Annotated in this window: 53 protein-coding genes and 1 riboswitch (2 of these 54 running past the window's edge); of the genes, 24 read left to right on the top strand and 29 right to left on the bottom strand. The window is 73.8% G+C overall.

What is annotated here, in order from left to right:
• Nucleotides 1-307, bottom strand: partial view of a 16S rRNA (cytosine(1402)-N(4))-methyltransferase RsmH gene (rsmH, locus tag ACFOSY_RS20315; protein ID WP_394308850.1) — the start only. It extends 698 nt beyond the left edge of the window; the window shows 307 of its 1,005 coding nt (coding positions 1-307); it begins with the start codon at nt 305-307; the stop codon falls past the left edge of the window.
• A gap of 412 nt (nt 308-719) precedes the next feature.
• On the opposite strand from rsmH, the gene ACFOSY_RS20310 reads away from it, so the two are divergent.
• From ACFOSY_RS20310 to ACFOSY_RS20295, 4 genes are all read left to right on the top strand, one after another.
• Nucleotides 720-1,268, top strand: a complete 549-nt coding sequence (locus tag ACFOSY_RS20310; protein ID WP_394308848.1) for a beta-class carbonic anhydrase — start codon at nt 720-722, stop codon at nt 1,266-1,268.
• Nucleotides 1,269-1,543: 275 nt separating this feature from the next.
• Complete coding sequence (locus tag ACFOSY_RS20305; protein WP_394308846.1) at nt 1,544-2,611, top strand: AAA family ATPase; 1,068 nt, start codon at nt 1,544-1,546, stop codon at nt 2,609-2,611.
• Entirely contained in the window at nt 2,611-3,972 is a 1,362-nt protein-coding gene (locus ACFOSY_RS20300) for a DUF58 domain-containing protein (protein WP_394308845.1), read from the top strand. The genes ACFOSY_RS20305 and ACFOSY_RS20300 overlap by 1 nt, the downstream gene beginning before the upstream one ends.
• Entirely contained in the window at nt 3,969-6,362 is a 2,394-nt protein-coding gene (locus ACFOSY_RS20295) for a transglutaminase TgpA family protein (RefSeq protein ID WP_394308843.1), read from the top strand. Before ACFOSY_RS20300 ends, ACFOSY_RS20295 begins: the two co-directional genes overlap by 4 nt.
• Nucleotides 6,363-6,529: 167 nt before the next feature.
• Here ACFOSY_RS20295 and ACFOSY_RS20290 read toward each other — a convergent pair whose 3' ends face one another.
• The 3 genes from ACFOSY_RS20290 to ACFOSY_RS20280 form a co-directional block, all read right to left on the bottom strand.
• Nucleotides 6,530-6,934: a DUF3040 domain-containing protein gene (locus ACFOSY_RS20290; protein ID WP_006131276.1), complete on the bottom strand. Its 405-nt coding sequence runs from the start codon at nt 6,932-6,934 to the stop codon at nt 6,530-6,532.
• Nucleotides 6,935-7,221: 287 nt separating this feature from the next.
• Nucleotides 7,222-7,992 (bottom strand): methyltransferase, encoded by a 771-nt coding sequence (locus tag ACFOSY_RS20285; RefSeq protein ID WP_394308840.1) that lies wholly within the window; start codon nt 7,990-7,992, stop codon nt 7,222-7,224.
• A gap of 113 nt (nt 7,993-8,105) precedes the next feature.
• Nucleotides 8,106-8,672, bottom strand: a complete 567-nt coding sequence (locus ACFOSY_RS20280; protein ID WP_394308838.1) for an SAV_6107 family HEPN domain-containing protein — start codon at nt 8,670-8,672, stop codon at nt 8,106-8,108.
• A gap of 192 nt (nt 8,673-8,864) precedes the next feature.
• Here ACFOSY_RS20280 and ACFOSY_RS20275 point away from each other — a divergent pair, with 192 nt between their 5' ends.
• The 4 genes from ACFOSY_RS20275 to ACFOSY_RS20260 all read left to right on the top strand — a co-directional run bounded on the left by ACFOSY_RS20275 (nt 8,865) and on the right by ACFOSY_RS20260 (nt 14,489).
• Nucleotides 8,865-9,800 carry an ATP-binding cassette domain-containing protein gene (locus ACFOSY_RS20275; protein ID WP_394308836.1) on the top strand — a complete coding sequence of 312 codons (936 nt, stop codon included), beginning with the start codon at nt 8,865-8,867 and terminating at the stop codon, nt 9,798-9,800.
• Entirely contained in the window at nt 9,772-11,856 is a 2,085-nt protein-coding gene (locus ACFOSY_RS20270) for a YhgE/Pip family protein (RefSeq protein ID WP_394308833.1), read from the top strand. The genes ACFOSY_RS20275 and ACFOSY_RS20270 overlap by 29 nt, the downstream gene beginning before the upstream one ends.
• 35 nt (nt 11,857-11,891) lie before the next feature.
• Complete coding sequence (locus ACFOSY_RS20265) at nt 11,892-12,521, top strand: TetR/AcrR family transcriptional regulator (protein ID WP_394308832.1); 630 nt, start codon at nt 11,892-11,894, stop codon at nt 12,519-12,521.
• A gap of 474 nt (nt 12,522-12,995) precedes the next feature.
• Nucleotides 12,996-14,489, top strand: coding sequence for a phytoene desaturase family protein (locus tag ACFOSY_RS20260; protein ID WP_394308829.1), 1,494 nt, complete (start codon nt 12,996-12,998; stop codon nt 14,487-14,489).
• A 49-nt stretch (nt 14,490-14,538) separates the two neighbouring features.
• Here the strand turns inward: ACFOSY_RS20260 and ACFOSY_RS20255 are convergent, their stop codons facing one another.
• From ACFOSY_RS20255 to ACFOSY_RS20235, 5 genes are all read right to left on the bottom strand, one after another.
• Nucleotides 14,539-15,498: an SCO2102 family sporulation regulator gene (locus ACFOSY_RS20255; RefSeq protein WP_394308827.1), complete on the bottom strand. Its 960-nt coding sequence runs from the start codon at nt 15,496-15,498 to the stop codon at nt 14,539-14,541.
• Between the two features lie 56 nt (nt 15,499-15,554).
• Nucleotides 15,555-16,478: a methylenetetrahydrofolate reductase [NAD(P)H] gene (gene metF / locus ACFOSY_RS20250; protein WP_394308826.1), complete on the bottom strand. Its 924-nt coding sequence runs from the start codon at nt 16,476-16,478 to the stop codon at nt 15,555-15,557.
• Between the two features lie 114 nt (nt 16,479-16,592).
• Nucleotides 16,593-17,267, bottom strand: a complete 675-nt coding sequence (thiE, locus tag ACFOSY_RS20245) for a thiamine phosphate synthase (protein ID WP_394308823.1) — start codon at nt 17,265-17,267, stop codon at nt 16,593-16,595.
• Nucleotides 17,268-17,725: 458 nt separating this feature from the next.
• Nucleotides 17,726-18,091, bottom strand: a complete 366-nt coding sequence (locus ACFOSY_RS20240; protein ID WP_394308821.1) for an Rv2175c family DNA-binding protein — start codon at nt 18,089-18,091, stop codon at nt 17,726-17,728.
• Between the two features lie 89 nt (nt 18,092-18,180).
• On the bottom strand, nt 18,181-19,419 hold the full coding sequence (locus tag ACFOSY_RS20235; protein ID WP_394308819.1) for an NAD(P)/FAD-dependent oxidoreductase: 1,239 nt from the start codon (nt 19,417-19,419) through the stop codon (nt 18,181-18,183).
• Nucleotides 19,420-19,514: 95 nt separating this feature from the next.
• Nucleotides 19,515-19,626: riboswitch (TPP riboswitch) on the top strand.
• On the opposite strand from ACFOSY_RS20235, the gene thiO reads away from it, so the two are divergent.
• The 5 genes from thiO (at nt 19,624) to ACFOSY_RS20210 (ending at nt 25,104) form a co-directional block, all read left to right on the top strand.
• The gene (thiO, locus tag ACFOSY_RS20230) at nt 19,624-20,790 is read left to right on the top strand and encodes a glycine oxidase ThiO (RefSeq protein WP_394308817.1); all 1,167 of its coding nucleotides are present in this window, start codon (nt 19,624-19,626) and stop codon (nt 20,788-20,790) included. Its footprint overlaps the riboswitch before it by 3 nt.
• Nucleotides 20,787-21,008 carry a sulfur carrier protein ThiS gene (gene thiS / locus ACFOSY_RS20225; RefSeq protein WP_006131258.1) on the top strand — a complete coding sequence of 74 codons (222 nt, stop codon included), beginning with the start codon at nt 20,787-20,789 and terminating at the stop codon, nt 21,006-21,008. The genes thiO and thiS overlap by 4 nt, the downstream gene beginning before the upstream one ends.
• 2 nt (nt 21,009-21,010) lie before the next feature.
• Nucleotides 21,011-21,805 carry a thiazole synthase gene (locus ACFOSY_RS20220; protein ID WP_394308814.1) on the top strand — a complete coding sequence of 265 codons (795 nt, stop codon included), beginning with the start codon at nt 21,011-21,013 and terminating at the stop codon, nt 21,803-21,805.
• 436 nt (nt 21,806-22,241) lie between these two features.
• Nucleotides 22,242-24,170, top strand: coding sequence for a Stk1 family PASTA domain-containing Ser/Thr kinase (gene pknB / locus ACFOSY_RS20215; protein WP_394308812.1), 1,929 nt, complete (start codon nt 22,242-22,244; stop codon nt 24,168-24,170).
• A gap of 55 nt (nt 24,171-24,225) precedes the next feature.
• Nucleotides 24,226-25,104: a deoxyribonuclease IV gene (locus tag ACFOSY_RS20210; RefSeq protein WP_394308810.1), complete on the top strand. Its 879-nt coding sequence runs from the start codon at nt 24,226-24,228 to the stop codon at nt 25,102-25,104.
• Nucleotides 25,105-25,132: 28 nt separating this feature from the next.
• On the opposite strand, the gene ACFOSY_RS20205 is transcribed toward ACFOSY_RS20210, so the two are convergent.
• A complete protein-coding gene (locus tag ACFOSY_RS20205) occupies nt 25,133-25,780 on the bottom strand; it encodes a sulfite oxidase-like oxidoreductase (protein ID WP_394308808.1) in 648 nt (215 codons plus the stop codon).
• 185 nt (nt 25,781-25,965) lie between these two features.
• Between ACFOSY_RS20205 and bfr the strand changes: the two genes are divergently transcribed.
• Nucleotides 25,966-26,484: a bacterioferritin gene (gene bfr / locus ACFOSY_RS20200; protein ID WP_006131253.1), complete on the top strand. Its 519-nt coding sequence runs from the start codon at nt 25,966-25,968 to the stop codon at nt 26,482-26,484.
• Between the two features lie 29 nt (nt 26,485-26,513).
• On the opposite strand, the gene ACFOSY_RS20195 is transcribed toward bfr, so the two are convergent.
• Together ACFOSY_RS20195 and ACFOSY_RS20190 are read right to left on the bottom strand one after the other, a co-directional pair.
• Nucleotides 26,514-26,765, bottom strand: coding sequence for a (2Fe-2S)-binding protein (locus ACFOSY_RS20195; RefSeq protein WP_394308805.1), 252 nt, complete (start codon nt 26,763-26,765; stop codon nt 26,514-26,516).
• 156 nt (nt 26,766-26,921) lie between these two features.
• Nucleotides 26,922-28,277: a class II 3-deoxy-7-phosphoheptulonate synthase gene (locus ACFOSY_RS20190; RefSeq protein WP_006131251.1), complete on the bottom strand. Its 1,356-nt coding sequence runs from the start codon at nt 28,275-28,277 to the stop codon at nt 26,922-26,924.
• Between ACFOSY_RS20190 and ACFOSY_RS20185 the strand changes: the two genes are divergently transcribed.
• Nucleotides 28,232-28,423, top strand: a complete 192-nt coding sequence (locus ACFOSY_RS20185) for a trp operon leader peptide (protein ID WP_394308801.1) — start codon at nt 28,232-28,234, stop codon at nt 28,421-28,423. The genes ACFOSY_RS20190 and ACFOSY_RS20185 overlap by 46 nt on opposite strands.
• Before the next feature lie 104 nt (nt 28,424-28,527).
• Entirely contained in the window at nt 28,528-30,408 is a 1,881-nt protein-coding gene (locus tag ACFOSY_RS20180; protein ID WP_394308798.1) for an anthranilate synthase family protein, read from the top strand.
• On the opposite strand, the gene ACFOSY_RS20175 is transcribed toward ACFOSY_RS20180, so the two are convergent.
• From ACFOSY_RS20175 to ACFOSY_RS20155, 5 genes are all read right to left on the bottom strand, one after another.
• Nucleotides 30,360-31,355 carry a 2-hydroxyacid dehydrogenase gene (locus tag ACFOSY_RS20175; RefSeq protein WP_394308796.1) on the bottom strand — a complete coding sequence of 332 codons (996 nt, stop codon included), beginning with the start codon at nt 31,353-31,355 and terminating at the stop codon, nt 30,360-30,362. The genes ACFOSY_RS20180 and ACFOSY_RS20175 overlap by 49 nt on opposite strands.
• 189 nt (nt 31,356-31,544) lie before the next feature.
• Nucleotides 31,545-32,573, bottom strand: a complete 1,029-nt coding sequence (locus tag ACFOSY_RS20170; RefSeq protein WP_394308795.1) for a 6-phosphofructokinase — start codon at nt 32,571-32,573, stop codon at nt 31,545-31,547.
• Between the two features lie 138 nt (nt 32,574-32,711).
• The gene (locus ACFOSY_RS20165) at nt 32,712-33,392 is read right to left on the bottom strand and encodes a response regulator (protein ID WP_394308793.1); all 681 of its coding nucleotides are present in this window, start codon (nt 33,390-33,392) and stop codon (nt 32,712-32,714) included.
• On the bottom strand, nt 33,389-34,642 hold the full coding sequence (gene macS, locus ACFOSY_RS20160) for a MacS family sensor histidine kinase (RefSeq protein ID WP_394308791.1): 1,254 nt from the start codon (nt 34,640-34,642) through the stop codon (nt 33,389-33,391). Before macS ends, ACFOSY_RS20165 begins: the two co-directional genes overlap by 4 nt.
• Nucleotides 34,643-34,678: 36 nt before the next feature.
• Nucleotides 34,679-35,503, bottom strand: a complete 825-nt coding sequence (locus ACFOSY_RS20155; RefSeq protein WP_394308985.1) for a lysophospholipid acyltransferase family protein — start codon at nt 35,501-35,503, stop codon at nt 34,679-34,681.
• 197 nt (nt 35,504-35,700) lie between these two features.
• Between ACFOSY_RS20155 and ACFOSY_RS20150 the strand changes: the two genes are divergently transcribed.
• Together ACFOSY_RS20150 and ACFOSY_RS20145 are read left to right on the top strand one after the other, a co-directional pair.
• Complete coding sequence (locus ACFOSY_RS20150; protein ID WP_394308789.1) at nt 35,701-36,498, top strand: alpha/beta hydrolase; 798 nt, start codon at nt 35,701-35,703, stop codon at nt 36,496-36,498.
• Complete coding sequence (locus ACFOSY_RS20145; protein WP_394308787.1) at nt 36,491-37,084, top strand: hypothetical protein; 594 nt, start codon at nt 36,491-36,493, stop codon at nt 37,082-37,084. The genes ACFOSY_RS20150 and ACFOSY_RS20145 overlap by 8 nt, the downstream gene beginning before the upstream one ends.
• Before the next feature lie 6 nt (nt 37,085-37,090).
• On the opposite strand, the gene ACFOSY_RS20140 is transcribed toward ACFOSY_RS20145, so the two are convergent.
• The 6 genes from ACFOSY_RS20140 to ACFOSY_RS20115 form a co-directional block, all read right to left on the bottom strand.
• The gene (locus tag ACFOSY_RS20140; RefSeq protein WP_394308785.1) at nt 37,091-37,849 is read right to left on the bottom strand and encodes an endonuclease/exonuclease/phosphatase family protein; all 759 of its coding nucleotides are present in this window, start codon (nt 37,847-37,849) and stop codon (nt 37,091-37,093) included.
• A gap of 93 nt (nt 37,850-37,942) precedes the next feature.
• Nucleotides 37,943-38,896 carry an ROK family glucokinase gene (locus ACFOSY_RS20135; RefSeq protein WP_225652961.1) on the bottom strand — a complete coding sequence of 318 codons (954 nt, stop codon included), beginning with the start codon at nt 38,894-38,896 and terminating at the stop codon, nt 37,943-37,945.
• 126 nt (nt 38,897-39,022) lie between these two features.
• Nucleotides 39,023-39,583, bottom strand: coding sequence for a DUF5304 domain-containing protein (locus ACFOSY_RS20130; RefSeq protein ID WP_394308782.1), 561 nt, complete (start codon nt 39,581-39,583; stop codon nt 39,023-39,025).
• A 58-nt stretch (nt 39,584-39,641) separates the two neighbouring features.
• Nucleotides 39,642-40,793, bottom strand: coding sequence for an ArsA family ATPase (locus ACFOSY_RS20125; RefSeq protein ID WP_394308780.1), 1,152 nt, complete (start codon nt 40,791-40,793; stop codon nt 39,642-39,644).
• An 85-nt stretch (nt 40,794-40,878) separates the two neighbouring features.
• The gene (locus ACFOSY_RS20120) at nt 40,879-41,322 is read right to left on the bottom strand and encodes an SRPBCC family protein (protein ID WP_394308778.1); all 444 of its coding nucleotides are present in this window, start codon (nt 41,320-41,322) and stop codon (nt 40,879-40,881) included.
• Between the two features lie 140 nt (nt 41,323-41,462).
• Nucleotides 41,463-42,269 carry a metallophosphoesterase family protein gene (locus tag ACFOSY_RS20115; protein ID WP_394308776.1) on the bottom strand — a complete coding sequence of 269 codons (807 nt, stop codon included), beginning with the start codon at nt 42,267-42,269 and terminating at the stop codon, nt 41,463-41,465.
• 296 nt (nt 42,270-42,565) lie between these two features.
• Between ACFOSY_RS20115 and ACFOSY_RS20110 the strand changes: the two genes are divergently transcribed.
• Complete coding sequence (locus tag ACFOSY_RS20110; RefSeq protein WP_394308773.1) at nt 42,566-44,362, top strand: AMP-dependent synthetase/ligase; 1,797 nt, start codon at nt 42,566-42,568, stop codon at nt 44,360-44,362.
• Between the two features lie 311 nt (nt 44,363-44,673).
• On the opposite strand, the gene ACFOSY_RS20105 is transcribed toward ACFOSY_RS20110, so the two are convergent.
• A complete protein-coding gene (locus tag ACFOSY_RS20105; RefSeq protein WP_394308771.1) occupies nt 44,674-45,816 on the bottom strand; it encodes a glycosyltransferase family 4 protein in 1,143 nt (380 codons plus the stop codon).
• Between the two features lie 120 nt (nt 45,817-45,936).
• Here ACFOSY_RS20105 and ACFOSY_RS20100 point away from each other — a divergent pair, with 120 nt between their 5' ends.
• Entirely contained in the window at nt 45,937-47,172 is a 1,236-nt protein-coding gene (locus ACFOSY_RS20100; RefSeq protein ID WP_394308983.1) for a glycosyltransferase 87 family protein, read from the top strand.
• 113 nt (nt 47,173-47,285) lie between these two features.
• Here the strand turns inward: ACFOSY_RS20100 and ACFOSY_RS20095 are convergent, their stop codons facing one another.
• The 5 genes from ACFOSY_RS20095 to ACFOSY_RS20075 form a co-directional block, all read right to left on the bottom strand.
• A complete protein-coding gene (locus tag ACFOSY_RS20095) occupies nt 47,286-48,476 on the bottom strand; it encodes a hypothetical protein (RefSeq protein WP_394308770.1) in 1,191 nt (396 codons plus the stop codon).
• 33 nt (nt 48,477-48,509) lie between these two features.
• Complete coding sequence (locus ACFOSY_RS20090) at nt 48,510-49,523, bottom strand: C40 family peptidase (RefSeq protein WP_394308768.1); 1,014 nt, start codon at nt 49,521-49,523, stop codon at nt 48,510-48,512.
• 197 nt (nt 49,524-49,720) lie between these two features.
• Complete coding sequence (locus tag ACFOSY_RS20085; protein ID WP_394308766.1) at nt 49,721-50,761, bottom strand: C40 family peptidase; 1,041 nt, start codon at nt 50,759-50,761, stop codon at nt 49,721-49,723.
• Between the two features lie 231 nt (nt 50,762-50,992).
• A complete protein-coding gene (locus ACFOSY_RS20080) occupies nt 50,993-52,336 on the bottom strand; it encodes an NYN domain-containing protein (protein ID WP_394308764.1) in 1,344 nt (447 codons plus the stop codon).
• A gap of 66 nt (nt 52,337-52,402) precedes the next feature.
• Nucleotides 52,403-52,642, bottom strand: a complete 240-nt coding sequence (locus tag ACFOSY_RS20075) for a hypothetical protein (RefSeq protein ID WP_361036539.1) — start codon at nt 52,640-52,642, stop codon at nt 52,403-52,405.
• Between the two features lie 156 nt (nt 52,643-52,798).
• Between ACFOSY_RS20075 and ACFOSY_RS20070 the strand changes: the two genes are divergently transcribed.
• The 4 genes from ACFOSY_RS20070 to ACFOSY_RS20055 form a co-directional block, all read left to right on the top strand.
• Entirely contained in the window at nt 52,799-53,536 is a 738-nt protein-coding gene (locus tag ACFOSY_RS20070) for a rhomboid family intramembrane serine protease (RefSeq protein WP_394308761.1), read from the top strand.
• Nucleotides 53,533-53,814 (top strand): Lrp/AsnC family transcriptional regulator, encoded by a 282-nt coding sequence (locus ACFOSY_RS20065; protein WP_006136621.1) that lies wholly within the window; start codon nt 53,533-53,535, stop codon nt 53,812-53,814. Before ACFOSY_RS20070 ends, ACFOSY_RS20065 begins: the two co-directional genes overlap by 4 nt.
• A 148-nt stretch (nt 53,815-53,962) precedes the next feature.
• Nucleotides 53,963-54,274: a small secreted hydrophilic protein gene (locus ACFOSY_RS20060; protein WP_394308758.1), complete on the top strand. Its 312-nt coding sequence runs from the start codon at nt 53,963-53,965 to the stop codon at nt 54,272-54,274.
• Nucleotides 54,198-55,651, top strand: the 5' portion of a protein-coding gene (locus ACFOSY_RS20055; protein WP_394308756.1) for a sensor histidine kinase. The gene runs 55 nt beyond the window's last position; only the first 1,454 of its 1,509 coding nucleotides appear in the window; its start codon is at nt 54,198-54,200; the stop codon falls past the right edge of the window. The genes ACFOSY_RS20060 and ACFOSY_RS20055 overlap by 77 nt, the downstream gene beginning before the upstream one ends.

The following is a 55,651-nucleotide window of genomic DNA, read 5'->3' as shown; positions in this document are numbered from 1 at the left end:
GGAGCTCGTCGTAGACGGCGTGCACCAGGGTGGCCCGGTCACCGAAGGCGGCGAGCCGTTCGCCGGACAGGCGCAGCGCCTCCTTGTCGCGGTCCAGGGCGACGAGCCGGGCGTCGGGGAAGCGGGTGAGCAGCGCCTCGCTGTGGCCGCCGAGGCCGAGCGTGCAGTCGACGACCACCGCGCCGGGCCGCTCCAGGGCGGGCGCCAACAGGTCCAGGCACCGACGGAGCATCACCGGGACGTGCCGGCTCTGCCCCTCCGGTCGCCCGTCACCGCCCTCGTGCGGAAGCGCTTCGCGCCCTTTCACTTCGGCCCTCTCAGATCCGGCGTGACGCTCACGCACCGCCGGTTCCCCGCCCTCCCCGGTGAGGGGGCGGCCGGCGCCGGAGGCGTCGGCCGGGCGGCGGCGGGAGAAGGCCGAGCCGTACGTACGCGCCGCGCACGCGGGAGATCCCTGGTCGTCGCCGGGGGATCCGGGGAAGTCGTCGCAGCGGGGGGTCTCACCTCCCGCTTCGCGTCACTTTAGTCCACGGCCCGGCCCGGTCAATCAACCGGACTGCGCGTCGCGGCCCGCGCGGGTCAAGAGGCGGATCGGGCACATCACCCGTAGGCAGGGGGTCACACCACTCCTGTGGGTTACCTCACACCAAACGCGGCTGACGTTCTTTGTCCCCTCTCACAACGGGCTCGACGCCCTCGTGACCAGTACCGTCAGGAGTATGACGACTTCTGCATCCGTGCCCGCGAGCCCCGGAAACGCCTCCGCCGGCTCCGGCACCGTGACCGACCGTCTGGTCGAAGCCAACGAACGTTACGCGTCCGCCTTCACCGACCCGGGCATGGACGCGAGCCCGGTGCTCCACGTCGCCGTCGTGGCGTGCATGGACGCCCGTCTCGACCTGCACGACGCGCTGGGCCTGTCGCTGGGCGACTGTCACACCATCCGCAACGCCGGCGGTGTGGTCACCGACGACGTGATCCGCTCGCTGACCATCAGCCAGCGGGCGCTGGGCACCCGCAGCGTCGTCCTCATCCACCACACCAACTGCGGTCTCGAGTCCCTCACCGAGGACTTCCGGCACGACCTCGAGATGGAGGTGGGACAGCGCCCGGCGTGGGCCGTCGAGGCCTTCCGGGACGTGGACCAGGACGTGCGCCAGTCGATGCAGCGGGTGCGGACCTCGCCGTTCCTGCTGCACACCGACGACGTGCGCGGGTTCGTCTTCGACGTGAAGACGGGTCTGCTGCGCGAGGTCGACCCCGCCTGACGGCGGCCCCGCCTCACCGGGCAGCCCGTCGCGGGCCGGCCGCACCCGGAGAGCCGTCGAACGTCGTAAGAGCTGACATATCGCTGTCAGTTGTCCACAGGCGAGTGACACGAATCGGTAACGGCGGCAAGAATGCGGAAGTGGTGTCACGCGGAACTGTTCCCGCGTGGTGCCCGTGATTCGGGGTGGGCCGGTCCGCTGGGCACGGGATCGGCCGGCACATTTTGGGGAACGCCCCGCTCATCGCGGAGCGGGGAAAGGCCGAGGAGGGCCGGGTGACGACCTATGACGATCGTGCGAGCCATGGGGGCGCCCCCGACCGGGCATACGGGACGGTCGGGGAGGACCTGACCGCCGTCGTGGAGCGCGTGCGCGGTTCGGTGGAAGGCGTGATCGAGGGGAAGCCCGAGGTCGTACGGCTCTCGCTGACCGTGCTGCTCGCCGAGGGACATCTGCTCATCGAGGACGTCCCGGGAGTCGGCAAGACGATGCTGGCGAAGGCACTGGCGCGGTCGATCGACTGCTCGGTGCGGCGCATCCAGTTCACACCGGACCTGCTGCCCTCGGACATCACCGGTGTGTCCATCTGGGACCAGCAGCGCCGTGACTTCGAGTTCAAGCCGGGCGCCATCTTCGCGCAGATCGTCATCGGCGACGAGATCAACCGCGCCTCGCCGAAGACGCAGTCCGCGCTGCTGGAGTCGATGGAGGAGCGCCAGGTCACCATCGACGGCAAGACCTACGAACTGCCCAGCCCCTTCATGGTGGTGGCGACGCAGAACCCGGTCGAGATGGAGGGCACCTACCCGCTGCCGGAGGCCCAGCGCGACCGCTTCATGGCCCGCGTCTCCGTCGGCTACCCGAGCGCGGAGGCCGAGCTGCAGATGCTCGACGTGCACGGCGGCGTCTCCCCGCTGGAGGACCTCCAGCCGGTGGCGCACGCGCACGACATCGTGAAGCTCATCGAGGCGGTGCGCGGCGTGTACGTGGCCGAGCCGATCCGGCGGTACGCGGTCGACCTGGTCGCCGCCACCCGCACGCACCCCGACCTGAGACTCGGCGCGTCGCCGCGAGCGACGCTGCATCTGCTGCGGGCGACGAAGGCGGCGGCGGCCCTGGCGGGCCGTGACTACGCGCTGCCGGACGACGTGCAGGCGCTCGCCGTCGCGGTGCTCGCCCACCGTCTGCTGCCCACCGCCCAGGCCCAGCTCAACCGCCGCACCGCCGAGCAGGTGGTGCAGGAGATCCTCCAGCGCACCACGGTGCCCGCGGCGGCAGGACAGCCCGCCGGGTTCGGCCTGGGCCGCGGAGGCTACGGCCAGCAGCCGCCCCGGAGGCTGTGATGAGCACCGCCGGCGCGGTCCACGCCGACGACGACCGGGGCGACCGGAGCGGGCTGAGGACCGCCCTGGCGGGGCTCACCACCCGGGGGCGTTCCTTCCTGGCGGCCGGGATCGCGGCCGCGGTCTGCGCGTACGTGCTCGGGCAGAGCGACCTTCTGCGGGTCGGCCTGCTGCTCGCGGCGCTGCCGCTGGTGTGCGCGGCCGTGCTGCACCGCACCCGCTACCGGGTCGCGGGCAGCCGCCGGCTCTCCCCCGGCCGGGTGCCGGCGGGCGCCGAGGCCCGCGTGCACCTGCGCATGGACAACGTCTCCCGGATGCCCACGGGCCTGCTGATGCTCCAGGACCGGGTGCCCTACGTGCTCGGCCCGCGCCCCCGGTTCGTGCTGGACCGGATGGAGGCGGGCGCGCGCCGTGAGGTGTCCTACCGGGTCCGCTCCGACCTGCGCGGACGCTACCCGCTGGGCCCGCTCCAGCTGCGGCTGTCCGACCCGTTCGGGATGTGCGAGCTGAACCGCTCGTTCTCCTCGTACGACACGCTGACGGTGACGCCCCGGGTGGAGGCGCTGCCGCCGGTGCGGCTGAGCGGCGAGGCCAAGGGGTACGGCGACGGGCTCCAGCGCTCGCTGGCGCTGGCCGGCGAGGACGACGTGATCCCGCGCGGCTACCGCTACGGCGACGACCTGCGCCGCGTCCACTGGCGCTCCACCGCCCGCTACGGCGAGCTGATGGTGCGCCGCGAGGAGCAGCCGCAGCGCGCCCGCTGCACGGTGCTGCTCGACACGCGTGCCATCGCCTACGACGGCGCCGGTCCTGACTCGCCCTTCGAGTGGGCGGTGTCGGGCGCGGCGTCGGTGCTGGTGCACATGCTGGAGCGGGGCTTCTCGGTGCGGCTGCTGACGGACACCGGCGACTCGGTGCCCGGCGAGGGCGCCGACGGCTTCTCCGGGGTGCACCAGGAGTCGGCGGACGCGGCCGGGCTGATGATGGACACGCTGGCCGTGGTGGACCACTCCGACGAGGAGGGCCTGTCCCGCGCCTACGACGTGCTGCGCTCCGGGGGCGAGGGGCTGCTGGTGGCGTTCCTCGGTGACACGGACGACGAGCAGACCGCGGTGCTGGCCCGGATGCGGCAGCGCACCGGCGGCGCCGTCGCGTTCCTGCTGGACAGCGACGACTGGCTGCGGGAGCCGGCCGACCCGCCGGGCGACGCGGAGCCGGGCGAGGAGCGGCTGCGGATGCTGCGCGAGGCGGGCTGGACGGCCGTGGCGGTACCGCGGGGCGCCTCGCTGGAGCAGCTGTGGCGGCAGGCGGACCGAGAGCGCTCGGGCCTGGTGGCGGCGAGCGGTGGGGAGGGACCGTGATCAGCTCACTGGCCAGGCTCACGGTGCGCGCCTGGGCGGCCTCCCTGCTGGCGGCCTGCGCCCTGCTGCCGCTGGTGGAGTCGACCGTCTGGCTCCTCCAGGCGGCGCTGCTGCTCGGCGTGCAGGCGGGCGTGGGCGCGGCGGCGCGGCGGGTGCCGCTGGCGCGGCCGCTGACGGTGGCGGCGCAGGTCGTCGTCACGCTGATGATGCTGACGCTGATGTTCGCGCGGGAGAACGCGATCGCCGGGCTGATACCCGGCCCGGACGCGCTGCGCGTCTTCGGGCAGCTGCTGGAGCAGGGCGGCCAGGACGTCAACCGGTACGCGATACCGGCGCCGCTGAGCGACGGCATCCAGCTGATGCTGGTCGGCGGGGTGCTGGTCATCGGCCTGCTGGTGGACGTGCTCGCGGTGACCTTCCGCAGCGCGGCCCCGGCCGGGCTGCCGCTGCTCGCCCTGTACTCGGTGGCCGCGGGCCTGACGGACAACGGCATCGAGTGGCTGTGGTTCCTGCTGGCCGCGGCCGGCTATCTGATGCTGCTGCTCGCCGAGGGCCGGGACCGGCTCTCGCAGTGGGGGCGGGTGTTCGCCGGGCCGGCCCGCGGCCGGGTCCGTCAGACACCGGACGCGCCGTCGCCGGCGCCCGCGCGGTTCGGTCACCGGATCGGGGCGGTGGCGCTGGGCTTCGCCCTGGTGGTGCCGCTGGCGCTGCCCGCGATGAACGGCGGCCTGCTGGACCCGAACGGCCGGGGCGTGGGCGCGGGGGTCGGCGGGGGCGGCACGATCTCCGCGGTGAACCCGCTGGTGTCGCTGCGGGACTCGCTGAACAACGACGACGACCGCGCGGTGTTCTCGGTGCGCACCGAGATGGAGAACACCTCGGACCTGTACCTGCGCATCGTGTCCCTGGACGACTTCGACGGCACCACGTGGAAGCCGTCGAAGCGGGCGATCACCCAGGTGCCCGAGGGCTTCCCGGCACCGGCGGGGCTCGGCTCCGACGTGGAGTTCACGGAGGTCGGCACGTCGGTCTCGGTCGCGGAGTGGTACGGCCAGACCTGGCTGCCGATGCCGTACCCGCCGAGCCGGGTGAGCGTGCGGGGCGACTGGCGCTACGAGCCCGTCGGCATGACGCTGGTCGGCGACCACGGGCAGGACACCCGCGGTCTGACGTACGAGGTGCGCAGCCTCGACGTGCGGCCCACGGCGGAGCAGCTGGCCGGGGCCCCGGAGCCGCCGGCCGACCTGGTGCGCGAGTACACCGAGCTGCCCGACTCGCTGCCCTCCGTGATCCACGAGACCGCCCGTGAGGTGACCGCCGGCGCGCAGAGCGACTACGACCGCGCGGTCATGCTCCAGGACTGGTTCACGCTGAGCGGCGGCTTCCAGTACGACACCCAGGTCGACGTCGGCAGCGGCTCGCAGGCGATCGCCCGCTTCCTCAAGGACAAGCGGGGCTTCTGCGTGCACTACTCCTTCGCGATGGCGTCCATGGCGCGGTCGCTGGGCATCCCGGCGCGGATCGCGGTGGGCTTCGCGCCGGGCACCCCGCAGGCCGACGGCACGATCTCGGTCGCGATGCGGGACGCGCACGCCTGGCCGGAGCTGTACTTCGAGGGGGCGGGCTGGACGCGGTTCGAGCCGACCCCGACCCGGGGCTCGACGCCGGACTACACCGTGCCGGACGTCGAGGACAACGGGCCGGCGGATCCGGCCCGGCCGTCGCAGGCCGTGCCCTCGGACCCGGAGGACACGCCGTCGCAGAGCACGGACTGCCGGGCGGACGGCAGCGACCCGGGGTCCTGCGAGAGCGAGTCTCCGCAGGCGGCCCTGCCGGTGGACGACGACGGTCCGAAGTGGCACGTGGTGCTGCTGTGGGCCCTGGCCGGGCTGCTGGTGCTGGCGCTGCCGCTGTCGCCGCTGTTGTGGCGGACGCGGACGCGGGCGGTGCGGCTCGGCGGTCACGGCCGTGCGGAGGAGGACGTCGCCCCGTACGTGCTGGCCGCCTGGGAGGAGCTGACGGACACGGCCTGGGACCACGGGATCGTGCCGGACGAGTCGCTGACCCCGCGCGGGGCGGCCGACCGCATCGTGCGGACGGGCGGGCTCGACGGGGACGCGGCGGCGGCGGTGCGGCGGCTGGCGGGGGCGGTGGAGCAGGTGCTGTACGCGCCGCGGCCGCGGCCGGCCGTGGGGCTGGCGGAGGATGTGCGGCGCGCGTCGGGGGCGTTGCGGGACTCGGCGTCCCGCGGGGCCCGGCTGCGGGCGCTGCTCGCGCCGCGGTCGGCCGTGCGGGTGGTGTGGGCGGTGTCCGACCGCTGGGCGGCCCTGCGGGACCGGTTGGCCGCCCTGCGCCCGGACTGGCATCTGCCTACGCGCCAGCGCGGCTGAGGTCTCGTCGGCGGCCCCGGGCCGTCAGGTGCTGTTCGCGCAGTTCCCCGCGCCCCTTCAGGGGCGCGGGGAACTGCGCGAGCAACCACTACGCACCGCCCGCGGGTACGACTCAGGGGCGCCCACCCCGTAGGTGAACGCCCCTGAACCAGAAGATCACGTAGGCCTCAGTGGCCGCCGCCCTGCTCGTCCCGGCGCCGCTGCCACCGCTCCTCGATGCGGTCCATCATCGAGCGCCGCGCTCTGCCCTGGCGGCCCGCCCGCGGCGCGGCCCCCGCACCGGCGGCCTGCTCACCCGGCTTGGGCGCCTTGCGCCACCCGGTCACCGCGAGTACGGCGCACCCCAGCATCACGAGGAAGCCCACGACGCTGAGCCACACCTGCTGGGCGACCATACCGGCCATGAGGAGCGCAATACCTACGAGGAAGCCCGCGACCGCCTGGTAGACCCGTCGCCGGGTGTACGTACGCAGCCCGCTTCCCTCGAGCGCCGTCGCGAACTTGGGATCTTCGGCGTACAGCGCTCGCTCCATTTGCTCGAGCATGCGCTGCTCGTGCTCCGAGAGCGGCACGGAGTCCTCCTCATCGTGCAGTCGCCGGGGCGACCCGGGGGGTCCCTTCAGGATAGGCAGGGAATCGCCCCCGTGAAACCCGCCCCTCTGCGCCAATTGCCGACCGGAGTCCGCCATCACGCACCGGTCCGCTGAGGCTGTCATTCCCCGGCGGCCGACCCGTCATGCCGGGCGGTCTCCCTCGATCATACGGCTCCGAGCCGCCATTCGGGGGGCCTGTGGCACAGTCCATGCGCCCCGGGGCCGCCGCACGCGCCGCTGATCAGCGCCGTGTCACGGGCGGCCGCTCACGCCCCGTCGGTCCCGCCCGCCTCACCGAGCACATGAAGCTGCGTGGCCACCGAGTGGAAGGCGGCGAGCTCGGCCGCGGCGGCCTCCAGCTTCAGCAGGGCCTCCATCGCCCCGGGCTCGGTGTCGACGAGCACGCCGGGGACGAGGTCGGAGAAGACGCGGACGCCGTGCACCGCGACGGCCTCCAGGCCCGCGCCGCGCACCAGCGCGGTGAGCTGGTCGGCGGTGAAGCGGCGCGGCACGGGGTCGCCGTCGCCCCATCGGCCGTTCGGGTCGCCGAGGGCCTGCCGGGCCTCCGTGAAGTGGCCGGCCAGGGCGCGGGCGAGCACCGCGCCGCCCAGGCCCGCGGCGAGCAGGCTGAGGACCCCGCCGGGGCGCAGGGCGGCCACCGTGTTGCGCACGCCCTCCGCCGGGTCGTCGACGTACTCCAGGACGCCGTGGCAGAGGACGACGTCGTAGCCGCCGCGCTCGGCGACGTCGAACAGGCCGCGGGCGTCGCCCTGGACGCCCCGCACCCGGTCCGCGACGCCCTCCTCGGCGGCGCGGCGCTCCAGGGCGAACAGGGCGTTGGGGCTGGGGTCGACGACCGTCACCCGGTGTCCGAGCCGGGCCAGGGGCACCGCGAAGTTGCCGCTGCCGCCGCCGGTGTCGAGGACGTCCAGGGCCTGCCGTCCTGTGGCCTTGACCCTGCGTTCCAGGGCGGCCTGGAGGACGTCCCAGACAACGGCGGTACGGAGAGCGGCGCGGGGGCGCATCGGGTCCGACACGGTGGTGACTCCTCGGCGGGGCACCGCCTGGGGTGGGGCGGGGCGATCGGGTTTCAGGCGCTGTCCACCCTATGGCCTGCGCGGCGGCCCGCCGTCACCCGGTGGGCTCCCGGTCAGCCCGCGTCGGGCAGGCCGCCGCGCGGGCCGGGGTCGGGGCCGGCGTCCCGGTCGGGGCGGGGCTGGGGCAGCACCGGCTGGAGCACCAGCATCCGCTCCACCAGGCGCAGGAACATGGCCACGTCCCGGATCAGGTCGTCGGCGTCCCGCACGGTCGCCGCGCCCTGGATGCCCGCCTCGGCCCGGGCACGGCGCCGGGCGCCCGAGGCGAACAGGGCGCTCCACTCGGCGAGTTCGGGCGCGATCTCGGGGAGCACCTCCCAGGCGCTTCGTATCTTCGCCCGGGCACGGGGCGAGGTCTCGGGCCTGCCCCGGGCGGCGAGCACGGCGGCGGCGGTGCGCAGGGCGGCCAGGTGGGCCGTCGCGTAGCGCTCGTTGGGGGTGTCGAGGACGGCGGCCTCGTCGAGTCCGGCGCGGGCCTGGGCGAGCAGGTCGAGGGCGGCGGGCGGGGCCGCGGCGCGGCGCAGCACCGGGTGGATGTCGCTCGCCGGGCCGTTGTGCAGTGAGGGGGCAGGGCCGGATGCGCGGCGCCGACGGGCGGCGGCTGCGGACGAGTGGGCCATGACGAACCTCCTGTCGTCTTCGTGACGGCATGCCATGAGGCACGTGCCGTATGTGCACATCGTGCGGTATGGCACTGACAATCCGTTCTGACCTGCGACGTTGCCTCGTTCGCCCGTTCGAGCTAACTTTTGAACTGACCAGTCAGTTCAAAAGATGGCGCCGCTTCCGGCGCCACGTTCCAGGGGGGACCCGTGGACGATCCGAGCGGACTCGCCGTCGTGGCCGACGGCCTCGGCCTGAAGGGGCCACGGGGGTGGGCCTTCCGCGACGTGTCGGCCGACGCCGCGCCCGGTGCGCTGATCGCGGTGGCTGGGCCGTCCGGCACGGGCCGCACCTGTCTGCTGCTCGCGCTCACCGGGCGGATGAGGCCGACGGAGGGGCGGGCCGTCGTCGGCGGGCTGGAACTCCCTGGGCGCATGGCCGCCGTACGCCGCCGCAGCGCCCTGGCGCACGTCGCCGGGGTGACCGACCTCGACCCGGCACTCACGGTGGCCGAGCATCTGCGCGAGCAGGAGCTGCTGTCGCGGCGCTTCGGGGGCGCGCGGGGGGCGCTCCCGAGGCCGCGGCGGCTGATCCGTCCGCGCGCCGAGCGGCGGGAGGAGCGGCGCCGCCGCGTCGACGAGGCGCTGGCCGCCGCCGGGCTCGGCCTGGGCGCCCTGCCCAAGGGCGAGCGGACCGCGGTGCGGGACCTGGAGCGGGTGGAGGCGCTGCGGCTGGCGCTGGCGCTGGCGTTGCTGGGGCGTCCCCGGCTGCTCGGGATCGACGACGCCGACCTGAAGCTGTCGGCCGCCGAGCGTGAGGAGGTGTGGACGCTGCTGCGGTCCGTCGCCGGCACGGGGGTCACGGTGCTGGCCGTGTGCAGCGAGCCGCCGTCCGGCGCGGTGGTCGTCCGCACGGGCGCGGAGCGGTCCCGCGGCACGGGGACCGGCGGGGCCGCCGCCCCCGCCGGCGACGAGCCCGGCCGCTCCCCCGCCGGCCCGAGCGGCGACGGGCCGGACGAGTCCCTCTCCGGCCACGACGAGGAGGACGGCCCCGCCAAGAAGGACGGCCCCGACCACACGGCCGGCCCCGACGACGACCGGAAGGAGGCCGCCGACGATGCGATCGCCGCGACTGGCCGCTCTTGAGCTGCGGCGCTTCGGGCGCGGCACCCTCCCGCGCGCGGCGCTCGTCGCGCTGCTGGTGCTGCCCCTGCTCTACGGCGCCCTGTACCTGTGGTCGTTCTGGGACCCGTACGGCCGTCTCGACCGGATCCCCGTGGCCCTCGTGAACGAGGACGAGGGCGCGACCGTCGACGGCAGGCGGATCACGGCAGGCGACGACATCACCGAGGGCCTGCGCGACAGCTCCGCCTTCGACTGGCGGGAGGTGAGCGAGGAGGAGGCCCGCCGCGGGGTCGAGGACGGCACGTACTACCTGTCGCTGACCGTGCCCGCCGACTTCAGCCGCCGTGTCGCCTCCAGTTCGGGCGACTCCCCCGAGACCGGCGCGCTCAGGGTGCGCACCAACGACGCGAACAACTACATCGTCGGGCAGATCTCCCGGACGGTCTTCGGCGAGGTGCGGCGGGCCGCGTCCACCAAGACCTCCCGGTCCTTCCTGGACCAGATCTTCGTCTCCTTCTCCGACATCCACGGCGAGACGGTGAAGGCGGCGCGGGGGGCCGACAAGCTGAACGGGGGCATCGGCGAGGCGGAGAAGGGCTCCAAGGACCTCGCCGCCGGGCTGAAGGACGCCCGCGCGGGCAGCGGCAAGCTGGCCAAGGGGCTGAAGGACCTCCACAAGGGCGCGGGCACCCTGAAGGACGGCTCCTCGAAGGTCGCGGACGGCACGCGCCTGCTCGCCGGGAAGGTGAACGCGCTGAACGCCGAGGCGGGCCCGTTCCTGAAGAAGAACGAGAAGGCCATCGGCGCGACGGCCCGCTTCGTCGCCGACACGGCGGGACAGCTGCGGGAGGACCTGGACGCCCTGGTGGAGAAGGCCCCCGCCGCCGCGAAGGAGGCCCGCGAGGCGTCCGGCACGCTGGACACGCTGCACCGTGAGCGCTGCGAGGACGCCGACGAACCCGACCCGGCCTGCCCGGAGCTGAAGAAGGCCAAGGAGGCGGTGGCGGACGCCTCCTCCGTCGCCGACGACGTCTCCGCCCTGGTCACCGGACACCGCGCGGACCTGAAGAAGCTCGACGGGCAGCTCGCCACCCTGGAGAAGCAGGCGCGTGCCCTCGCCGGCCGCGCCCCGCACCTCTCCGAGGACCTCGACGACGCCGTCAGCCGTGTCAACAAGCTCAACGCCGGCGCCGGCAAGGTCGCGGCCGGGGCGAAGAAGCTCGACAAGGGGCTCGCCACCGCCGAGACCGGCGCACGGAACCTGGACAAGGGCGTCGGCAGGCTGAAGACGGGCGCGGACGACCTGAGCGGCGGCCTGTTCAAGCTGGCCGACGGGTCCGAGGAGCTGGCCGGCGGTCTGCGCCAGGGCGCCGGGCAGATCCCCGACTACGACAAGGCCCAGCGCGACCAGCGCACCGAGGTGATGGCCGACCCGGTGCGCCTGGTCTCCCGCGACCTGCACAAGGCGCCGAACTACGGCACCGGTTTCGCCCCGTACTTCATCCCGCTGTCGCTGTGGGTGGGCGCGATGGTGGCGTACATGCTGATCGCGCCGATGAACCGGCGGGCGCTCGCGGCGGGCGCCTCCGCCTGGCGGATCGCGCTGGCCGGCTGGCTCCCGGTGGCGGCGATCGGGGTGGCGCAGACGGTCGCGCTGATGGCGGTGCTGCACTGGGGCCTGGGGCTGCGGATGACGCGGGCGGCCGGGACGGTGGCCTTCCTGTTCCTGGTGACGGCGTGCTTCGCGGCGCTCGTGCAGTGGCTGAACGCCCGCTTCGGCGCGGCCGGCCGGATCCTCGTGCTGGCGCTGCTGATGCTCCAGCTCACCTCGGCGGGCGGCACGTACCCCGTGCAGACCAGTCCGGACTTCTTCAACGCGCTGCACCCGTTCCTGCCGATGACCCATGTCGTGGAGGCGCTGCGGCGGCTGATCTCGGGCGGCGGGCTCGGGCCCGTGTGGACGGCCTGCGCGGTGCTGGCGGCCTTCACGGCCGGCGCGCTCGCGCTGACCGCGCTGTCGGCCCGCCGCCGGCAGGTGTGGACGCTCGACCGGCTGCACCCGGAGCTGAGCCTGTGAACCGGCCGGCCGGCGCTCCTGTGACAATCGGGGCCATGGAACGCAGCAGCACCACGCCGGGCGGCAGCGCCCGCCGCGAGGCCACCCGGCAGAAGCTCTACGAGGCAGCCGTCACGCTCATCGCCGAGCAGGGGTTCTCCGCCACCACCGTGGACGAGATCGCCGAACGGGCGGGCGTCGCGAAGGGCACCGTCTACTACAACTTCGCGAGCAAGTCGGTCCTCTTCGAGGAGCTGCTGCGGCACGGGGTCGGCCTGCTGACCGCCTCGCTGCGGGAGGCGGCCGAGCGGACGGCCCTGGAGGGCGGGAGCAAGGTCGACGCCCTGGACGCGATGGTCCGGGCGGGGCTGGTGTTCATCGACCGCTACCCGGCCTTCACCCAGCTGTACGTGGCGGAGCTGTGGCGCACCAACCGGGCCTGGCAGTCCACGCTGATGGTGGTGCGGCAGCAGGCCGTGGCGGTGGTCGAGGACGTGCTGCGCGCAGGCGTGGCGGCCGGGGAGTTCAGCGAGGAGATCGACGTGCCACTGACCGCGGCGGCACTGGTGGGCATGGTGCTGGTGGCGGCGCTGGACTGGAAGTCGTTCCAGCCGGAGCGGTCCCTGGACGACGTGCACGCGGCGCTGTCGCGGCTGCTCCAGGGCCGGGTCAGCGGGCGCGGCTGACCCGGAGCCGGGCAGGATCCGCACGGACTCAGGCCGCACACGCGAAGGCGCCGGTCCGGCGGTGGCCGCGTCCCCCGCGGGCCACCGGCCGGGCCGGCGCCTCCCTGTTCCCCCGTGATCCCCCGTTGTTCCCCCGTACGTCCCCCCGTGGAACCCCGTGCGGTCGTTCCCCCGGGTTCCCCCGTGCCTCGCTCCCGCCGACGGCGCCGGCGGAAGGAGCGGATCGCGGGCCGGTCCCCCGTTCCGGCGCCCCGTGCCGCCGGTCCCGTGGGCCCGAGCCCCCTCTCCGTGGTCTCCACTCTCCCGTTCCCGCAGGTCCGGGCCCATCCGCCGCCGTACTCAACTCGCCGGCTAGGTACGAGTACTCACGCCTGCGCACCCGCGCCCACCACGGCGTGCGTCCGGACGGTCACGCCGTCGGGGGCGCGGACACTCAGGGACGGGCCCTGACCGGCGGCGGATAAAGTCCCTGGCATGGCACGGATTGCGGTGATCGGCGCCGGCGCGGGCGCGCTGGCTGCCGCCGCCCGGCTGGCCGTCGCGGGCCACCGGGTGGCGGTGTACGAGCGGACGGAGACGTACGGCGGTGCGCTGCGCCGCCGGGAGCGGGACGGGTTCGCCTTCGACACGGGCCCCGGGCTGCTGCCGCTGCCCGCCGTCTACCGGGACCTGTTCGTGAAGACGGGCCGGGAGCCGCTGGAAAGCTGCGTCGAGCTGGTGCAGGCCGACCCGTCGTCGCACCACGTCTTCGCGGACGGCACCCGCGTGTCCCTGCCGAACGCCTCCCGCGCGGGCGTGGTCGCCGCGGTTGAGGAGGCGCTGGGCGCGGACGCGGCGCGGCGCTGGGGCGACTTCCTGGTGCGGGCCCGCGAGGCCTGGGACCGGGCGCGCCGCCCGCTGCTGGAGGAGCCGCTGTGGCCCAACTGGGGAGTGCTGGCCGGGCGCGAGCCCTACCCGGCCGTCCCCCGCCGGCGGCGCTTGCGCCTGCGCACGGCGGCCACGCTTGCCGAGGTCGGTGAGTGGGAGCTGCGCGACCCGCGGCTGCGGGCGCTGCTGGAGAGCCACGCCCTGGCGTTCGGCCTCGACCCGCGGACCACGCCGGCGAGCGCGGCGGTGCTGCCGTACATGGAGCACGCCTTCGGCACCTGGTACGTGCGGGGCGGGCTGCGGGAGCTGGCGCGGGCGGTGTACGAGCGGTGCCTGGCGCGCCGGGTGGAGTTCCGCTTCGGCGCGGAGGTCTCCGCGGTGCGGGAGAAGGACGGCCGGGCGGCGGGCCTGGAGCTCGCCGACGGCACGGTGGTGGATGCGGATCTGGTGATCGCCGGGGTGCACCCCGCCGCGCTGGAGCGGATGTGCGCCGCGCGGCTGCGCGGGGAGGGCGAGGTGCCCGCCCGGCGGGAGGGGGCGAGCCGGACGACGGTGCTGCTGGCGCTGCGCGGCGCCCGCCCGGAGGGCGCCCCCCACCGGACGGTCGTGCACACCCGGGACCGTGAGGCGGAGCTGGACGCGCTGTCCGGCGGCGGGCTGCCCGCCGAGCCGACGGTGACGGTGCTGCGGCCGGACGACCCCGCGCTGGTCCCGGACGCCGGGCACGAGGCCGTGACGGTGACGGCGGTGACGCCCGCCGGGGCGGCCGGCGCCGAGACGTACGAGGAGTACGCGGAGCGGATGGTCACGGCCGCCGCGCGAGCCGTGCCGGATCTGCGGGACCGGCTGCTGTGGCAGGAGGTGCGCACGCCCGAGGACGTCGCGCGGGAGACGGGCGCCGAGGGCGGCGCGGTGCCGGCGCCGGCGCTCGCCGCCGCGGACGGCCGTTTCCTGCACGCGTCCAACAGCACCCGGCTGCCGGGGCTGTTCACCGTCGGCGGCTGGTCGCACCCCGGCGGCGGACTGCCGCACGCGGGGATGTCGGGGGCGCTGGTGGCCGGACTCGTCGTCGAGGGGCCGGACTTCCGCGGCTCGCAGTGAACGCGGGCCGGGGTGCGGGCGGTTGAGAGGGCTTCAGAAGCGGTGCCGTTCAGAAACGGTACTGCTCGTCGTACCCGTTGCCGTTGGTGCCCTGCTGCTGCCCGCCGTCCTGGTACGGGTACTGCTGCTCCGGCGGGAGTTCGCCGCCGTACGGGTCGTCGGCGCTGCGCTGCTGCGGCACCCACAGGCCGCCGGCCGGGGTCTCGCCGCCGTAGCCGCCGTTCGCGTACGGGTCCTGGGCCGCGTAGCCCTGCTGGGCGTACTGCTGGTCCGTGTAGCCCGTGTCGTACGAGCCGCCGCCGTAGGTGGCGTTGCCGATGTACGGGTCGGAGTACGCGGCGTACTGCTGCTGGCCGGTGTCGTAACCCTGCTGCTGTCCGTAACCGGAGTAGTCGTAGGCGTAGTTGGGGTCGGCGGCCTGCGCGGTGGCGGCGTACTGGTCCTGCCCCGGGTACTGGTCCTGGCCGGCGTACTGGTCCTGGCCCGGGTAGCCCTGGTCGCCGTAGACGCCGTAGGAGCCGGTGTCGTCGGGCAGCGGCTGCGGCTCGTAGACGGCGGTGGTCTCCGCGGCCGTCTGCCGGTCGGCGGCGGGGGTGAAGACGTCGTCGCGGTCGTAGTCGTCGTCGGCGCCGTAACCGGCCGTGGCCGGGCCGGGGTCGAACGCGTCGGCACGGTCGCCGGACGCCTCGAGGCCGGTGACCTCCAGGGTCGGTTCCTCACGTCCGCGTCCGCGGCCCTTGGCGGCGGACAGGATCGGCGCGTTGACCGCCCAGCCGGCCTGGAAGCCGCGGCGGAACGACAGCGTGACGTAGGTCTGCCCGACGGCGAAGGCCGCGGCGCCCAGTCCGATCACCACCACGGACGGGATCAGCACGCCGAAGACGACGCCGAGGAACCCGACGAAGGCGAGCAGCCGCCAGCGCAGGCGCGCCTTGTACTGCAGCAGCACCTCACCCAGCAACCACAGCGCGACGATGCCGAACGCGATGTAGAGGACCGTCCAGCCCATGTACGCCCCTCTCCCAGTGGTCGTTACGCAGTGTGTCGTATGTGCGTGCGACCGGTCTAGGCCTGCGGCGGGTGGTGCAGACCCAGGTTCTCGTAGATTTCCAGCGTCGCCGTGGAGTTGTTGAGCGTGATGAAGTGCAGACCGGGCACTCCTTCGGCCAGCAGCCGTGCGCAGAACTCCGTGGCGAAGTCGATACCGATGGAGCGTACCGCCGCCGGATCGTCCTTCGCTGTGAGGATCCGCTCTTTGAGGGCGTCGGGGAACACCGCATTACTCAGCTTTGGCAACCGTTCCAGCATCTTCACGCTGGTCACAGGCATGACCTCGGGAATCACGGGCGTCTCGCAGCCCGCCGCGTCGACTCGGTCACGCAGCCGCAGGTACGACTCGGGCTGGAAGAACATCTGCGTGATCGCGTAGTCCGCGCCGGCCCGGCACTTGTCGACGAAGTGCGCCACGTCGGTGTCCCAGTCCGCGGACCGCGGGTGCATCTCGGGGAAGGCGGCGACGCCCACGCAGAAGTCGCCCGACTCCTTGATGAGTCGCACCAGTTCGGCCGCGTAGGTGAGGCCCTGCGGGTGCGGCACCCAGTCGGCCATCGGGTCGCCGGGCGGGTCGCCGCGCACGGCGAGCATGTTGCGGATCCCGGCGTCGGCGTACTGGCCGATGATGTTGCGCAGTTCGGCGACGGAGTGCTCCACCGCCGTGAGGTGGGCGACCGGGGTGAGGGTGGTGTCGGCGGCGATCTGCTCGGTCGCCTTCACCGTGCCGGCCCGGGTGGAGCCGCCCGCACCGTAGGTGACGGAGACGAAGCTGGGCGCGACGGCCTCGATCCTGCGGAGCGCGTTCCAGAGGTTCCGCTCGCCCTTCTCCGTCTTCGGGGCCCAGAACTCGAACGAGTACGTCGTCTTCCCGCCGGCGAGCATGTCGCGCACGGTGGGTGCGCGGTCCGTCCTGGTGGATGCGGTTCCGAGGGCCATACGGGCAGCGTAGCCACGGGTCGGCGGACCCCCAACCAGAAGCGGGATATTTGTCTGATTTGCCGCCTTGGTGTCCACAGTGTGGACAAACTTGAGACGCCGGTGGCGTCGGAGTCAGCCGGCGTCGCTGGCTTCCCGCACACGGCGGGCCAGCTCGGCGGCCGCGGCGCCCGGGTCGTCCGCCTCGGTGAGGGCGCGGACCACGACCACGCGGCGGGCGCCGGCGTCCAGCACCTGGTCGAGGTTGGCGAGATCGATGCCGCCGATCGCGAACCAGGGGCGGTCGGTGCCGAGGGCGGCGGTGTACCGGACGAGGTCCAGGCCGGGGGCGGGGCGGCCGGGCTTGGTGGGAGTGGGCCAGCAGGGGCCGGTGCAGAAGTAGTCCACGCCGGGCTGGACGGCGGCCGCGGCGGCCTCGGACTCGGCGTGGGTGGAACGGCCGATCAGGATGTCGTCGCCGAGGATCGCGCGGGCGGCGGGCACGGGCAGGTCGCCCTGGCCGAGGTGGAGGACGCCGGCGCGGGCGGCGTGGGCGACGTCGGCGCGGTCGTTGACCGCGAGCAGCTTGCCGTGGCGGGCGCAGGCGTCGGCGAGGACCGCGAGGTGCTCGAGTTCCTCGGCGGCCTCCATGCCCTTGTCTCGCAGCTGGACGATGTCGACGCCGGCCGCGAGCACGGCGTCGAGGAACTCGGGGAGGTCGCGTTGGCGCCGGCGGGCGTCGGTGCACAGGTAAACGCGGGCCTCCGCGAGCCGGTTACGCGGACTGTCGTCACGCGGACTATCTGACATGGGGTCCCCCCGGGGTCGTCTCGTAGGCGCATCCGTCGCCGGCCCGCCGCCGGAACCATATGCGGTGGGGTTCGCTACGGGGCGCGCCCCCGCCGCCTGCGGGCAGTCGTGCCGCTTGGGGCGGCACGGGTGGGCGCAGGCGGCACCCCTTCAGCGGGCCTGCGCCCCACCCCGTACGGCCACCGGGGTGCCGGGGACTCTTGCACGCCGGGTGCGGGTCGCACGGGGCTGGTCGCGCAGTTCCCCGCGCCCCTGAAGGGGCGCTGCCCCCTGCCGACTGCGGGCAGTCGTGCCGCTTGGGGCGGCACGGGTGGGCGCAGGCGGCACCCCTTCAGCGGGCCTGCGCCCCACCCCGTACGGCCACCGGGGTGCCGGGGGCTGTTGCACGCCGGGTGCGGGTCGCACGGGGCTGGTCGCGCAGTTCCCCGCGCCCCTTCAGGGCGTCGCACCCCGCGGGGTCAGACGGCGAGGGCCTGGGCTCGGCGTTTCACCTCCGTGCCGCGGTTCTCCGCGAGAGCCTGCGCGGGCGTGCCCGGCAAGCTGGGGTCGGGGGTGAAAAGCCACTCCAGCATCTCCTCGACCGTGAACCCGTCGTCCCGCAGGAGCGTCAGCGTTCCGGTCAGGCCCTTGACGACCTTGTCCTCGTCGATGAAGGCGGCGGGAACGTGCAGCGCACGGTTCTCACCCCGGCGTACGGCGATGAGCTGGCCCTCCTTGACCAGCTGCCGGACGCGCGTCACCTCGACGCCGAGCTTCTCGGCGATGTCGGGGAGAGTGAGCCAGGCGGGGACGAGAGCATCGATCTTTGCGTCAATCTCGGTCACGGGACAAGCCTGCCACCTGCCACCGACAGTCGGAAGCCAGGCCCGTCCCACCGGGCGGACGCGTCGCCCCGGATTCCGCCGGCAAGGTGTCAGGCCGCCGCCGACTTCAGCGGTCGCGCCGGGTCCGCCACCCGCTCCGCGTCCAGCGCGGCGCCCGACTCGATCAGCCGCCGCCCCTGCGCCAGGTCCCGGGGCCGCCCGACCGCGAGCAGCGCGACCAGCCGGTCCCCGCGCAGCCAGCAGACGCTCCACGCCGGGTCGGCGGGGTCCCCGCGCCACACCGTGCGGTCGGCGTCCGCGTGATGCCCGGCGTACTGCACGAACCGCCCGAACTGCTCCGACCAGAAGTACGGCACGGGGTCGTAGACCTCGCGCGCCTCGCGCCCCTCGCCGACGATGTTCGCGGCGACCGTGCGCGGCCCCTGGAGGGCGTTGTCCCAGTGGTGGACGAGGAGGCGCTCGCCGTAGCGGGCGGACGGGAAGGAGGCGCAGTCGCCGACGGCGTACACGTCGGGCAGGGAGGTCGCCAGGTGCGCGTCGGCGACGACCTCGCCGTGGGTGCCGAGGGCGATCCCGGAGCCGGCCAGCCAGGCCGTGGCGGGGCGGGCGCCGATGCCGACGACGACCGCGCCGGCGGGCAGCCGGGTGCCGTCGTCGAGGAGCACGGCGCCGGGCTCGACGCGCGCCACGCGCGCGTGGGTGCGCAGCGTGACGCCGGCCTCGGCGTACCAGGCGGTCATCGGCGCGGCCACCGCCGCGGGCAGCACCCCCGCGAGCGGCCGTTCCTCGGCCTCCACGACGGTGACCGCGCAGCCCGCCTCACGGGCCGCCGTGGCGAACTCCGCGCCGATCCAGCCCGCGCCCACCACCACGATGTCGTGCTGCGCCGCGAGCACCGGCCGCAGCCGTTCGGCGTCGTCGAGGGTGCGCAGCAGGTGCACCCCGGGGACGCCCTCCGCGCCGGGCAGCCGCAGCGGTTCCGCGCCGGTGGCGATCACCAGCACGTCGTACGGGACGGGCCCGGCCTCCGTGTCCAGCTCGTGGTCGCCGGGGCGCAGGCCGGTCACCTCGCAGCCCAGCCGCAGCGCGACGCCCAGCTCCTCGAAGTCCACGTCGAAGGCGGAGCTCTCGGCGGTGCCGAGCAGCACCGCCTTGGACAACGGCGGCCGGTCGTACGGCTGGTGGGGCTCCGCCCCGATCAGCGTCACCTCGCCGGTGAAGCCCCGCTCCCGCAGCGCCGCCGCGGTCTGCACGCCCGCCATGCCCGCGCCCGCCACCACGGCCCGGCGCGGCGCGGCCCCTCCCTGTTCCTGCGTCTGCTCGCTCACCCGCTCACCATAGACACCCGTGCCCGCCGCGCCGGAGGGCTGCCGCGCGGGGTCCCTTACGGGTGCGGCGCGGCGCGGGCTAGGGTGGCCCGCGTACACGCACTCGCGGGAGCCCGGACGCACCGGGCTGAGAGGGAGGCTGGCGGCCTCCGACCGTACGAACCTGATCCGGGTCATGCCGGCGAAGGGAGGGGCTGGACGCCCATGTCGCCCACGCGTACCGCAGACGTCCTCGTCGTCGGGGGCGGGATCATCGGTCTGGTGACGGCCTGGCGGGCCGCGCAGGCCGGGCTCGCCACGGCCGTCGTGGACCCCGATCCGGGCGGGGGCGCCGCCCGGGTGGCGGCCGGGATGCTGGCCGCCGTCACCGAGCTGCACCACGGCGAGCAGACGCTGCTCGGCCTGAACCTGGCCTCGGCGCGCCGCTATCCCGACTTCGCGGCCGAGCTGACCGACCGTACCGGCCAGGACCTCGGCTACCGCCGCTGCGGCACCCTCGCCGTGGCGCTGGACGCCGACGACCGCGCCCATCTGCGTGAGCTGCACGCCCTGCACCAGCGCTCCGGCCTGGACTCGCAGTGGCTGACCGGACGGGAGTGCCGGCGCCTGGAGCCGATGCTCGCGCCGGGTGTGCGCGGCGGGCTGCGGGTGGACGGCGACCACCAGATCGACCCGCGCCGGCTGGCGTCCGCGCTGGTGACCGCCTGCGAGCTGTCCGGCGTCACCCTGCACCGCGCCTGGGCCGAGCGGCTCGTCGTCACGGGCGACCGGGCGCGCGGCGTCGTCACCGCGGCCGGTGAGGAGCTGGCCGCGGGGCAGGTGGTGCTGGCCGCGGGCAGCTGGAGCGGGCGGCTGGCGGGCGTCCCCGCGGAGGTGCTGCCGCCGGTGCGGCCGGTCAAGGGGCAGGTGCTGCGGCTGACCATGCCGGACCTCCCCGAGCCGTTCCTGAGCCGCACGGTGCGGGCGGTGGTGCGCGGCAGCCACGTCTACCTGGTGCCGCGCGAGAGCGGCGAGCTGGTGATCGGCGCGACCAGCGAGGAGATGGGCTGGGACACCACGGTCACCGCGGGCGGCGTGTACGAGCTGCTGCGCGACGCCCACGAGCTGGTGCCGGGCCTCACCGAGCTGCCGCTCACCGAGACGACCGCCGGACTGCGCCCCGGCTCCCCCGACAACGCGCCGCTGCTCGGCCCGACCGGCCTGGACGGGCTGCTGCTGGCCACCGGTCACCACCGCAACGGCGTGCTGCTGACGCCCGTCACCGGCGACGCCATGGCGCGGGTGCTGGCCACCGGCGAGCTGCCCGACGAGGCCCTCCCGTTCACCCCCCGGCGCTTCGGCGCCCCCGTCCTCGCGGAGCAGTCCGTATGAACGCCCCGGTCCCCACGGTCACCGTCACCGTCAACGGCGAGCCCCGCCGGTTCCCGCCCGGCACGGCCCTGGACCTCGTCGTCAGGTCGCTCACCGCGGCCCCCTCCGGGGTGGCCGCCGCCCTCAACGAAACCGTCGTCCCGCGCGCGCAGTGGCCCGCCACCCCCCTGTCCGAAGGGGACCGGGTGGAGGTCCTCACCGCCGTCCAAGGAGGCTGACCATGGCCGACGATCCCCTTGTCCTCGGCGGCCGGACCTTCACGTCCCGGCTGATCATGGGCACCGGCGGGGCGCCGAGTCTCGACGTGCTGGAGCGGGCGCTGGTGGCGTCCGGCACCGAGCTGACGACCGTCGCCATGCGGCGGGTGGACCCCTCGGTGCAGGGGTCGGTGCTGTCGGTGCTGCGGAAGCTGGGTGTGGAGGTGCTGCCGAACACGGCCGGCTGCTTCACCGCGGGGGAGGCCGTGCTCACCGCGCGGCTGGCGCGGGAGGCGCTGGGCACGGACCTGGTGAAGCTGGAGGTCGTGGCGGACGAGCGGACCCTGCTGCCGGACCCGGTGGAGCTGCTGGACGCGGCGGAGACGCTGGTCGACGACGGGTTCACGGTGCTGCCGTACACCAACGACGACCCGGTGCTGGCGCGGAAGCTGGAGGACGTCGGGTGCGCGGCGGTGATGCCGCTGGGCTCGCCGATCGGCTCGGGGCTCGGCATCCGCAACCCGCACAACTTCGAGCTGATCGTGGAGCGGGCGGGCGTGCCGGTGATCCTGGACGCGGGCGCGGGCACCGCGTCGGACGCGGCGCTGGCGATGGAGCTGGGCTGCGCGGGCGTGATGCTGGCGTCCGCCGTGACCCGGGCCCAGGAGCCGGTGCTGATGGCGTCGGCGATGCGGGGCGCGGTGGAGGCGGGGCGGCTCGCGCGGCGGGCGGGGCGCATCCCCCGGCGCCACTTCGCGCAGGCGTCCTCGCCGGTGGAGGGCCGGGCCGCGCTGGACCCGGAGCGGCCCGCGTTCTGACCCACGCTCCACCCCGACCCGCGTCCCGCCCCCGTCCCGACCGCTGCCGGGCCGCGACCCGGCCGCGTCCCGGACTGCGGGCGGGCCGTTATCCGGAGGCGGCTCCCCAGCCGCGATCCGGACCGGCCACGACCCGCGAGCCGCCCGCGGTCCTGACGCGCCACGGCCCACCGCCCGGGTGTGGCCCGGACGCGTCATGACCCGGGGTCGGCCGTGACCAGGACCGGCCACGACCCGCGAGCCGGCCCCGATCCCCACGCGCCACGGCCCGCGCGTCGGCCGTGCTTCGGGCCCGGCCGGCCGGGCGTGATCCGGACGTGTCACGGCCCGTCGGCCGGCCCTCGTTCGGACGCGGTCGGGTAACACAGGTCACAGGTCCGCTCCAACGGCGGTTGAACGGGCCGGGGCTGTCGTCGCGGACTCGTAGACTCGCTGCGTGGACACGACCCTTCAGGACCCGCTGGTCGGGCAGGTGCTCGACGGCCGCTACCGCGTCGAGGCGCGGATCGCCGTCGGCGGGATGGCCACGGTCTACCGGGCCCTGGACACCCGCCTCGACCGCATCCTCGCGCTCAAGGTGATGCACCCCTCGCTGGCCTCCGACGCCGGCTTCGTGGAGCGCTTCATCCGCGAGGCGAAGTCCGTCGCCCGGCTGGCCCATCCGAACGTCGTCCAGGTCTTCGACCAGGGCGCCGACGGTGGGTACGTCTACCTGGCGATGGAGTACATCGCGGGCTGCACCCTGCGGGACGTGCTGCGCGAGCGCGGGGCGCTCCAGGCGCGGGCCGCGCTGGACATCCTGGAGCCGGTGCTGGCCGCGCTGGGCGCCGCCCACCGGGCGGGGTTCGTGCACCGCGACATGAAGCCGGAGAACGTGCTGATCGGGGACGACGGCCGGGTCAAGGTCGCCGACTTCGGGCTGGTCCGCTCGGTGGACACGGTCACCAACACCTCGGGCACCGTGCTGGGCACGGTGTCGTACCTGGCCCCGGAGCAGATGGAGCACGGCACCGCCGACCCCCGGGTCGACGTGTACGCCTGCGGCATCCTGCTGTACGAGATGCTGACCGGCGAGAAGCCGCACGACGGCGACTCGCCCGCGATCGTCCTCTACAAGCACCTCCACGACGACGTGCCGCCGCCCTCCGCGGTGGTGCCCGGTCTGGCGCCCGCGCTGGACTCCCTGGTCGCGGCGGCGACCGCGCGCGCCCCGGAGGCCCGCCCGGCCGACGCGGTGGCGCTGTTCGCGCTGGCCCGCGAGGCGCGCGGCCGGCTCACCGACGAGCAGCTCGACGCGATGCCCCCGCAGGCGGTTTCCTCGGTCCACGACAACGCCGACGACCGCACCAGCGTCATCCCGCGCTCGCTCACCGTGCCGCGCCCCCTTCCCGTGAACGAGGACGACGACGGCGCGGACGGTGTGAACCGCACCAGCCGCTTCCGGTCGCCCCCGCCGCTGCCGCCCCGGCGCCGCACGAGGCTGCGCCGCGGCCCCGCGGCGATCGTCGTGGCCGTGCTGCTGGTGCTGGGGCTGGGCGCGGGCGTCTGGTACATCAACTCCGGGCAGTTCACCAAGGTCCCGCCGGTGCTGTCGAAGACCGAGCAGGAGGCCCGCGACCGGCTCGCCGATGCCGGGCTGGAGGTCGGCGAGGTCACGGAGAAGTACAGCGACACCGTCGAGCGGGGCAAGGTGATCAGCACCGACCCGGCGGCGGGCGCCCGCGTCCGCGGCAGCGCCTCGGTGTCCCTGACCGTGTCCAAGGGCCCGCAGACCGTGCGGGTGCCCGACCTGGACGGCTATCCGCTGGACAAGGCGCGGTCGCTGCTGGAGGACGAGGGTCTGGAGCCGGGCATGGTGACCCGCGAGTTCAGCGACTCCGTGCCCAGGGGCGCGGTGATCTCCACCGGGCCGGGCAAGGGCACCAAGGTCCGGGCGGGCACGGCGGTGGCGCTGACGGTGAGCAAGGGCAGCCCGGTGGACGTGCCCGACGTCACCGGGGACGACCCCGAGGACGCGCGCGCCGAGCTGAAGGAGGCCGGGCTGAAGGTGCGGATCGCCGACGGGCGGGTCCACTCCGAGCACGACGCGGGCCAGGTCGCCCGGCAGTCCCCCGGCTCCGGCGAGGAGGTCGCCGAGGGCGACACGGTCACCCTCACCCTGTCCAAGGGCCCCGAGATGATCGAGGTGCCGGACGTGACCGGCGACAAGGTGGACGAGGCCCGGCGGAAGCTGGAGGAGGCCGGGTTCGCGGTGAAGGAGGACCGCGGCCTGCTGGGCCTGTTCCGCGACACGGTCAAGGGCCAGTCGGTGGACGGCGGCGACACCGCCCCCAAGGGCTCGACGATCACGATCGAGATCGGCTGAGACGGACGGCGGGGGGCCGTCCGGGTGACCCGCTCGTCCGTGACACCCTTGACGGGTGAAGAGTCACCCGTCCGGCCCCGCCCGCAACCCGATCGGCAGTCATGTGCCCGTGGCCGGCGGCCTGCACTCCGTCGGCCTGTCCTACGCCCGTGACCTGGGCGCGGAGACCGTGCAGGTCTTCGTCGCCAACCCGCGCGGCTGGGCCACGCCGGCCGGCAACCCGCTCCAGGACGAGGCGTTCCGCGCGGCCTGCGCCGAGGCGTCGATGCCGGCGTACGTGCACGCCCCGTATCTGATCAACTTCGGGTCCCACACCCCGGCGACCGTGGAGCGGTCGGTGGAGTCCCTGCGGCACTCGCTGCGCCGCGGCCGGGCGATCGGCGCGCTGGGAGTGGTGGTGCACACCGGCAGCGCGACCGGGGGACGGGAGCGCGCGGTGGCGCTGCGGCAGGTACGGGAGCGTCTGCTGCCGCTGCTGGACGAGCTGACCCGCGACGACGACCCGTATCTGCTGCTGGAGCCGACCGCGGGCCAGGGCGCCTCGCTGTGCTCGCTGGTGGAGGACCTGGGCCCGTACGTCGAGGTGCTGGACGCCCATCCGAGGCTCGGGGTGTGCCTGGACACCTGCCATGTCTTCGCGGCGGGGCACGACCTGGCCGGGCCCGGCGGCGCGCACCGCACGCTGGACGAGCTGGTGGCGACCGTCGGCGAGGGGCGGCTGAGGCTGATCCACGCCAACGACTCCGAGGACGTCGTCGGCGCGCACAAGGACCGGCACGCCAACATCGGCGCGGGGCACATCGGCGAGGACGCGTTCCGGGCGCTGATGACGCACCCGGCGACCGCGGGCGTGCCGCTGGTGATCGAGACGCCCGGCGGCAAGGAGGGGCACGCGGCGGACGTGGAGCGGCTGAAGAAGCTCCGCGACGGCTGAGCCGTACGGGCGAACCTGTGGGAGAGGGTCAGAGCTCGGGGCCGTCCCCGGGCTCCTCCTGGTAGGAGTAGCGCTGCTCCTTCCAGGGGTCGCCGAGGTTGTGGTAGCCGCGCTCCTCCCAGAAGCCGCGCCGGTCGGCGGTCATGTACTCGATGCCGCGGACCCATTTGGGGCCCTTCCACGCGTACAGGTGGGGCACGATCAGGCGCAGCGGGAAGCCGTGCTCGGCGGTGAGCAGCTCGCCGTCCTTGTGGGTGGCGAACAGGGTGCGGTCGGAGGTGAAGTCGGCGAGCCGCAGGTTGGAGCTGAAGCCGTACTCCGCCCAGACCATCACATGGGTGACGTCGGGGGCGGGCGGGGCGATCTCCACGACGGTGCGCGCGGGGATCCCGCCCCACTCCGCGCCGACCATGCTGAACTTGGTGACGCAGTGCAGGTCGGCCTCGACGGTGGTGTACGGCAGCGCCGTGAACTCCTCGTGGTTCCAGCAGTGCTTCTCGCCGTCGGCGGTGGCGCCGAAGACGCGGAACTCCCAGCGCTCCGGGCGGAACTTGGGGACCGGCCCGTAGTGGGTGACCGGCCAGCCCTTCTGGAGCCGCTGCCCCGGCGGGAGCTGGAGATCCGCCGCTCCTCGTGTCGCGCGCTCCCCCGATTCGCGTTCCGCCGGCTGACCCATGTCTCCATCCTGACAGACCGGTGGCCATGCCCCTGAACCGGGCCCCGCAGATTCGGTCATTCAGTGCCAGAACCGGCCAAGTATGGAATTACTTACTAAGTCAAGACTTACTGGACGATCTTTATCACCGGTGCAATCATGCGCCCCGACCCGCACATTTCCCCCACGCGGAAGGAGCCCGTGCCATGCAGGGCGATCCCGAGGTCATCGAGTTCCTCAACGAGCAGCTGACCGCCGAGCTGACGGCGATCAACCAGTACTTCCTGCACTCCAAGCTCCAGGACCACAAGGGCTGGTACAAGCTGGCCCAGTACACCCGCGACGAGTCCTTCGACGAGATGCGCCACGCCGAGCTGCTCACGGACCGCATCCTGCTGCTGGACGGCCTGCCGAACTACCAGCGGCTGTTCCACGTCCGCGTCGGGCAGACGGTCACCGAGATGTTCCGGGCCGACCGGGAGATCGAGCTCGAGGCGATCGACCGGCTCCGCCGGGGCGTCGAGGTCATGCGCAGCAAGAACGACATCACCTCGGCCAACATCTTCGAGGCCATCCTGGCCGACGAGGAGCACCACATCGACTACCTGGACACCCAGCTGGAGCTGATCGACAAACTGGGCGAGGCGCTCTACCTGTCGACGGTGATCGAGCAGACCCAGCCGGACCCCTCGGGCCCGGGGACGCACGGCTTCAAGTCGCCCTGACGACGACGCCGGAGCACGTGGGAGGCCGCCTAGGCGGCTTCCGGGACCTCCGCGGCGACCTCTGCCGCGAGCGGCTGCTGCCCGCCCTGGTCGACGAGCTGCCGCCGGGGGCAGGCGCCGCGGCCGAGCAGCGCCTGGATGCGCCGGACGCAGCCGCCGCAGTCGGTGCCGGCCTTGCAGGCGGAGGCGATCTGCCGGGGCGTGCAGGCACCGGCTTCCGCGTGACGCTTCACCTGTTCCTCGGTCACGCCGAAGCAGCTGCAGACGAACACGCGGGTCACCTCCCGACGAAGAGCAAGGGTCGTGCCGTACCGACCCTCCGCCGGTGAGGCAAACCTAACCTTACCTGCGCCCTCGAAGGGCACAAAAGGGGGGGTGGGGCGTGATCCCGTGTGAGACACGCCCCACCCCCGACGACCGCCGGGCGGACCGGCCGGTCACTGGTCCCGGTACATCTCCGCGACCAGGAAGGCCAGGTCGAGCGACTGGCTGCGGTTCAGCCGCGGGTCGCACGCCGTCTCGTACCGCTGGTGCAGATCGTCGACGAAGATCTCGTCGCCGCCGCCCACGCACTCGGTGACGTCGTCGCCCGTGAGCTCCACGTGGATGCCGCCCGGGTGGGTGCCCAGCTCCTTGTGGACCTCGAAGAAGCCCTTCACCTCGTCGAGCACGTCGTCGAAGCGGCGGGTCTTGTGCCCGGAGGCGGCCTCGAAGGTGTTGCCGTGCATCGGGTCCGTCACCCACGCCACGGTCGCGCCCGACGCGGTGACCTTCTCCACCAGCTCGGGGAGCCTGTCACGGATCTTGTCCGCGCCCATCCGGACGATGAACGTCAGCCGGCCGGGCTCCCGGTCCGGGTCGAGACGGTCGATGTACTGGAGCGCCTCCTCGGCCGTCGTGGTCGGGCCGAGCTTGATGCCGATCGGGTTGCGGATCCGCGAGGCGAACTCGATGTGCGCGTGGTCCATCTGCCGGGTGCGCTCACCGATCCACACCATGTGCGCCGACACGTCGTACAGCTGCCCGGTCCGGGAGTCCACGCGGGTGAGCGCCGACTCGTAGTCCAGCAGCAGCGCCTCGTGCGACGAGAAGAACTCGACGGTCTTGAACTCCTCCGGCTCCGCGCCGCAGGCCCGCATGAAGTTCAGCGCCTGGTCGATCTCCCGCGCCAGCTGCTCGTAGCGCTGGCCGGACGGCGACGACTTCACGAAGTCCTGGTTCCAGGCGTGCACCTGCCGCAGGTCGGCGTAGCCGCCGGTGGTGAAGGCGCGCACCAGGTTCAGCGTGGACGCCGACGCGTGGTACATCCGCTTCAGCCGCTCGGGGTCCGGGACCCGGGCCTCCTCGGTGAACTCGAAGCCGTTCACCGAGTCGCCCCGGTACGTCGGCAGCGTCACGCCGTCCCGGGTCTCGGTCGGCTTGGAGCGCGGCTTGGAGTACTGCCCGGCGATCCGCCCGACCTTCACCACGGGCACGGAGGCCGCGTAGGTGAGGACGGCGCCCATCTGGAGCAGGGTCTTGAGCTTCGCCCGGATGTGCTCGGCGGACACCGCGTCGAACGACTCGGCGCAGTCGCCGCCCTGGAGGAGGAACGCCTCGCCTCGGGCGACCGCCGCCATACGGGCGCGCAGCTGGTCGCACTCGCCGGCGAACACCAGCGGGGGATACGACTCGAGGTCCGCGATCACATCGCGCAGAGCCTCGGCATCCGGGTACTCGGGCTGCTGCGCCGCGGGCAGGTTTCGCCATGTCGCCTGGGCGGCGACGCTCAGAGAATCAGCGTTCACGGTCACGAGCTCCACACTACGCGGTCGCTCCGGGTGCCTTTCGCCTCGCTCAACCACTGAGACGGCCGCGTCCGGCATCGTGTACCGTGCCTGCCATGTTCGCGCACTCGACCCGCACCTGGTGGTGGACCGCTCATCCGGCGGCCCACTGACTGCGCGTACGCACCGACTTCGCGAAGGCCGCCCGAGGGGCGGCCTTCGGTGTTTCCGGGGCCGTTCCTCACCGCTCACGACAGCGACGAAACGAGGAACACCCATGGACCTGGCACGGCTCCCCCACGACGACCGCCCCTTCGCCCTGCTGCGCCGCCGCACCCCCGGCCACGACCACGACGTCGTGGAGCTGCTGACCGGCCCGGTCAGCGCGCGTGAACGCCTGGCGGACCTGCCGGACGAGGGCCTGGCGCTGGTGCCCTTCCGGCAGATCCGCGAGCGTGGCTTCGACGTGCGCGACGACGGCGCCCCGCTGCTGGTGCTGACCCCCGAGGAGCGGTACGAGTTCCCGCTCGCCGACGCCCTGGCGGCCCTGCCCGCGCACGACGTGCGGGTCGAGGGCGGCGGCTTCGACGTCGGCGACGAGGAGTACGCGCGGATCGTCGGCCGGGTCCTCGACGAGGAGATCGGCCGCGGCGAGGGCGCCAACTTCGTGATCCGCAGAACGTACGAGGGCACGGTGCCCGGGTTCGGGCGGGCCGACGCGCTGGCGCTGTTCCGGCGGCTGCTGGAGGGCGAGCGGGGCGCGTACTGGACGTTCGTCGTCCACACCGGGGACCGGACGCTCGTCGGCGCGAGCCCCGAGGTGCACGTGCGGGCGTCGGGCGGGACGGTCGTGATGAACCCCATCAGCGGCACCTACCGCTACCCGGCCGAGGGCCCGACCCCCGAGCACCTGCTCCGCTTCCTCGCCGACGGCAAGGAGATCGAGGAGCTGTCGATGGTCGTCGACGAGGAGCTCAAGATGATGTGCACGGTCGGCGACCGGGGCGGGGTGGTGATCGGGCCCCGGCTGAAGGAGATGGCGCACCTCGCGCACACCGAGTACGAGCTGCGCGGCCGGTCGTCGCTGGACGTGCGCGAAGTGCTGCGGGAGACCATGTTCGCGGCGACCGTCACCGGATCGCCGGTGCAGAACGCCTGCCGGGTGATCGAACGGCACGAGGCCGGCGGGCGCGGCTACTACGGGGGCGCGCTGGCCCTGCTCGGCCGCGACGAGGGCGGCGCCCGGACGCTGGACTCCCCCATCCTGATCCGCACCGCCGACATCGACGCGGCCGGGCGGCTGCGGGTGCCGGTCGGCGCCACGCTGGTGCGCGGCTCGGACCCGGCCGGCGAGGTGGCGGAGACCCACGCCAAGGCGGCCGGTGTGCTGTCCGCGCTGGGTGTGCGCCCGGGACGGCCGCGCGGTGAGGCGGTGCGGGCGAACCTGGCGGACGATCCGCGGGTGCGGGCCGCGCTGGACGGGCGGCGGGCCTCGCTGGCGCCGTTCTGGCTGCGGATGCAGGAGCGGTCGGAGGAGCTCACCGGGCACGCCCTGGTCGTCGACGGGGAGGACACCTTCACCGCGATGCTCGCCCATGTGCTGCGGGCGGCCGGTCACGAGGTCACCGTGCGCCGCTACGACGAGCCCGGGCTGCGGGAGGCGGTACTGACGCACGAGGGCCCGCTGGTGCTGGGCCCCGGCCCCGGCGACCCCTCGGACACGGCCGACCCGAAGATGCGGTTCCTGCGGGAGCTGACCGCCGAGGTGCTCGCCGGCGGCCGGCACGGCGTGCTCGGCGTCTGCCTCGGACACGAGCTGATCGCGGCCGAGCTGGGCCTGGACATCGTCCGCAAGGAGGTGCCGTACCAGGGGGCGCAGACGGAGATCGACCTGTTCGGGCGGCCGGAGACGGTCGGCTTCTACAACAGCTTCGTGGCGCACTGCGACGAGGAGACCGCGCGGGAGCTGGCCGCCCACGGCGTCGAGGTGAGCCGCGCCGCGAACGGCGAGGTGCACGCGCTGCGGGGGCCGGGGTTCGCCGGCGTGCAGTTCCATCCCGAGTCGGTGCTCAGCCTGAACGGCGCGGGCGTGGTGCGGGAGCTGATGGGTCAGCTGCGCGGTACCAGCACGTTCCCCGAGCGGCGGCCGGCGATGTAGTCGAGGACGTTGTCCAGCGTCGTGGAGACGATCTGCGTGACCGCGTCCGCGGTGTAGTACGCCTGGTGGGACGTGACCAGGACGTTGGGGAAGGTGACGAGGCGGGCCAGGGTGTCGTCGTCGACGGCCTCCAGGGACTTGTCGAGGAAGAAGAGGCCCGCCTCCGCCTCGTACACGTCCAGGCCGACGCCGGTGAAGCGGCCGGCGCGCAGTTCGTCGACGAGCGCGGCGGTGTCGATGAGGCCGCCCCGGCTGGAGTTCACCAGGATCGCGTCGTCCCGCATGGTCTTCAGCGCGGTCGCGTCGATGAGGTGCCGGGTCTCCGGCAGCAGCGGGACGTGCAGGCTGACCAGGTCGGACTCGGCGAGCAGCTCCTCCTTGGGGACGTACGTCAGACCCAGCTCCCGGCAGGCCGGGTTCTCGGCGGCGTCCCAGCCGAGCAGCCGCATGCCGAAGCCGTGGGCGATACGGGCGAACGCCTCGCCGATCTTCCCGGTGCCGAGGATGCCGGCGGTGCGGCCGTGCAGGTCGCGGCCCATCAGCCCGTCGAGACGGAAGTCGAAGTCGCGGGTGCGGGTGGAGGCGCGGACGATGCGGCGGTTGACCGCCATGGCGAGGGTCCAGGCGAACTCGGCGACCGAGTACGGGGAGTAGGAGGAGACGCGGGCGACGGTGATGCCGAGGCGTTCGGCGACGTCGAGGTCGATGTTGTTGAAGCCGGTGGAGCGCTGGGCGACCAGCCGGGTGCCGCCGGCGGCGAGACCGGAGAGGACGTCGGCGCCGAGGTCGCAGTTGACGCTGGTGGAGATGATCTCGTGGCCGGCGGCGATGGGGGCGGTGTCCGTGTTCAGGAAGACGTCGAGGGTGCGGACGGGGTGGTGGGGGGCGAAGGCGCGCTCGACGAGGGGCTTCTCGTCTGCCTGCACGCCGAAGGCGAGGATCTCCACGGACCCCTCCGGGGGTTTGTGCCTGTTTGTTTCCCTGCGGGAAGCTTACGGGGCCGTCGGTGAGCTTGACGTGGGCCGAACGGCCCTCGGTGTCGGTGCGGGGCGGGGGGTGTTGCGCAGCCCGGCGCTTGCGGGGTGCCGCCGCGCCCACCCGTGCCGCCCCAGCGGCACGATTGCCCGCGGCTTGCGTCAGCCGAAGAAGACGCCCACTTCCTCGTAGAGGGATGGCGGGACCGTCTTCAGTTGGGCCGTCGCGTCCGCCATCGGGACGCGGACTATGTTCGTGCCCTGGAGGGCGACCATGGTGCCGAAGTCTCCGTCGCGGACGCAGTCGATGGCGTGGAGGCCGAAGCGGGTGGCCAGCCAGCGGTCGTACGCGCTGGGGGTGCCGCCGCGCTGGACGTGGCCCAGGACCGTGGTGCGGGCCTCCTTCCCCGTGCGCTTCTCGATCTCGAGGGCGAGCCGTTCACCGACCCCGGACAGCCGGACGTGTCCGAAGGCGTCCAGGGACTGGTCCTTGAGCACCAGGTCGCCGTCGCGCGGCACCGCGCCCTCCGCGACGACGACGATCGGCGCGTACGACGCGCGGAACCGTGAGGTCACCCACGCGCACACCTGGTCGACGTCGAAGGGGTGCTCGGGGATGAGGATGACGTTGGCGCCGCCGGCCAGGCCCGAGTGGAGGGCGATCCAGCCGGAGTGGCGGCCCATCACCTCGACGACCAGGACCCGCATGTGGGACTCGGCGGTGGTGTGCAGCCGGTCGATGGCCTCGGTGGCGATGCCGACGGCGGTGTCGAAGCCGAAGGTGTAGTCGGTGGCGGACAGGTCGTTGTCGATGGTCTTCGGCACGCCCACGCAGGGGACGCCGTACTCCTCGGTGAGGCGGGTGGCGACGCCGAGGGTGTCCTCGCCCCCGATGGTGATGAGCGCGTCCACGCCGAGCGCGGCGAGGTTGTCCGTGATCCTGCGGATGCCGTCCCGCTCGTTGAGCGGGTTGGTCCGCGAGGAGCCGAGGACGGTGCCGCCGCGGGGCAGGATGCCGCGCACCGCGGGGATGTCGAGGGGGACGGTGACGCCGTCGAGAGGACCGCGCCAGCCGTCCCGGAACCCGGTGAACTCGTAGCCGTACTCCTGTACGCCCTTGCGGACGACGGCCCGGATGACGGCGTTGAGCCCGGGGCAGTCGCCGCCTCCGGTCAGTACTCCGACCCGCATGGAAGTGTCCCTTCGCCATGGTCGACGGAATGCCGTTCGTTCCCACCTGGCACGGTAAGGGTGACCGGGGTCACATCGACATGGCCGGGACGGTAAATACCGGGATCCGTCCGGGTGTTGGGACGGCTGTCCGGCCGGCTACTCGTCGTCGAGACCGCGCTCGATGGCGTACCGGACGAGTTCCACGCGGTTGTGGAGCTGGAGTTTGCCGAGGGTGTTCTGGACGTGGTTCTGCACGGTGCGGTGCGAGATGACGAGGCGTTCGGCGATCTGCTTGTAGCTCAGGCCCTTGGCGACCAGGCGCAGCACCTCCGTCTCGCGCTCGGTGAGCCGGGGCGCCTTGTGCTCCTCACCGCCGCCGGCTGCGGGCGCGGCCGGTTCGGAGGCGAGGCGGCGGTACTCGCCGAGGACCAGTCCGGCGAGGCCGGGGGTGAACACCGGGTCGCCGTCGGCTGTGCGGCGCACGGCGTCCCGCAGTTCCTCGGTGGACGCGGACTTCAGCAGATAGCCGGTGGCGCCGGACTTCACGGCCTCCAGCACGTCGGCGTGCTCGCCGCTGGCCGAGAGCACCAGGACCCGCACGGTGGGGTCGGCGGCGACGACCTCCTTGCACACCTGCACGCCCGGCTTGGCGGGCAGGTTGAGGTCGAGGACGAGGACGTCGGGCGCGGCGGCCTTGGCGCGGCGCACCGCCTGTTCGCCGTCGCCTGCCGTGGCGACGACCTCGAATCCGGACTCGGAGAGGTCGCGCGCGACGGCGTCCCGCCACATCGGGTGGTCGTCGACCACCATCACCCTGATCGGCGTCGTCCCGTTCATCGCTGTTCCGCCTTCCCCCGCGGGTCGTTCGTCCGCTGCCGGTCCTTCGGCACCCTGAGTTCGACCTCCGTGCCCTGGCCGGGCACCGAGATCACGTCGGCGCTGCCGCCGAGGTCGCGCAGCCTGCCCCGGATGGACAGGGCCACGCCGAGCCGCCCCTCCCCCTCGGCCTGGGCGAGCCGTCCCTCCGGGATGCCGGGGCCGTCGTCCCGGACGGTGACGATCACCTCGTCGGGCTCGTCCTCGACCAGGATCCAGGCGCGGGCCTGCTCCCCGGCGTGCCGGCGGACGTTGTCCAGGGCGGCGCCGACGGCGGCGGCCACCTCGCGCGCGGCCTGTGCGGCGAGGAGCACGGGCGCGCCGGGTTCGGCGAGGCTGACCCGGGACCCGGCGTGCGGGGCGAGCAGGGACCGCAGGTCCACGGGACCGCCGTCCCCGGGCCCGCCGTCCTCCGGCCCGTCCTCCTCCACGGTCCGTACGACGGCGCCCCGGGCGGCGTCCTCGGAGGCGCGGGAGACGGGCACGAGGCCGCCGGAGACCAGGGTGCGCAGCGCCACCTCCTGCTCGCCGGCCATCCGTCCCAGCTCGGCCGCCTCGCCGCCGATGACGGCGCCGCGCCGCTGCACCATCGCCAGCACCTGGAGCACGCCGTCGTGGATGTCCCGGGCGAGCCGCTCCCGTTCCCGGGTGGCGGCCTCGATCTCCAGGGCGCGGGCGAGGGTGAGCTCGGAGGCGCGGGCGACCTCGACGACGTAGCCGATGGCGATGGAGGCGACCCAGACGAGGACGACGTTGTGCACGGTGTCGCGGGCCGGGTTGCCGCGCTCGACCAGGTTGGCGACCGCGACCAGGGTGGAGGCGAGGGCCGCCCAGCGCCAGCCGCCCTTGATGGCGAAGGCGAGCACCGATCCGGCGGTCCAGATGGACGGCAGGGTGGGTCCGCCGTCGTGGACGCGCTCCGCGGCGTCGGCGACCGGGGTGAGCAGGATGCCGGTGAGCGCGACGGCGAGGTCGGCGGCGAGGAAGGGTTTCGTGCAGGCGGCGGCGCTCGCGACCTTGGGGAGGGTGGCGAGGGTCCAGGCGCCGAGGACGGTGAAGTAGGCGACGGCGAGCCAGGGACGGGTGAACTCGTCGTGGGCGGACGCGAACAGGCCGATCGCGTAGATCATGGTCAGCACGCGGTAGCCGGTGAGCGCGCGCCACAGCGGCTGCTCGACCGACATGCGCATGACTTTGTCGCGCCGCGCCATGTTCCCCCCACTCCCCCCGGTGCGTGCCGGGCCCGGCTACCGCTCGGACGGTCCCCCGGTCTCTTCGCGGTCCGTCTGCTCCAGGGCCGCCCTGAGCTTCTCCGCCTGCTCCTTGTCGGCCCGGGCGACGGCGGCCCGGTGGGCCTTCTCCGCCTCCCTCTCGGCCTTCTCCGCTTCCTTCTCCGCCTTGGCCGCCTCGGCGAGCTGCCGCTTCATGGCGGTGGCGTACATGTCGACGTACTCCTGGCCGGACAGCTTCATGATCTCGTACATGACCTCGTCCGTCACGGCGCGCAGGACGAAGCGGTCGTGCTCCATGCCCTGGTAGCGGGTGAAGTCGAGGGGCTTGCCGATCCGGATGCCCGGGCGCATCAGCTTGGGCATGACCTGGCCCGGGGGCTGGATCTTCTCCGTGTCGATCATGGCGACCGGCAGGACCGGCGCCCCGGTGGCCAGCGCCACGCGCGCCAGGCCGCCCGGCTTGCCGCGGTAGAGGCGGCCGTCGGGCGAGCGGGTGCCCTCGGGGTAGATCCCGAACAGCTCACCGCGCTCCAGGACCTCTATGCCGCTCTTGATCGCCGCCTCACCGGCGCCGCGCGCCCCGGAGCGGTCCACGGGAAGCTGGCCGACGCCCTTGAAGAAGGCCGCGGTCATCCTGCCCTTGACGCCCGGGGTGGTGAAGTACTCCGCCTTCGCGATGAAGGTGACCTTGCGGTCCAGCACCGCGGGGAGGAAGAACGAGTCCGAGAAGGACAGGTGGTTGCTGGCCAGAATGGCGGGACCCTCGGCGGGGACGTTCTCCAGGCCCTCCACCCAGGGCCGGAAGGCGAGCTTCAGCGGCCCTCCGATGGCGACCTTCATCGTGCCGTACAACAACCGGGTGCCTCCTGTGCGTGTTGGTCAGACCATATCCCGGAGCGGCGGCGAAGGCCCCGACGGCCCTGGTCGGTGTCAGTGCGGTCGCGTACGGTGAAGGTCCTGCAATCCGAGTGCCGGCTCCGCGCCGGCCGTGACGTCGAGCCGGACCGTCCACGAGTCCCAGGAACAGGAGGCCGAAGGTGCCGCTCCTGACCGGAGCCGAGCCGTTCCGCCACGAGGGCGGGGAGACCGCCGTTCTCCTCTGCCACGGCTTCACCGGTTCGCCCCAGTCCTTGCGCCCGTGGGCGGGTCATCTCGCCGAGCGCGGGCTGACCGTGTCGCTGCCGCTGCTGCCCGGGCACGGCACGCGCTGGCAGGACCTCGGGGTGACCGGCTGGCAGGACTGGTACGCGGAGGTGGACCGCGAGCTGCGGATGCTGCGGGACCGCTGCGCGCGGGTGTTCGTGGCCGGGCTGTCGATGGGCGGCGCGCTGGCGCTGCGGCTGGCGGCGCGCCACGGGGACGCGGTGAGCGGGGTGATGGTGGTCAACCCGGCGAACAAGGTGCACGGGGTGGCCGCGCACGCCCTGCCGGTGCTGCGTCATCTCGTCCCGGCGACCAAGGGCATCGCGAGCGACATCGCCAAGCCGGTGACCCGGGAGCTGGGGTACGACCGGGTGCCGCTGCACGCGGCGCACTCCCTGCGGAACTTCTTCCGGCTGGTCGACAGCGAGCTCCCGCAGGTCACGCAGCCGCTGCTGCTGATGCGCAGCCCGCAGGACCATGTGGTGCCGCCGGCGGACTCGGCGCGCATCCTCTCCCGGGTGTCGTCGGTGGACGTGACGGAGGTCCTGCTGGAACAGAGCTACCACGTGGCGACGTTGGACTACGACGCGGAGCTGATCTTCCGGGAGGGCGCCGCGTTCGTCGGCCGGCTCGCACCCGGCGCCGTCAGGGAGCCCGGTCTCGGCAACGAAGGGACGACCGCAGGTGGCTGAGCACGACTCGGACCGTGAGGGCCGCGAGCCGGATGAGCAGGGCGTCCCCTTCGACGAGGCCGCCGCGTGGCAGGCGATCGTCGCCGGGTACGGCGAGGAGCCGCCGGACCCGCCGGGCGCCAAGCCGTTCAAGTCGGTGGACGACCTGGCGCTGCTCGAGTCCGAGACGAACGACGAGGACGGCGCGGACGGCGCCGGGACCAAGGCGCCGCCGCGCAAGGCGGAGGAGGAGCCGCCGGCCAGGCCGCTGGGCGGCTCCGTGGCCTTCGCTCCGGGGGTCGGCCCGCGGGACTACAGCGTGGCCGAGCCGGCGGAGGAGGATCTCGACGAGAGCGACGAGGGCCACTTCGTGCCGCCGGAGCCGCCCCCGCTGCCGGAGGCGGACGTCACCTCCAAGTTCGCCTGGCTGGGGGTGCTGGGCGCCCCCGTGCTGCTCCTGCTGGCGATACTGCTGGGCTGGGAGATGACCTGGTGGCTGACCACCCTGTGCGTCGGCGGCTTCCTGGGCGGCGCGGTCACGCTGGTGATGCGGATGCGCACCGACGAGGAGGACGACGGCGACCCGGGCCGGGGCGCGGTGGTCTGAGAGCCGTCACCCGGCCGCCGGGACCTTGAGGGCGGCCAGGACGGGCAGGTGGTCGGTCGCCGCCCGCAGGTCCGCCTCCGTCACCCCGGGCTGGTCGTAGGGCACGCCGCAGCCGAGCACCTCGACGCCCTTGGTGACGAAGAGGGCGTCGATGCGCTTGGGCGGGTCGCTGCGCACCCAGGTGTGCTCGCCGCCCCACGGCGCGGCGGTGCGGCAGTCGGTCAGGGTGCCGGCCAGCCGCCGGAAGGTGCGCCCGGCCGGCTCGTCGTTGAGGTCCCCGCCCGCGACGACATGCTCCACGCCCGCCTTGGCCACCCGGTCCAGCAGCATCCCGCCCTGGTCGTACCGCTCGTGCCTCTCCAGTGAGAGGTGGCAGCTGAGCACGCCGAGCCGGGCGGCGCCGAACCGTACGACGGCGGTGGCGAAGCCGCGCCGGTGCTGCCCCGGGGTGAGCGGCAGCAGCACGTCCTCGGTGCGTTCGACGGTGGCGCGCAGGGAGCACAGCAGGGCGGGCCCGGCGGCGGTGGCCCCGCCGGAGAGGATCACCAGCCCGGAGTCGGAGGCGAGCCGGGCGAGCTTCTTGCGCCAGCGGAAGAACCGCGGCGCCTCCTGGAGCAGCACCAGATCGGGCGCGCAGGCGCCGATCACCCGGGCGAGGGCGCCGGTGTCGTCCTTCATGGAGCGGATGTTGTAGCTGAGCACCCGGACGACGGCCGACCCGTCGGCGTCGGTGCGGGACCCTGGCAGCAGCTCGGTCGTCGCCATGCGATCAAGATACGCCGCAGGGGCGGCTGGGAAACGGCGACGCCCGCCGTTCCCCCAGGGGGTCGGGCGGGCGCTGCCGGGTGCCGGGGACCGTCACATGATCGGGTCGGGCTCGCGGGCGAGGTCGGCCGCGCCGACGAGGCCCGCCTTGTTGCCGAGCTGGGCGCCGAGGACGTCGGCGACCGGCCGCCAGTTGCCGCCGACCAGCCAGCGGCGGTACGACTTGCGGATCGGGCCGAGGACCAGCTCGCCCTCGTCGGACAGGCCGCCGCCGACGATGAAGGCGGACGGGTCGAACAGGGAGGCCAGGTCGGCCAGGCCCGCGCCGACCCAGCGGGCCAGCTCGCGGTAGGAGTCGACGGCCACCCGGTCGCCCTGGCGGGCGGCCATGGAGACATGCTTGCCCTCGATGCCCTCCGGGGTGCCGTCGCCGAGCGAGAGCAGGGTCTGGGCCTGCTCCGGGGTGGCGTTGGCACGCTGCTTGGCGTAGCGGACGAGGGCGCGGCCGGAGGCGTACTGCTCCCAGCAGCCCTGCGAGCCGCAGCCGCACAGCAGACCGTCCGGCACCATGCGGATGTGGCCGAACTCGGCGGCCACGCCGAAGTGACCGCGGCGCAGCTTGTTGCCGATGATCACGCCGCCGCCGAGGCCGGTGCCGAGCGTGATGCAGATGACGTTGCGGTGGCCCTTGCCCGCGCCGAACTTGTACTCGCCCCAGGCCGCCGCGTTGGCGTCGTTCTCCACGACGACCGGGAGGCCCACGCGGGCCTCGACCTTCTCCTTGAGCGGCTCGTTGCGCCAGTGGATGTTGGGGGCGAAGTAGACCTCGGAGCGCTGGCGGTTGACGTATCCGGCCGCGCCGATGCCCACGCCGACGATGTCGTGCCCGGCGCGCGCTCCCTCCACCGCCGAGGCGATGGCGTCCACGATCTCCTCGGGCGTGCCCGGGGTCGGCACCTTGTGGGTCGAGAGGATGGTGCCTTCCTCGTCGACCACGCCGGCCGCGATCTTGGTGCCGCCGATGTCGACGCCGATGGTGAGTCCCATGAATCCCTCAGTTTCGGTCGAGCCCCGCTACGCCAACGGTACCCGAGGCGACGGGCTCGCCGTCCCTGTGTCCGCAGGCCGGGAAGCCGGACGCGGCCGAGGGGCCCCGAGGGGCCTCGGGGGCGCTCAGTCCAGGTCGATGCGCTCGCCGGGGCCGGTGCCGGGGTCGTCGCCGGGGTCGCGGCGCTCCCCGGGGTCGCGCGGCGGGGTGTCGCGCGCCGTCCAGCGGCGCTCCTGGTCCTGCACGGCGGAGCGGTAGGCGGCGAGAAGTTCGCTGCCGGCGGCGGCGAGGTGGTCGAAGACGTCCGGGTTGCGTTCGATGACGGGTTCGACGGCGGCCTTCGCCTGCTGCACGACCTGGCGGACGACCTGCTGGGCGGCGGGTCCCGCGACCGCGCCGAGCAGCGGCGCCTGGAGGTCGGACAGCCTGTCGGCGACCGCGTCGACGAGCTTCTTGAACTCCTCGGCGGCGGAGCCGGGGGGCGTGCCGTGGCGGGCGCGGCGGCGGGCCCGCTCGGCCTCGAGGTCCTCGGCGGCGGCGGTGGCCCAGGCGTCGGCGTGGACCTCGGAGGGTGGATCGGCGGGCGCCTCGGCGCGGTCCTTCCGGGCGTCGTCCGCCCGCGTGCCGAAGGTCTCGTCCCCGGCCTCGTTCCCGGTGTCGTCGGGCGGGGGGAGCTGTTCGCTCATGACGGACTCCTTGACTGCGGGTGGCCCCCTCGACGGTACCCGAACGGCCCTCGCGGCTTCACCGGGTGCGCGGCCAGAGCTCCGGATCGGGCCGGAACCGGACGCGCAGCTCGCCCTCGCGCAGGGCGGCGCCGTCGACGGTGCAGCGGCGCAGCGCGGAGGGCAGCGGGACGACACGGCGGAACGGTCCGGCGGTGACGGTCAGTTCGTCGCCGCGGCGGACGAGGTCGAGGGTGTCGCGGCGGGCGCCGGGCAGCGGGAGGTGCCAGACCAGGACGCCGTCCTCGGCGATCCGGTCGGCGACCGGCCACCGGACCGGGCCGGCGGCCTCGGGTGCGGCGGGCACGGCGAGGGCGGTGAGGTCGTCGGCGCCGCGGGGGTCGCGGCCGAGGTGGGCGACGGGATGCACGGTGTGCTCCTCGCGCCACTCGTCGAGCGTCTTGCGCTGCTGGGCGACGGGCCCGGCGAGCCAGCCAGCCGCCTCGCTCTCCGGCAGGACGCGGTTGGCGACGACCGCGTCCAGGCGCAGCCCGCGCAGGGCGACGCCGAGGGCGGCGGTGCGCAGGGCGTCGGCGCCGGCGGGCCCCGGCTCGGCGACCAGGCGTACGGCGGTGCCGCGGCCGGCGAGGAGGGCCTCGACGGCGGCGAGCTGGAGGTCGAGGCGGGCGGCCGTCTCGTAGATCCACTCCGCGGGCATGGGGACGCCCGCGAGCCGGCCGAGCACCGGGCGCAGCGCGCGGGCGGCCTGCCGCTCGGGCGGCAGCAGCCGGTTGAGGACGCGGCGCAGCTCCTCGGGCAGGGCGAGGAGGGCGAGCGCGCGCGGGGCGGCGGGGAGGTCGACGACGAGGAGGTCGTGGGCGTCCTCGGAGGCGGCGGCGTCCCGCAGGGCGCGCAGCACGGCGAGTTCCTCGGCGCCGGGCAGGGGGCCGGTCTCCTCGGGCACCAGGCGGGAGGCGCCGAGCAGGTCCAGCGCGCCGCCCGCGCGCTCCTGGAGCGCGGCGAGGTCGGCCCGGAACCCCGCGTCGGGATCGACGCGCCGCACGGTGAGCCCGGGCACGTCCGCGTCCCCGAGCACCGGGCCCAGGGTGTCCCCCGGATCGGTCCCGAGCAGCAGCGTGCGGGCGCCCTCGCGGGCGGCGGCGAACGCGGTGGCGGCCGCGACCGTGGTCCGGCCGCTGCCGCCGGGGCCGGTGATCAGGAGGGTACGCATGGAGGTGAACGCTACCGGCACCGACCGTCCCGGGGCTCCGCCCCGGACCCCGCTCCTCGAGCGCCGGAGGGGCCGACTTTCGGTCCTACTCGGTTCCCGACTCCACGCGCTTCTTCAGGCCCGCCAGCGCGCGGTCGATGATGACCTTCTCCGCCTTGCGCTTGATCATGCCGAGCATGGGGATCTTGACGTCGACGGTCAGCCGGTAGGTGACCTCGGTGGTGCCCGCGCCGGCGGGGGTGAGGACGTAGGAGCCGTCGAGGGAGCGGAGCATCTGGGACTTCACCAGCGTCCAGGACACCTCGTGCGGGCCGCTCCAGGTGTACGCGAGGGTCTGGTCGTCCTTGATCGCGCCCGCGTCCATGACCAGGCGCACCTGCTCGGCGCGGCCCTCGGCGTCGGTCCCGAGGACCTCCGCCTCCTTCACCTCTCCCGTCCACTCGGGGTAGCGGGCGAAGTCGGCGATCACCCCCATCACGTCGGCCGGTGCCGCCTCGATGGTGATGCTCGAGCTGGTGTGTTCCGCCATCGCCGTGGCTCCTCCAGATGCGGGCCGGTAGGTCGTCCTCGCCGTGCGTGGGCCTGAGCGCACGCGCGTGCAGCGGAAGGCTACCGCGCACCGCCCGCGCCGAGATCACCCGACCTGGGGCGTCCGCGCCCGGGGGCGCTTCAGAACTCCAGCGCCCAGGGCCGGCCGGTGCTCGCGAAGTGCCCCACGTTGACGCACTCGGTGGCGCCGATGCGCATGCGCCGCACCAGCGGCTGGTGCACGTGACCGAACAGGGAGTAGCGGGGACGGGTCCGGCGTATCGCGTCCAGCAGCGCCGTGCTGCCCCGCTCGAAGCGGCGGGCGACGGTGTCGTAGACCAGCTCCGGGACCTCCGGCGGGATGTGCGTGCACAGCACGTCGACCTCGCCGACGGCCTCGATCTTCGCCGCGTACTCCTCGTCGTCGATCTCGTACGGCGTGCGCATCGGGGTGCGCAGGCCGCCGCCGACGAACCCGAAGGTCCAGCCGCCGATCTCCACCCGCTGCCCGTCGAGCACGGTGGTGCCGGGCCCGGCGTACTCGCGCCACAGGGGCGGCACGTCGACGTTGCCGTAGGTGGCGTACGTCGGGGTGGGGAAGGCGGAGAACATCTCCGCGTACTGTTTCCGCACCGCCGTCTCGATCGCCGTGGCCCGGTCGACGCCGATGCCGGCCCACAGCCCGCGCTGGAAGTCGCGCGCCTCCTCGAAGCGGCGGGCGGTGCGCATCTCCACGATGCGGTGGGCGTTCTCCGTGCCGAACAGGTCGGGGAAGATGCCGCGCGAGTGGTCGGCGTAGTCGAGGAACAGCACCAGGTCACCGAGGCAGACCAGGGCGTCGGCGCCGTCCTTGGCGCGGGCGAGGTCGCGCGCGTTGCCGTGCACGTCGCTGACCACGTGAACGCGGGTGCCGTGGGTGCGCCGGCCGCCGCCGGGTGTGGATGCCATGGCGATCAAGCGTAATCGTGTGCGGCATACGTGAACAACGGCGGTCCTACCTGCGGTTACTGGCTCGCTGGTTCAGCGGTGGACTACTGTGCGCAATGAAACACCAACCTGTGTGACGCAGCGAACATCTGACAGGGCCCCCCTGTCGTGACGGGCATACCGGCGGGTAACGTCCGGGCAGTCCAGTCGTGCTCGGGATTTCAACCAGTGAATTCGCGAGCACCCGCCCGAGCCTTGGACCGCACCGTCGCATCGCACACCGTCGTGGCGCCGGCGCCCTAAGAGGAGCAGCAGTCTTGCGCGAGTTCAGCCTTCCGGCCCTGTACGAGGTCCCCGCGGACGGCAATCTGACCGACATCGTCCGCAGAAACGCCGCGCAGCATCCCGATGTCGCCGTCATGGCCCGCAAAATCGGCGGGACGTGGCAGGACGTGACGGCCGCCGCCTTCCTCGCGGAGGTGCGGGCCGCCGCCAAGGGCCTGATCGCCGCGGGCGTGCAGCCCGGCGACCGGGTCGGCCTGATGTCCCGCACCCGCTACGAGTGGACGCTGCTGGACTTCGCGATCTGGAGCGCCGGCGCGATCACCGTGCCGGTGTACGAGACCAGCTCGGCGGAGCAGGTGGCGTGGATCCTCGGCGACTCCGGCGCCACCGCCTGCCTCGTGGAGCTCGACGCGCACACGGCGACCGTGGAGTCCGTACGCGACCGGCTGCCCGCGCTGAAGCACGTGTGGCAGATCGAGGGCGGCGGCCTGGACGAGCTGGGCCGCCTCGGCGCGGACGTCGCGGACGCCACGGTCGAGGAGCGCAGCTCGGTCGCCAAGGCCGACGACCCGGCCACCATCGTCTACACCTCCGGCACCACCGGCCGCCCCAAGGGCTGCGTGCTCACCCACCGCAGCTTCTTCGCCGAGTGCGGCAACATCGTGGAGCGGCTGCGTCCGCTGTTCCGCACGGGCGAGTGCTCGGTGCTGCTGTTCCTGCCGCTCGCCCACGTCTTCGGACGGCTGGTGCAGATCGCGCCCATGATGGCGCCGATCAAGCTGGGCTGCGTGCCGGACATCAAGAACCTCACCGACGAGCTGGCCGCGTTCCGGCCGACCCTGATCCTCGGTGTGCCGCGGGTCTTCGAGAAGGTCTACAACTCGGCGCGCGCCAAGGCGCAGGCCGACGGCAAGGGCAAGATCTTCGACAAGGCGGCGGACGCCGCGATCGCCTGGAGCCGGGCGCTGGACGCCCCGTCGGGCCCGTCGTTCGGCCTGAAGGTCAAGCACAAGGTCTTCGACAAGCTCGTGTACAGCAAGCTGCGCGCGGTGCTGGGCGGGCGCGGCGAGTACGCCATCTCCGGCGGCGCCCCGCTCGGCGAGCGCCTGGGCCACTTCTTCCGCGGCATCGGCTTCAGCGTGCTGGAGGGCTACGGCCTGACCGAGTCCTGCGCGGCCACCGCCTTCAACCCGTGGGACCGCCAGAAGATCGGCACGGTCGGGCAGCCGCTGCCGGGGTCCGTGGTGCGGATAGCGGACGACGGAGAGGTGCTGCTGCACGGCGAGCACCTGTTCAAGGAGTACTGGAACAACCCCGGCGCGACCGCCGAGGCGCTGGCCGACGGCTGGTTCCACACCGGGGACATCGGCACCCTGGACGAGGACGGCTACCTGCGGATCACCGGCCGGAAGAAGGAGATCCTGGTGACGGCCGGCGGCAAGAACGTCGCCCCGGCGGTCATCGAGGACCGCATCCGGGCGCACGCGCTGGTCGCGGAGTGCATGGTGGTCGGCGACGGGCGGCCGTTCGTGGGCGCGCTGATCACGGTGGACGAGGAGTTCCTGGACCGCTGGTGCGCCGAGCACGGCAAGCCGGAGGGGTCGACGGCGGCGTCGCTGTCCGACGACCCGGATCTGCTGGCGGCGATCCAGGAGGCCGTGGACGACGGGAACGCGGCGGTGTCCAAGGCGGAGTCGGTGCGGAAGTTCCGGGTGCTGCCGGCGCAGTTCACGGAGGAGTCGGGGCATTTGACGCCTTCGCTGAAGCTGAAGCGGAATGTTGTGGCGAAGGATTACGCGCACGAGATCGAGGCGATCTACGCGAAGTAGCGCCTGCAGGGGTGGGCGGAACTCGCCGTTGGCGGGTGCGGGTGCGTGGGGGTTGGTCGCGCAGTTCCCCGCGCCCCTCAGGGGTGGTCGCGCCCGTCGGGCAAGTGCCGCGCCGTGGGGGCAGGTCGCGCAGTTCCCCGCGCCCCTGAGGGGTGGTTGCGCCCGTCGGGCATGTACCGCGCCGTGGGGGTTGGTCGCGCAGTTCCCCGCGCCCCTCAGGGGTGGTCGCGCCCGTCGGGCAAGTGCCGCGCCGTGGGGGCTGGTTGCGCAGCTCCCCGCGCCCCTGAGGGTTCCCCGCGCCTCGGGGGGTGTTACAGCAGGGTTTTCAGGCGTTCTGCCAGGAGGTCCCAGCGCCACTTCTGTTCGACCCACTCCCTGCCGCGCTCGCCCATGTTGTGGCGAAGGGCCGGGTCGGTCAGGAGGGTGGTGACGCGTTCCGCCGTCTCTTCGGCGGAGCCGCCTCGTACGACCCAGCCCGTCTCGCCGTCGAGGACCGCGTCCGGGGCGCCGCCGGAGTCGCCGGCGACGACGGGGAGGCCGGTCGCGGAGGCCTCCAGGTAGACGATGCCGAGGCCTTCCACGTCCAGGCCGCCGCGCCGGGTCCGGCAGGGCATCGCGAAGACGTCGCCGGCGCCGTAGTGGGCGGGCAGCTCGGACCAGGGGACGGAGCCGGTGAAGCGGACGGAGGCGGCGACGCCGGTGTCGGCGGCGAGGCGGCGCAGGTCCTTCTCGTAGGGGCCGCCGCCGACGATCAGCAGAACGGCGTCCGGCTCGGCGGCCAGGATCGCGGGCATCGCGCGGATCAGCGTGTCCTGTCCCTTGCGCGGCACCAGCCGGGAGACGCACACGACCACCGGCCGGTCGGTCAGCCCGAGCCGCGCCCGCACCTCGTCGCCGCCGGAGCCGGGGTGGAAGGTCTTCTCGTCGACGCCGGGCGGCAGTTGCACCATCCGGGAGGCCGCCTCGGGGGTCAGCGCGCCGGCGATGCGGGAGCGCGTGTACTCGCCGAGGTAGGTGATCGTGTCCGTGGACTCCCCGATGCGGCGCAGCAGCTGCCGTGCGGCGGGCAGCTGGGCCCAGCCGGCCTCGTGGCCGTGGGTGGTGGCCACGATCCGCTCGGCGCCCGCGCGGCGCAGCGCCGGCGCCATCAGGCCGAGCGGCGCGGCCGCCCCGAACCACACCGAGGTGCAGCCGTGCTCGCGCAGCAGCCGGACGGCCGTGCGGGTGGCCCCGGGGGTGGGCAGCAGCATCGTCGTACGGTCGCGTACGACGGTGAAGGGCTGCTCGGCGTCGAAGGCGGCGGTGGCCTCGACGCCCTCCCGGGTGCGCTTCCAGGTGGAGGCGTAGACGACGACGCGCTCGGGGTCCAGGCGCAGCGCCATGTTGTGCAGGAAGGCCTGGATGCCGCCGGGACGGGGCGGGAAGTCGTTGGTGACGATCAGGGTCTTGTGCATCGCCGCCGACCCTACCGAACGGTTGTCGTGCGTCCGCCACGGCGCTGCTCGGTGGCACGCGCGGCGGCTTCCGCGACATCATGGCCCCTCATGACCGCACACGGGACGGGCAGGCGACACGTGGAACCGACGGCCGCACGGGGGTCCCTGGCCGGACTGCTGGGAATCTGGGGCGTGACGCGCGCGGCGCTGCTGCTGTGCGTGCTGAAGGTGCTGGTCTTCCCGGGTCCGGACGTCACCAGCGACGTGTCGGTGATCTACCGGGGCTGGTACGACGTCCTCATCACCGGAACGTTTCCGCAGGACGACGTGACCTGGCAGTACCCGCCCGCCGCGGCCCTGGCGGTGCTCTCCCCCGCGGTGCTGCCGTTCCTGGAGTACGCGACCGCCTTCTTCGTGCTGGCGCTGGCGGCCGACGCGGTGACGCTGGCGCTGCTGCTGCGCGGGGCGCGCGGCGCGGGCCGGTCCCGGCGGGGTGCGTGGATGTGGGTGGCGGGCGTGCCGCTGCTCGGGCCGACGGTGTACGCCCGCTACGACGTGATGGTGACCGCGGTGGCGGTGGCCGGGCTGCTGGCGGCCGTCCGGCACCCCCGGCCGGCGGGCGCGCTGCTGGCGTTCGGGGCGCTGCTGAAGGTGTGGCCGGCGCTGCTGCTGCTCGCGGTGCGCAGGCGGGTCACCTGGGTGTCGGCGGCGGTGACGGGCGTGGCGGTGGCGGGGCTGTTCGCGGTGCTGATGCCGGGCGCGTTCGCGTTCCTGGGCTTCCAGCGGGACCGGGGCACGGAGGTCGAGTCGCTGGGGTCGCTGGTGTTCCACGTGGCCCGGCACCACGGCTGGGAGGGGAAGGTGCTGCTGAACTACGGCTCGGTGGAGTTCCTCGGCCCGTACGTGAGCTGGGTGAGCACGGGGGCGCTGTTCCTGACCGGGGCCGCGCTGGCCTGGCTGGTGCTGTGGCGGCTGATGGCGACCCGGTTCGCGCCGCACACCGCGGCGGACGCGGCGTTCACGGCGGTGCTGCTGTTCACGGTCACCAGCCGGGTGATCAGCCCGCAGTACATGGTGTGGCTGGTGGGGACCGCGGCGGTGTGCCTGTGCTTCCGGGAGAGCCGGATGGGACGTCCGGCGGCGCTGGTGCTGGTCGCGTGCCCGGTGACGACGCTGGAGTTCCCCGTGTGGTTCGGCCACGTGGTGGCGAGCGACGCCCTGGGCGTCACGCTGCTGGCGGTACGCAACGCCCTGCTGGTGACCGCGTCACTGCTGGCGGCCCGCACCCTGTGGTGCACCACGGTCCCGACCCGCCGCCGAATCCCGACAACCCCCGGCCCGTCCTGGGCCCAGCGCCCCACGGTCCCGTCCTGACCCCCTGAGGGGGGCGCCCCGAAGGGGCGCGGGGAACTGCGCGACCAACCCCCACCCCGCCGCACCGGCCGACGAACCACAGCCCACCACCCCCTACCGCCACATCTCCCCCCTCACCGCAACGCATCCCGCACAAAATCCCGCCACTGAAGTGTGAACTCCTCCGGCGTGACGCCCAACACCCCCCGCATCGCGTCCTCCACAGCCCCCTCCCGCCCCTCATGCGCGCCCACGGCGCGATAGAACGCACCGAGCCGCTCCTCCCCCCACCGATCCGCGATCATCCGGCACGCCAGCCAGCTGCCCTCGTACGCCCGCGCCAGCCCGTCCGCGTCGCCGGTGAAGCCGAAGTCGTCGTCCTCGGGCAACGCGTCGGGCACCTCGCCCCGCCCGACGGCCTGCGCCAGCTCCGGCGCGGCCTCGGCGGGATCGCGCCCCGCGCCGCGGTAGCCGGCCCAGTCGGCGTACCCCTCGGACAGCCACAGCGGGGTCGCGGCGGAGGTGTGCGCGCGGGTGGCGACGTGGGCGGTCTCGTGGGTGAGGACGACCTGCCGCCCGGAGTCGCCGAGCAGCCCGAAGGCGTCCGGGTTGACGATCACCCGGTCCGCGGGCGCCCGCGGTCCGCCGCCGGTCGCCCCGGTGGTGACGGCCGCGATGCCCCGGTAGGAGGACGGGGGCGAGCCGAGCAGCCCCGCCATGCCCTCCAGCGTCTCCGGGACCAGGACGACGACGCTGCGGGCCCACGCCGGGCCCCAGGCGTCGGTGACGGCGGGCACCGCGCGGTCGGCGAGCTCGGCGTAGTCGCGCAGGGCCCGCTCGGACTGTCCGACGCCGAGCACGAGGCTGCGCTCGCCGCGTACGGCCTGCGCGCGGCCCTGGTCCCACAGCTGCTGGCCGGACTTCTCGGCCGGGCGGTCGGACTCCACCGACCAGTGGCCGTCCCGGTCCCGGCTGAGACTCAGGGTGCGGGCGGTGACGACCGGGGAGCGGTCGTGGCCGTCGACGCGGTAGCTGAGGTCGGCGGCCGCGGTGGCGCGGTCGCCGGTGCGGTCCAGCTCGGTGAGGCGGTAGGACCAGGCGGCGAGGGGCACCGCGCGCAGGTTGTCGAAGCCGTCGCGGGTGCCCGTACGGGCATAGGCGGCGGCGTCCCGGGCGAGGACCGCCTCGGCGCGCCGGTCGAGCAGGGACTGCACCTCCGCGCGGGCGGCGTCCACGGCGGGGCCGCCGCCGCATCCCACGAGGGCGGCGAGCAGCAGGCACAACGCCGCCACCGCCGCCTGCGACACCCGCGTTCGACCGGCCACCTTTCCGAGGGTACGGGCGCGGGCCCGCGGGAGTCAGACCCTGGTGACCGAGGAGACCGGCATCATGCCGACCGGGTCGTAGCGCACGGGGGCGCCGGGGTAGGGCGCGTGGATCACCTGGCCGTTGCCCATGTACATCGCCACGTGGGAGGCGTCGGAGCGGTAGAGGACCAGGTCGCCGGGGCGGGCCTCGGACAGCGGGACCTGCCGGCCGGCGTACCGCTGGGCCTGCGAGGTGCGCGGCAGGGCGACCCCGGCCTGCGCGTACGCCCACTGGGTGAGCCCGGAGCAGTCGAAGCCGGCGGGGCCGTTGGCGCCCCACACGTAGGGCCTGCCCAGGGCGGAGCGGGCGGCGGCGACGGCGGCGGCCGCGCGCCCGGAGGCGGGGGCGCCGCCGGGGCCGAGCAGGTCGGTGCGGCCGGAGCGGGAGGCGCGGTCCCAGGCGGCCCGTTCGCCGGCCGGGAGGGAGGCGAGCAGCCGGCGCGCCTCGGTGAGCTTCTTCTCCACGGTCCGTTTGTGGGTGGCGGCGGCCTTGCGGCTGCGTTCGAGGGCGCCGAGCCGTTTCGCGGCCTCGGCGCGGTCCTGGGACAGCGAGCGCAGGGTGCCGCGGAGTCTCTTCAGCTCGGCGGTCTGGTGGACGCCGATCCGGTCGAGGACGGAGGCCTTCTGGAGGTAGTCCTCCGGGTCCTCGGAGAGCAGCAGGGCGAGGGCGGGCTCCAGGCCGCCGGAGCGGTACTGGGAGCCGGCGAGCGAACCCAGCGCCTCCCGCATGGTGTTGACCCGCTGCTGCTTGCGGGCGATGGCGTCCTGGGCGTCGGCGATCTCCCGGCGCAGGGCGTCGGCGCGCTCGTCGGCCGCGTTGTAGGCCTCGGTGGCCTTCTCCGCCTCGCGGTAGAGGCGGTCGACCTCGGCCCGGGTGTCCTCCTGGGGCGCGGCCGTGGCCGGTACCGCGCCGAGGGCGGTGGCGGCCGCGGAGAGCAGGCCCAGGGCGAGGGCGGTGCTCCGCTCGGGCCCTGAGGACGGTGCGGTACGGCGATGGGACCCCACGGGAAGTCGCGCTCCTTCCGCTGGCGGACAGGGAAACGCGGCAGACAGTAGCCGCCGAGGCCGTCGGCGGAGCCACGGCCAGGGCGGCACACACGGTGACGCCCCGCCGTTGACCTGGGTCAAGGCGGGGCGTGGAGGCGGAGCGGGACCGTCGGGAATCCCCCGAACGGGGGCACCCGGGGCGGTTTCCGGACAGGTCAGACGCGGACGCCGAACATGAACGGGCCGCCGATGGTGTTCATCGACTCGTAGCGCACGACGGTGCCGGTGCGCGGGGCGTGGATGATCTGGCCGTTGCCCGCGTAGAGGCCGACGTGGTGCAGGTCGTTGAAGAAGAACACCAGGTCGCCGACCTTGAGCTGGTCCACCGAGTAGATTTTGGTGCCGGCGCCGGTCTGGGCCTCGGAGGTGCGCGGGATGCCGACGCCGGCCTGCGCGTACGCCCAGGAGGTCAGGCCCGAGCAGTCGAAGGAGGACGGGCCGGTGGCGCCGTAGACGTACGGGGTGCCGAGCTTGCTCTGGGCGGCGGCGAAGGCGGCGGCGGCGCGGCCGGAGCCGGCCGGGACGTTGACCGAGAGGGCGTCGCGCTCGCTGGCGCGGGTGGCGCGGCTCTGCTCGTCGGCGAGCTGCGCCTTCTCCGCGGCGGTGAGGCTGTTGAGCAGCTTCTGCGCGGAGGCGAGCTTGCCCTGGACCTCCTTCTTCTTCTTGCCCAGTTCGGCCCGGGTGGAGGAGAGGTCCTTGAGCTTCTCGGCGGCCTCGGCGCGCTGCTGGGCCAGCTCGCGCTGCTTCTCCTGGATCTTCTTCAGCGAGTCGACCTGCTGGGCGCTCAACTGGTCCAGGGTGGAGGCCTTGTCGAGGTAGTCGTCCGGGTCGGCGGACAGGAAGAGCTGGACCGAGGGGTCGATGCCGCCGCTGCGGTACTGGGCGCTGGCCATCGAACCGAGGCCGTCGCGCAGGTCGTTGAGCTCCTGCTGACCCTTGGCGACGTTGTCCTGGATGGTGGAGATCTCCTTCTGGAGCTTCTCCTGCTTCTCCTTGGCCCCGTTGTACTTCTCGGTGGCCTGCTCCGCCTGCTCGTAGAGCTTGTCGACCTTGGCCTTGACCTCGTCCTTGCTCGGCTTCTCGCTGGGGGCCGCGTTGGCGGCCTGCGAGCTCATGACGACGGCAGCAGCGGCGGCCGTGGTGAGCACGGTCACGCGTGCGCGGCTCGGCTGCTTGGGACGACGGTGGGACGCCACGGAGACGAGCTCCTTCTCGAGAGTGATCGCGCGAGCGAGGGTTCGAAGGCTGACCCTAGTGATTCTCTTGTGATCAGTTCAAATCCCTGGGCACAAAATCTCCGCTACAGCGCGTTTATTCCGTGACAACTCACCTGCTGTGACGCCGCCTTGACGCTACGTTGCGTGACGGTTCCGTCAATTCAGGCATTACCCCTGTACGTTGCACGAGGGACGGAAGTGCATCAGGTACTAGGAAAGCCTTTTGAGGAGCACGGCGGACGCGACGGGGCGCGCGCCGGCGCGTGCGACCCCGTCGGCGACCTCGCGGTCGGTGGAGGCGACGATGACCGGCCGCCCCGGCGGCTCGGCGCGCACGAGCTGGCGGATCAGCTCGTCGGCGGTGACGCCCGGCTTGGAGAACAGCACCCGCACCCCGCGCGGCGGCGCCAGCAGCACCGGCGCGGCCAGTTCGGCGCCGTCGAAGACACAGGTGACCTCGGCGCCGGTCTGGGCGGCCAGCTGCGCGAGCTGGCCCAGCAGCCGCAGCCGCTGCTTCTCCAGCGGCATCTGCGGATAGCCGGTCTTGGTGACGTTGTAGCCGTCGACGACCAGATGCGCCTGCGGAAGGGCGAGAAGCTGGTCGAGGACGGCCGGGTCGTCCTCGGACAGCGCGCGGGCGGCGATGTCCTTGGGGGTCATCCGGCCCGGCTCCACGGCGTCCACGGTCTCCGCGGGCCGCACGGACACGGGCGGCAGCGCCAGTTCGCGCCGCAGCCCCTGAGCGGCGTCCAGGACGGTGTCGAGCAGCAGCCGTACGCGCATGTCCTCGACGCTGCGGCCCTCGCGGGCGGCGCGGCGGGCGGCCTCCAGGGCGGCCTCGGTCTCCCCCAGCCGGGCCTTGAGGCGCCGGGTCTCGCTCTCGGCGGCGGACACCTGCGTCTGGCCCTCGGCGCGCACCGCCTCCATCTCGCCGCGCAGCTTGCGCAGGGCGGCCTCGCCGCGCTTGACGTCGGCGAGGGCGGAGCGCAGCTTGCGGTGCAGGGAGTCGGTCTCCTTCTTCGCCGCGTCCAGCTCGGCGCGCAGCCGCTCGGTCTCGGCGCGGGTGTGCTCGCGGGCCCGGTCCAGTTCGGCGCGCAGCCGCTCCAGCTCGGCGCGGGTCTCCTCGTCGGCGCGCTCGGCGTCGGCGCGCTGCGCCTCCTCGCCGGCGGCGGTGACCAGCTTGACCCAGCCCGGCGGGCGGAGCACATAGGCCGCGGCCGCCACGTCGAGCGGGTCCGCGGCCGGGGGCGGCGAGCCGGAGTCGAGGGCGCCGGTCAGCTCCGGCTCGGCCTCTCTGAGCTTCTCCCCGATCCGCTGCCGGAACAGCGGCTCCGTCTCCAGCGCCGCCGCCATCGCGTTCCCGGCGAACTTGGCGCGGCGGGTCGGGGTGAACCGGGCGTACTGCCGCAGCTGAGCGGGCAGCTCGGCGACGGTGAGCCCGCCGAAGCCGTCCGCGACGATCTGGACGACCTTGCGGCGCACCCCGTCGGGCAGCGGACGGTCGAGCACCTCGGCGGCGCCGTCCTGCGGCCCCCCGCCCGTGGTCTCCACCATCCGTCAACACCCCAATGCCTGTGTGCGGCCCCGTCCGCGGGGCCGCCGTCAGCGGGCCGCTCCCTCTCAGGAGCCGGCGCCCGGCCTGTCCACGAGTTCCACCTGGTCCACGGCGTTGCACCAGCGGCACCGCACCGACTCGACCGTCTCGTCGAGCACCTCGCGCTCCTCGACCTTGGGCTCTCCGGCCAGGTCGAGGTGCACGTACTCGACGACCTTCGACGAGCGGGTCACGTCGAAGCGGGTGAGGTTGCCGCAGAGGGTGCAGCGCCACCGCGTCGAGGCGGTCGGCAGAGGAACCGTCATCGTGGCTGTTCGCCTTCCTTCCAGTGTCCGTGACGCACCGGGCTGCCGGTGCGTGTGGCTCGTAACCCTACGGCCTGCCGGACCCGTGCCGCCCGCCCGTCCACGGCGGCGAGGCGATCCGCACGGTTACGTCCGGTTACGTCATGCTCTGTAGCCATGATCCGCAACTGGACCGCGGCGGCCGCCGGGGCGCTGAGGACCACGCCCGCCCCGGTCACCCGCACCTTGATCGTGCTGTGCTGCCTGGTCTTCCTGACCGGGCCGGCCTCCGGGCTGCACCCGGCGTACGGCTCCGGGGAGGAGCTGCTGTCCGCGCAGCGGGACTTCGTCCGCCGCTGGGGCGTGATCCCCGCAGACCTGTTCGACGGGTCCCCCGCGGCCGCCCTCACCCCGGCCACGGCGCTCTTCGTGCACGGCAGCTGGGTTCATCTGCTGGGCAACATGCTGTTCCTCCATGTGTTCGGGCCGCTGACCGAGGCACGGATGGGCCGGGTGCGGTTCGCCCTGAGCTACGCGGGCTGCGGCTACCTCGCCCTGCTGGGGTACGCGGCCGCCAACGCCGGCTCCGGGCGGCCCCTGGTCGGGGCCTCGGGGGCGATCTCGGCGCTGCTCGGAGCGTTCCTCTTCCTGTTCCCCCGGGGACGGGTCACCAGTCTCCTGCCGTTCGCCTTCTTCCTGCCGGTGCGGCTGCCCGCGTGGGCGGTGCTGCCGTTCTGGGCGGCGCTCCAGTGGGCGGCGGCCGGGGCCACCGCGGAGGGCGGGCCGGGGGTGGCGTATCTGGCGCACCTAGTGGGCTTCGGCCTGGGGTTCGGCTGCGCGTGGGTGTGCCGGGGCCGGGCGACTACAGTGAAGTCCGCCCCTGCTCCGGCCCCCGAGGGAGAGAACCAGCCGTGATCACCGCGATCGTCCTCATCAAGACCAGCGTGGACCGGATCCCCGAGATCGCGGAGCAGATCGCCGCGCTGGACAGCGTCAGCGAGGTCTTCTCCGTCACCGGCACCTACGACCTGATCGCCATGGTCCGGGTCCGGGAGCACGAGGACCTGGCGGAGGTCATCCCCGGGCGGATCAGCAAGATCCCGGGCGTCGAGGGCACGGACACGCACGTGGCGTTCCGCACCTACTCCCAGCACGACCTGGAGGCGGCGTTCGCCATCGGCCTGGACAGCTGACCCCCTCCCGGGGCCCGGCCCCGGACCCCGCTCGGCGCCGCCGAAGATCACGGCCCGGCGATCGGGGCCCGGCGATCGCGGCCGAAGATGAAGAGTTCTTCATCGGGGCCTCATCCGGGACCTCGGGTACGGCGCACAGGCTGGGGTCATGGCCTTCACTCGCCGGATGGCGGCCCTCGCCGCCGTCGTACTGATCCCCCTGGGCGTCGCCGCGACCAGCTTCGCGCTCGCCGACAGCCCCGAACCGCCGAAGGTGCCCCCGCGGGTCGAGCTGGACAGCGGGTCGCCCGCGCCGACGCCGTCGGCGACCCGCCCCGATCCCACGCCCAGCGACGAGGTCGTGTCCCCGCCCCCGGTGACCGACGGACCGACGGACGACGACGATGACGACGACCAGGGCCAGGACCCCGCGGACGACGGCCCCGACCGGGACGACGGACGCGACCGGGACGACGGCTGACCGGGGCCGCAGGCGGCTCTCCGCCCGGGTCCGCATCCTGCTGTGGCTGCTGTTCGTGATGGCGGTCGCCCTCACCTCGGTCGCCGCCACCACCCGCTCCTTCCTGCTGCGGGACGTCGACCACCGCTCCAACGGGCTGCTCGCCCAGGAGAGCGGCGAGTTCGCCGCGTTCGAGGAGCGGGGTCTGGACCCGGAGACGGGCCGTCCGTTCACCGAGCCGGACCGGCTGCTGAAGGTGTTCCTGGAACGGCAGTACGCCGACCCCGACGAGGAGCTCATCGGCCTGGTGGCCCGGCCCGGCGGCGACCCGGCGCAGTTCATCCAGCCCCGCGACCTGCCCGTCGCGCTGCCGCTGCACCGGGACGCCGACGCCCGCCGCCGCATCTTCGACTCCCCCGACCCGTCCGGGGTGCTGCACCGGCCCGAGGGCGAGATCCGGTGGGCGAAGGTGGCCGTGGCCCGGCACGGCGACGGCGACGGCGACCCCGAGGCCGCGTTCGTCGTCGCCTTCCATCCCGAGCGCGAAGTGGCCCGTGTCGACGAGGTGTTCCAGGTGCTGCTCGCGATCTCCGGGGTGGCGCTGCTGCTGACCACCGGCATCGGCTGGGCGGTCGCCGGGCGGATCCTCCAGCCCGTACGGCTGGTGCGCACCGCCGCCGCGCAGCTCACCGAGCAGGACCTCACCCGCCGTATCCCGGTGCGCGGCCACGACGACATCGCCGCCCTCGCCGAGACCTTCAACGCCATGCTGGACCGGCTGGAGCGGGCCTTCGCCGCGCAGCGCCAGTTCGTCGACGACGCCGGCCACGAACTGCGCACCCCGATCACCATCGTGCGCGGCCATCTGGAGCTGATGGGCGACGACCCGGCCGAACGCGAGGAGACCGTCCGCCTGGTCACCGACGAACTGGACCGGATGAGCCGCATCGTGGAGGACCTGCTGCTGCTCGCCAAAGCCGAACGGCCCGACTTCGTCACCCCCGAGCGGGTGCAGCTCGCCGAACTCACCGCCGACGTCTACGTCAAGGCCCGCACCCTCGGCGACCGCGACTGGCAGCTGACCGAGACGGCCGACCGGGAGACGGAGCTGGACCCGCAGCGCATCACGCAGGCGATGGTGCAGCTCGCGCAGAACGCGGTGCAGCACACCACGCCCGGGCAGACCATCCGCATCGGCTCCCGCGCGGAGGGCTCCCGCGTCGAGCTGTACGTCGCCGACTCCGGCCCCGGTGTCCGCCCGCACGACCGGGAGCTGATCTTCGAACGCTTCCGGCGCGGCACCTCCCGGCGCGGGGCGCGCGGCTCCGGCGCCGGTCTCGGCCTGTCCATCGTCAAGGCCATCGCGGAGGGCCACGGCGGGCAGGTCCGGCTGCACGA

It is taken from the genome of Streptomyces lusitanus (genome assembly GCF_042647945.1).
GTDB classification, from domain to species: Bacteria; Actinomycetota; Actinomycetes; order Streptomycetales; family Streptomycetaceae; genus Streptomyces; species Streptomyces pseudogriseolus.
Note: the sequence above shows the minus strand (reverse complement) of the source record. Positions and strands in the feature narration are given on the sequence as shown.

Excerpts from the sequence above, each read along its gene's own strand:
- ACFOSY_RS20155 (WP_394308985.1), bottom strand. The coding sequence starts at position 35,503 with ATGAAGGTCGCCATCGGAGGGCCGCTGAAGCTCGCCTTCCGGCCCTGG.
- macS (WP_394308791.1), bottom strand. The coding sequence starts at position 34,642 with ATGGCGCGGCGCGACAAAGTCATGCGCATGTCGGTCGAGCAGCCGCTG.
- ACFOSY_RS20075 (WP_361036539.1), bottom strand. The coding sequence starts at position 52,642 with ATGACGGTTCCTCTGCCGACCGCCTCGACGCGGTGGCGCTGCACCCTC.
- ACFOSY_RS20165 (WP_394308793.1), bottom strand. The coding sequence starts at position 33,392 with ATGAACGGGACGACGCCGATCAGGGTGATGGTGGTCGACGACCACCCG.
- thiO (WP_394308817.1), top strand. The coding sequence starts at position 19,624 with ATGTCGCCCACGCGTACCGCAGACGTCCTCGTCGTCGGGGGCGGGATC.
- thiS (WP_006131258.1), top strand. The coding sequence starts at position 20,787 with ATGAACGCCCCGGTCCCCACGGTCACCGTCACCGTCAACGGCGAGCCC.
- thiE (WP_394308823.1), bottom strand. The coding sequence starts at position 17,267 with ATGTCAGATAGTCCGCGTGACGACAGTCCGCGTAACCGGCTCGCGGAG.
- ACFOSY_RS20120 (WP_394308778.1), bottom strand. The coding sequence starts at position 41,322 with ATGGCGGAACACACCAGCTCGAGCATCACCATCGAGGCGGCACCGGCC.
- ACFOSY_RS20070 (WP_394308761.1), top strand. The coding sequence starts at position 52,799 with ATGATCCGCAACTGGACCGCGGCGGCCGCCGGGGCGCTGAGGACCACG.
- ACFOSY_RS20060 (WP_394308758.1), top strand. The coding sequence starts at position 53,963 with ATGGCCTTCACTCGCCGGATGGCGGCCCTCGCCGCCGTCGTACTGATC.
- ACFOSY_RS20080 (WP_394308764.1), bottom strand. The coding sequence starts at position 52,336 with ATGGTGGAGACCACGGGCGGGGGGCCGCAGGACGGCGCCGCCGAGGTG.
- ACFOSY_RS20130 (WP_394308782.1), bottom strand. The coding sequence starts at position 39,583 with ATGAGCGAACAGCTCCCCCCGCCCGACGACACCGGGAACGAGGCCGGG.
- ACFOSY_RS20255 (WP_394308827.1), bottom strand. The coding sequence starts at position 15,498 with ATGGGCTGGACGGTCCTCTACATCGCGTTCGGCATCGTCGCGCTGTGG.
- ACFOSY_RS20280 (WP_394308838.1), bottom strand. The coding sequence starts at position 8,672 with ATGGCCCACTCGTCCGCAGCCGCCGCCCGTCGGCGCCGCGCATCCGGC.
- ACFOSY_RS20260 (WP_394308829.1), top strand. The coding sequence starts at position 12,996 with ATGGCACGGATTGCGGTGATCGGCGCCGGCGCGGGCGCGCTGGCTGCC.
- ACFOSY_RS20180 (WP_394308798.1), top strand. The coding sequence starts at position 28,528 with ATGGACCTGGCACGGCTCCCCCACGACGACCGCCCCTTCGCCCTGCTG.
- ACFOSY_RS20115 (WP_394308776.1), bottom strand. The coding sequence starts at position 42,269 with ATGGCATCCACACCCGGCGGCGGCCGGCGCACCCACGGCACCCGCGTT.
- ACFOSY_RS20270 (WP_394308833.1), top strand. The coding sequence starts at position 9,772 with ATGCGATCGCCGCGACTGGCCGCTCTTGAGCTGCGGCGCTTCGGGCGC.
- ACFOSY_RS20170 (WP_394308795.1), bottom strand. The coding sequence starts at position 32,573 with ATGCGGGTCGGAGTACTGACCGGAGGCGGCGACTGCCCCGGGCTCAAC.
- ACFOSY_RS20310 (WP_394308848.1), top strand. The coding sequence starts at position 720 with ATGACGACTTCTGCATCCGTGCCCGCGAGCCCCGGAAACGCCTCCGCC.
- ACFOSY_RS20220 (WP_394308814.1), top strand. The coding sequence starts at position 21,011 with ATGGCCGACGATCCCCTTGTCCTCGGCGGCCGGACCTTCACGTCCCGG.
- ACFOSY_RS20135 (WP_225652961.1), bottom strand. The coding sequence starts at position 38,896 with ATGGGACTCACCATCGGCGTCGACATCGGCGGCACCAAGATCGCGGCC.
- ACFOSY_RS20300 (WP_394308845.1), top strand. The coding sequence starts at position 2,611 with ATGAGCACCGCCGGCGCGGTCCACGCCGACGACGACCGGGGCGACCGG.
- ACFOSY_RS20185 (WP_394308801.1), top strand. The coding sequence starts at position 28,232 with ATGTCGCCTGGGCGGCGACGCTCAGAGAATCAGCGTTCACGGTCACGA.
- ACFOSY_RS20205 (WP_394308808.1), bottom strand. The coding sequence starts at position 25,780 with ATGGGTCAGCCGGCGGAACGCGAATCGGGGGAGCGCGCGACACGAGGA.
- metF (WP_394308826.1), bottom strand. The coding sequence starts at position 16,478 with ATGGCCCTCGGAACCGCATCCACCAGGACGGACCGCGCACCCACCGTG.
- bfr (WP_006131253.1), top strand. The coding sequence starts at position 25,966 with ATGCAGGGCGATCCCGAGGTCATCGAGTTCCTCAACGAGCAGCTGACC.
- ACFOSY_RS20140 (WP_394308785.1), bottom strand. The coding sequence starts at position 37,849 with ATGGCGACGACCGAGCTGCTGCCAGGGTCCCGCACCGACGCCGACGGG.
- ACFOSY_RS20105 (WP_394308771.1), bottom strand. The coding sequence starts at position 45,816 with ATGCACAAGACCCTGATCGTCACCAACGACTTCCCGCCCCGTCCCGGC.
- ACFOSY_RS20265 (WP_394308832.1), top strand. The coding sequence starts at position 11,892 with ATGGAACGCAGCAGCACCACGCCGGGCGGCAGCGCCCGCCGCGAGGCC.
- ACFOSY_RS20125 (WP_394308780.1), bottom strand. The coding sequence starts at position 40,793 with ATGCGTACCCTCCTGATCACCGGCCCCGGCGGCAGCGGCCGGACCACG.